Consider the following 57671-nt stretch of genomic DNA (forward strand, 5'->3'; position numbering starts at 1 on the left):
GGTGTGTTCATCGGGGGAAACACCACCCCAACCACCCACGCCTCTTAAACCGATGACTTCCATCAAAACCATCGCTGCTGCTTCCCTCGCCGCTGGACTCTCCCTTCTCTCTGTCTCAGGCAACGCCGCCCAAGCCAATCCGTTCAACACATTCGGAGAGGCCGGTGGCTGTGATTCCTTTGTAATGGGCGGAGGCAATCCAGGTGGTGGTGGGTTTGTCACTGGGCGCAGCTGCGAAGATCACCGCGATTGGGCCTCTGATGAAGCCCGCCGCGACCGCCGTCACTCCACCCAGAGCCAACTCATCGGACTCGGTGGTGGACTCATCGGTCACATCATCAATAACAGCCAACAGAGGCAGCAGCAGCAACCAACACGGCCTTCCGCTGATCTAGCTCTCATCCAGCAGCAGCAAGAAATCGAGCTGCTCAAAATGAAGCTGCAATTGCAACAGCAACAGCAAGGATCCAACGGCTATCGCACCGTGAGCAACAGCTATCCCCACGCTGTTCAGCCCAGCCACCACTACTCAGCCGGCTACGGCCATGTGCAACAAACGTCCTACCAGCGCACTGCCTATCCACAGGCCCACCCCGCTTACCAACAGCCCGCTTACCAACAGCCTGCTTACCAACAGCCTGCTTACCAACAGCCTGCTTACCAGCAGCCACTTCCTCGCTATCACTACTGATCTGCGCAGGAGGGCATTCCCAAGAGTTGCCCCTTGTCTCCAGCAAACCCCGCCAATCGGTGGGGTTTTTTTATTGCTTTAAAGCACCTGTGAATCGAGAGATGGTGTGTTCATCCCCTATCAACTCACCGCCATTGTTGGTGGTGCTACTGCGATTGAATATGGATTGATTGCAGCTGTGCATTCACGATCAAGCAGTGAGCTCAGGTCTAAAACTACAGAAGCAAAACTAACTTCGACAAGGATGCATGACAGAATCTTTGGTTAATGATCTGCATGTCAGATATTGCCGCCAATCTCGCGCTACAATTGGGATTGTGCTAAGAAAATTGTATAGCTAAGGCCAATCTTCAGGATACTCAATGATTATCTCTGGCTCTTTAGACTTAGATGTACATTCCTCATCGACTACCCTATCTACCAGCCTGCCAGACCATCTCTCGTATTTTCTTGAGTATGTAATTTTGCACTCTTCGATATAGCTCTTCGTAGAGTCTGAATGCATTGCTTCTGATTTAATAATGCAGGTATATTGATTCTCTCCTTCCATCGCATCATAGACTTCTGGGCCGCATTGCTTTATGGAGCTCTTTAATCCTTGAGCAATAACTGCAACAGGAATAACAAGAGAAGCTAGTAGTAAATTTGTAGTTTCTTTAATCATTGCAGCATTAGATAATCAATGATTTGTGGTCACAAATCAGATCCTAATACCCTGTGGAGGGGAGCAACTCTTTTCTTGTTCATAGGTCATTGATTAAAGGCTGCATAGCTTAATCTTGCTCAACATTATCTTGCGACTCGGTTTTGATTGATCGCGATTATTTTTTAGTCCATGATTCATCAATCCCGCCATGAGCAGGGTTTTGGCTAAACCATTGCTATGACTACTACATACACTTTGAGTTGATGTCAGAAGAGCCACTCAATGAGTTCTTGAAGAAGGCCAAAGGCGATACCAATCTTTAGGGGAAGCTCAATCAGCTGCTGATGCTGATTCTGCCGTTTCTAAAAATGTCAATTTGTGATTTCTTCTGATGGCATCTCATTGTCTAACCTGTTCCGTTAACTGACTTCTCTAAACTTAAAAATCATCTGAATGGGGGAAAGCGCCGTGTTTTATACCCCCCGTTAGAGGGATTTGGATTCAGGTTGTTACATCTACTCTTTGCTTAGGAGTTTCATCAATCGATGTCAGAACAGCAACACTACGTGCGGTCATCATTTTCTAAAAGTGCTACAAAGTTAGCAGTTTCCATTTTGCAAACAGCAAAGCAGCCTGAAAAAAATTTTCAACACGGCAGATATTTTGCAATCCCAGGACAAACTAAACTGGAGAAAGATTGTATTGAAAGAGTTCTAGCCATCCCAAAAGTTCAGGAGCTATTCGCCAACCGGCCTTCACCACTATGGCCAGATCTTGAGCAAATGGCTGCTATGCCTAAAGGGAGTCTTGGTTGGTGCGTGCATCGCCGCCTGGAGAAACTTGGGCTTTCTTTTTTAGTTGATCAATCGCTGATATCAGAATTCCAAACTGATGAAGAATTCGCGATAACCAGATTTATACGTTTGCATGAGATTCACCACACGATCCTCGGTCTTCCGATCACAGTCGCAGGTGAAGCTGCTGCGACGGCGTTTTATGCAAGCACTGGATCAAGCCCATATCACATCGGAGTTCTTTCATCATGGATGCTGCGCGGTGCCTACGAACCAAATGAGCGCAGGCTGATCTGGGATGCAATCGGTTTCGGCATTGCAGTTGGCCAGGAGGTTCCTGAACTTTTCTCCCCTCGTTGGGAAGATGGCTGGGAACGACCGATTATCGATTGGCAGAATGAACTGGGTATTAACAAGCTGCTGATGACATCTCCGTTCCAGGAGGACTTGGAAGACATCTATGCCTAAATGTTTCGATTACGCCATTTCACTAGGGCTCAAGATGAGATTTCAGAGCAAGAGCTGGAAGGCGTGGCTGGTGGTGGATACAACTGGCTCATTCGAGATACGCTAGTGACGATGACCTAGTTCAATAAAGGATCTGAGCATTTCCGATAACATGCGTCACGGGCATATTCACTAATAAGATGGATTGGAAGTCCAGGAAAGGCAAGACGGTTATTTTCTTGCTGTCTCTAAGCGTGATTGTTCCAATTATTGGCAAAGTCGTTCATCACTATTCTTCCGCAACACCTACGGTCTATTCCTCACTTGAGAAAGCAGAGGCTGCATGTACTTGGTGGAGGCATGATGGTTGTTCATCCTGAGTTCCGAGTCGGCGGTACTTCAGGTCTTGGTGGTACGACCTTCTGAGTCAAAGACAAGCAACGAACTACATCACGCCCCGCCACGAGCGGGATTTTTTATTGCAGCAGAGAGCTTTAAGCAGTTGCTTTCCTGCTTTGCCTCAATCCAAAATGATCTGGTGCTGGAGAGATGGGTTCTGCTTCGGCAACGATCGGCAACGAACGATGCAAGCTCCTTTAGTTCCCCGGGCGTTGAAGCAAGTCATTTAGCAGGACGTTTAAAACAGCACTGGGGGTTGAGATGGCTGCGTGTTTGGGTCTCGATCGTTTGTCTCCTCGTCAATCGTGACCTGGGATCGCACTTTGTTTCCCGGTGCCGTGAACGTAAGTGACCCCTCATTCCCCACGGATCCGCTCAATGTTTCTGCTTCGGTGATTTGATTGTTGCTTTCACGCTCTACGCGAACCCCACCCGTTGCCAACACTTCGTCGGTTTTCCAATTCCAGCGGCATTGGCGCGCTTGCAACTGTTCTCCTGGTTGTTGGATGCGACAGCCTTCGGGAATGACCACGGTGGATTGATTGAGTTCTGCAAGGAAACTCTCGCCATTGATCTGGGTTTGATTAATCAAACCCTCAAATGGATCGGTGCTACTCAGGGTTTGTTTACGGAAATTCCAGCTGGTGTCTTTGGCGCGTAAGAGACCTTTGTTTTTCGGCATGGTCACCATCACAGGAGATTTCACTGTGATCAGGCCTTTTTGTGTATTGCCTATTAATTCCCGCCCCTCCAGTTGCTCTAGAACAACGCCTTCCTGATCTCGGCGTTGGCCCAGAACTGGTCCATTGGCCTGGAGTGAACCGTTCTCGAGGTTCCAGGTGGCCTGGCCTGTGCGAACCGCTGTATCTGGTTTGATAGTGAGCGCAAGCTTGTCTTGCCAGCGATCGAGTTGGACGGGGCCGCTGAGTGTGAGGCTATTGGTATCTTGCTGAAGGATGGCCAGGGTTGCGGAGATTCTTGAACGATCATCAAATGCCCTTGGCTGTTGTTCCATGATGAGGCGAGAAAGTTCTGGTTCCCAACGCAACCTTTCACCTTTGATTAAAATCTTTTGCCCATTTATTTGTTGAAGTTGAACATCTCCTTCAAGCATGATTTGTTCGCCGTCGTTGACGACTACGGCGAAATCAGCCTTGATTTCGAAGGATGGTTTGTTTTTGCTGTATAGAACACCAACCGGTCGCTTAGCCCTCACCAATCTTCGAGTGAGTTCATAGCGCGCCTCAGGACTTGAGAGTTTCCAGTCGATATCTCCGCTTGATTTTTTCTGTTCGAGCTCTAGTTTGCGAAAGACAAATGGCAGCGGCGCAGCCGTTTTTGAACGGTTCTCTGTTGAGGAGGCGCAGCCCAGCACGAGAACGCTGAGAATTACTGGTGTGATCCAGGTGCTGCTTTTCAGCAATCTGAAGTGGTTGAATCGCTCGGCAAAGGTCACAGTGCTTCTTCAAGTTCCAATCGTTGCATCACCGGTTGTGGCTGGGGGAGCGGGTGGCCCGATTCCAAGCCTCCCCACTGCAGCTGTCCCGTCCAGTCGGTGGCTGATGCGCTTTGATTGAGCTGGGTCAGAATCCGCTCACTCAAATCGGGAACCAGCGGTTGCAACAGCCATCCCACGAGTCGAGCGCTTTCTAAAACCCCGTATATGTCGATGGCGACTTGCGCGTCTTGACCACCCTTTTTCATCTTGCTCCAAGGTGCTTGCTCATTGAGATATCCGTTCGCTTGAATGGCGAGCTGAAGAATGGCCTCAGCCGCGTTTTGAAATGCCATGGAGGGCATGGCTGCCCGGACAGAAGCAATCGCTGCTTCGGCAGCCTGGCGTAATGCATGGTGATCGCTGTCTTCTTCGTCAACGATGGGAGTGCACTCGTTAAACCATTTTCGAGACATCGAAGATGTTCGGTTCAGCAAATTTCCAATGGTGTTGGCAAGGTCATTATTAACGAGGTCAACAAACCGCTGTTGCTGGAAATCCCCATCGTCTCCAAACTGAATATCACGTAAGAGATACCAGCGAACGGCATCAGTGCCACAGCGACTCAGGAGCACTTCTGGGTCAAGAACATTTCCAATCGATTTGCCCATTTTTTGCCCTTCTCTGGTTAAAAAACCATGGCCAAAAACCTTTTTGGGCAAAGGTAAGCCTGCGGACATCAACATGGCCGGCCAGTACACAGCATGGAAGCGCAAAATGTCTTTGCCAATCACATGCTGATCCGCTGGCCAGCCAGCAGCGTTTAGGCGCTCTAGGTCAATGCTTCCACCGTCATCTAAGAGAGCCGTGAGGTAGCCGAGTAAGGCATCAAACCACACATAAAAGGTATGGCCTTGATGCCCCGGTACGGGTAATCCCCAGTCCACATTCACCCTTGAAATGGAAAAGTCGCGTAAACCTCCAGCTACAAAATTTTGAATCTCTTTGCGTCGACTCGCTGGCGCAATGAAATCAGGCTGACTGAGCAGGGCTTCAATCTTTTTTTGGAAATGGGACAAACAAAAGAAGAGGTTCTCTTCATCTCTCCACTCCAATGGCTTCTGGTGGATGGAACAAGCCGGGTTGGTCGCTTCGGCAGGATCATCTTTGAACTCCTCGCAGCCAACGCAATACCAACCTGTTTGCCGCCCACTGCGAATATCTCCAGCTGCTTCACAGCGTTGAAAAAATTGTTGGACCAGCGGCAAGTGGCGAGCGGATGTGGTTCGAACAAATCGATCGTGGCTGATATCCCATTCTTTCCAGGCCTTTTCGTAGCTGGCTGTGACCCGATTGCAGTGATCGATGGGACTGATTCCCTGAGCAGCGGCTGTGCGTTGGATTTTTTGACCGTGTTCATCAACGCCAGTCACAAACACCACGTCGTGGCCTTCCAGTCTCTGAAAGCGAGCCAGTGCATCACAGGCAATGGTGGTGTAAGTGCTTCCTAAATGTGGTTTGTCGTTGACGTAGTAAAGAGGGGTTGTAAGGGTATAAATCATGGTCCTCTCGGGGTGTTCCCCTTCCGGCCTTGGATCCTAACGACCCCCCTTCGCCACCCCCTTGCTCCTTCATGCCGACTCTCAACGTTGCCTTTGAAGATGAAGCCAGGTCCCCATGGCTTGCAGCGTTGCATCATTTGGCTGACCAGCTCAAGCACGCCCCTGCTCTTGATGGCATCAGCTGTCGCGATTCAGCGCAGGCATGATCACCCACACCTGCCATAGCCCTGTCGTGGTCTGGGGGGGTGGCACCGGTGGGGTTGCCGCTGCCGTTCAGGCGGCTCGATCTGGTGCCAACACCCTTCTGCTCACGCCTGGTCACTGGCTAGGAGGCATGGTCAGCACGGCAGGTGTGTGTTGTCCGGATGGCAATGAACTGGCGCCCTGGCAGACCGGTCTGTGGGGTGCCTTCCTCAGGGCTTTGTATCAAGCAGAGGCTGAGGGCCTCGATCAAAACTGGGTGAGCTGCTTTGGCTACCGGCCAACGACAGCGGAGGCCATCCTTCAAAACTGGGTGCACGCCCTTCCGAATCTTCAGTGGTGGGCGGATTGTCGGCTGTTGGATGTGGAGCGATCTGGATCATCCGTGCAGGCCGTGTTGATTCAACGCTCTGCTGACGTCCATCGCATTGGCTGCGATGTGCTGATCGATGGCAGTGATCGCGGAGATTTGCTGCCCTTGGCAGAGGCCCCCTTTCGTTTGGGCTGGGAGCCTCAGGAGCTGTGGGGGGAGCCAAGTGCTCCCAGCGAGCAGCGCCTCAAGAGCGAAGACTTTTTCCTGCAGCAGCCCGTGCAGTCACCTACCTGGGTGGTGATGGGGCAGTTGCAGAGCGATCGACTCGTGGCTGATCCTGCTTCAGGAGTGGATCCACAGGGCGCACCGTTATTGCCCGAGCCCTTTGAACAGGCCTGCGCAGCCTTTGGCCTGGAGCGCACCATCAGTTATGGGCGCCTGCCTGGGGGATTGGTGATGCTGAATTGGCCCCTGCACGGCAATGATTGGCATCGGGGTCTCGAGCGTGCCTTCGCCGTCGATTCCAAAGCCGAGCAGGAGCTGTTGGCTGAGATGCAAGCCCATAGCCTGCGTTTTGCCGATCAGCTTGAGCGGTGTACGGCTGGTTGGTTAAAGCGCGGCGAGGCCTTTCCTCGCGAGGCTGGAAGCCCGGCTGGCTGCTTGGCGGCGATGCCCTACTGGCGTGAGGGGCGGCGAATCATCGGTCTTCACACCGTGATTGAACAGGAGCTCTTGCCTCAAGCAACGGGTCAATCGATCGCTGCCCTTCCCCTCAATGACGCTGGAGAGCTGGAATCGATTGCGATTGGCAATTACGCCAATGACCATCACTATCCAGGATCTGATTGGCCGCTCGCCCCCAAAAGCTGTCGCTGGGGTGGCCGCTGGACAGGAACTCCCTTTTGCATTCCTTATCGAGCGCTCGTGAGTGCTGAGGTGGAAAACCTGCTGGCTGCTGATAAGGGTTTCAGTACAAGCCATATGGCCAATGGGGCGACAAGGCTCCAACCGCTCATTTTCAATGTGGGACAGGCTGCTGGAGCAGCGGCGGCCCTGTCGATTCGGCTCCGCTGCTCACTCGCTGCTCTGCCCGTTCGAATGCTTCAAGACCTCTTAATCGAGGAGCCCACGGCCCCCTCTGGCATCGTTCCGCTCTGGGATACGCCCTGGCACCATCCGCATTGGCAACAAAGACAGCGTGCCTGTCTTGAAAACCCTGAGCTACTGGGATCGAATGGTTGCTGGCTCGGTCCAGAGGAGCAGGCTTCAATGGCTCCGCCTCCCCAGCCTCAACAGGACGTTTGGTCCGGAACACTCGTGCCTGATGGCAACGCTGGATATGCGCTGGAACGGTCGGACGGTTGCCGTTGGCCCCTGATCACCCTTGAGCCCGAGCTGAGCGATTGGCTGGCGGATCAGGACCGTCCAAAAGCTGTTGAGTTGCTCGCCGTCGCGAACCCCTGGGGGCCCTGGTTGCGGGCGATCAGCCTGCTTGGCTCAAAGGATGTTTCCTGACCTGAAGACCTTTAGTGAGCGGAGGCCAAAAGTCTGAGCTGATCACGCGCTGAGTCCACATGCTGCACCGTGATGAGCAGACCCTCGCCTGGTTCTGAATCGCGTGGGCATTCAGCCGCAACGTCCATGGCGAGGTCGTCAATACGCACCAATCCAAGCTGATCCTGAGGACGCAACCAGCGCAAAAACTGAGCAGCCCACTGCTCCTTGCCATGGTGTTCAAACCAAACCTGCTGCCAATGGCGCTGATCTTCTCGAGAAATGCCAATGCCTTCTCGCACCGCGGCATCGAAATCATTCAAGAGGGCTTGAAGATCATCACGGTCAAGCGGTTCTTCGCGACTGCCTTCGCCACTCTCCTTGCTGCTGAATAGGGCTTGCAATTGCCTCTGCACAACGAGATCGCCATAGCGGCGAATGGGGGATGTGGCTTGGGCATAGGAGGCAAGTCCCAAGCTGAAGTGGGCTGCGGGTTGGGTCCCCATGATTCCGCGACTGAGACAGCGCTTGATGGCGGCGAATCGAACGGCCCCATCTGGGAGGGCATCCAATTCGGAGCTGGGGGGGAGGTCAGCAGTCAGTTGGCTGCGGAACGGCAAGGCCAGGTCGTTGATTTCCGCAAATCGGGCCACGACCGCTCCCGCCAAGATCATGGCTTCAGCCACCATCTGCCTTGATCTGCCTGGTTCACTCACTTCGAGAGATGGCTGACCATCTCGACAACGAATGCGGCCCTCTGGAAGATCCATGAGCAAGGCTCCATGGCGTACTCGGCAGTCACGCCTCCGGCTGAGGAGCGCATCCAATTCCGCCAAATCGGTGTCCTCTGGAGGTGCCAATTCGATCAACTCATCGGCATCTTCGTAGCTGAGTCGATAGGTGGGTTGGACCCAGCTGCGTTGGATTCCGTGATCTCCGAGTTCACCGTCGCTGCTGAGTTCAGCCCAGATGCTCCAGGCAGCGGTGCGCTTCCTTGCGCGCAAACTGAAAGGCCCCGTCGACAGGCATTCGGGGAACATCGGCAGATTGCCTTTCGCCAAATACAGGCTGCTACCGCGGCGTCTGGCCTCCAGATCGAGGGCTGAGCCTGCCTCGATCAGTCGCCCCGGGTCGGCGATATGAATCCAGACTCTTTGACTGCCATCGTCACGGCGCTCGAGCGCGATCCCGTCATCGATATCACGGGTGTCTTCATCGTCGATGGTGACGCAGCGCTGATGGCAAAGATCGATGCGCTCGGAGTCGCCGGGGAGCTCGCTCTCGTTGAGTTCCACCAAGCGTTCCGCTTCCTCAAGCAGTGCCGGGCTAAATCCGGATGACCAGGTTGTGCCCGCCATCGATGCCAGTTGATGAGGGTCCCAAAGGCCGAGATCCACCAAGAGCAGTCGAAGTTCAGCCCGGTCTTGATCGAGACGCAGACCCACCAGGCTTTGTTGGACGACCCGCTCGAGTTGCGCAAATTCGAGGGAACCTGAAATCAAGTCTTTTAGCTGCTCGAATCTGTCTCGGAGCGTTTGGGGGAGACTTGGAAGATCAACCTGTTGTCGGTTGCTCAACAGCTGCTTCCAACGCTGTTCTCTCTGCTGCTCAAGAGTTTTGAGCCGTTGCTGACGCCGCAGCTGTTTGAGTTCGGTGGCCGAGCGAGCCGTGATCTGATCTTGCTTGTAACGGAACCAGAGTTGGGGCCCCATCAAGGCAAGCCAACAGAGCGCTAGTTGGCTTGGACTGCTTCCTCCGCAAACCAGATCACTAAAAAAATCAATCTCAACGGTCTCATCCGCCTCTTGCAGTAAGAGCCATGCTGAGCCCCAGCTGCGACGATCGAGACAAGAGGGGTGGACGTTCTCGGCTTTGAGATGCCAAGGAGATGCCCCCAGCCCATCCGGGAGATCGGCTCCGGAAGGCAGGGGGCAGAGAAGATTGAGTTGCCGCTGGGGTAAGACAACCGATTTGCGATCAAAGCCGAGCTTCAGGCGCGCTTTGCTGCCTTGAAGAGATTCGACAACAGCCAACTGGTTCCCCTTCGACTCTTGAACGCCGACAAGATCTCCTGGTTGGAGAGAGGACGAAGCCAGTGGATCAGCCTTCAGGGTTGACGAAGGGCAGCAATGCAACGATGCGTGCACGCTTCACGGCGTTCGTGAGATCGCGCTGTTGTTTGGCCGTGAGCCCGGTCAGGCGACGAGGAAGAATCTTTCCTCGCTCGGTGATGAATTTCTTGAGAAGATCCACATCTTTGTAATCAATGGGATCTCCGGGTTTGATCGGAGAAAGACGCTTCTTAAAGAAGGAACTAGACATGACTTAGGAACGCTGTTGAAGGATGAAGACCTGCAAGGTCACTTGATCTCCTTGTGGGGAGTCGACTTATTGCAGTGGGGACAGAACTTCTTGATCTCCAGCCGTTCGGTGGTGTTCCGGCGATTCTTCTCGGTGGTGTAGCGAGACACTCCGGGAGAACGCTTGGCGGGATTGGACCGGCATTCAGTGCACTCGAGAGTGATCACGATCCGGACGCCCTTGTTCTTAGCCATAAAGGACGTTGCGCCGCAGTAGCGAAGCGTAGTAACAAAGATCGACTTTACATCTTCGACTGACACCATTCAAATTTTTGCCGATTCACGGTGCTTCGTAGGATCCACCTCTGATTGAAACGTTGACGTGCGGGTCTCCCTTTCCTGGTTGCAGGATCTCGTCCAGGTAAATGAAGCCGCTGATCAACTAGGCGAGCGCCTATCCATGGCTGGATTTGAGGTGGAGGAGATCGACGATTTGAGTCGATTGGCTCAAGGCGTTGTGGTGGGCCACGTTTTGGAGCGGGACAAACATCCCAATGCCGACAAGCTCAGCGTCTGTGTTGTGGACATCGGGGCTGAGGAGACCGTTCAGATCGTTTGTGGAGCCAGCAACGTACGGGCGGGCATCCATGTGCCTGTCGCCACCATTGGCGCTGTCCTTCCTGCGGTCAATCTCACGATTAAGGCTGGTGAGCTGCGTGGGGTCGCCAGTCAGGGAATGATTTGTTCGCTCGCCGAGCTCGGGCAACCCACGGATGTTGACGGCATTGCGGTCTTAGATGATCTGCTGGACAGCCTTCCAGCACCGGGTACAGCCGTGGCGTCATGCCTTGGCTTGGATGACACCGTTCTGGAATTGGCGATCACCGCGAATCGACCAGACGGTCTGTCGATGACAGGAATCGCCAGGGAAGTGGCGGCACTGACCGGAGCAGCGCTGCAATTGCCCAAGCCTGTGGCTCCAGAGTTGACAGCCGACTTGAACCCTTCCGAGGAACACGCTGCCGCCATGAAGGAGGGGGGCGTGTACGCCTTAACCGAAGTGAGTGGTCTTGATGGTGGCAAAGACGCTCCTGCTTGGGTCCAACAGAGACTTCTCCGGGCGGGCGTGAACCCTGTGAACGCGATTGTGGACATCACCAATTTGGTGATGTTGGAACAAGGCCAACCCCTGCATGCCTTCGATCTTGATGCCTTGGAGCGGCTCTGTGGCAGCGACCTAAAGCCTTCTGATTTCGGCCTTCGGCAAGGCCGGGCCAAGGAACCCTTCACGGGCTTAGACGGTCGCACCATCGAAGTGGACGATCGCGTTCAGCTGGTGACCTGTCGTGATCGACCGGTCGCGATTGCAGGGGTGATCGGCAGTGCGGAGAGCGGTGTGACGGCCACTACCAACAAAATCTGGTTGGAATCAGCCCTGTTCACTCCCGCTTCGATCCGTAGCAGCAGCCGGGCAACAGGTCTGCGTACGGACGCTAGTTCCCGTTACGAGAAGGGCTTGCCGCGTCAGATCACCTTGCCAGCAGCCGGACGGGCGCTGGAACTGATGGAACAACTTCTGGGAGGTGTGGCAGGCCGCAGTTGGCAGTGCTGTGCTGAGGAAGGGCCAGAACCCGTGGTGAACCTGAGACGTCATGCTCTTCATCAACTGCTGGGTCCCTTGGCTTCTGACGACGATCAAGGAACCGATGTGAGTGATGAACAGGTGGAGGCGTGTCTGTCTGCGCTTGGTTGTGAGCTCAAGGCTTCAGAGGATGGTTGGTCGGTGGTGGTGCCTCCTTCCCGTCGGATGGACCTGCTTCGGGAGGTGGATCTGATTGAAGAGGTGGCTCGTCTTGTCGGTTTCGACTGTTTTGGTGCTCACTTGCCTGATCCTTTGGTGCCCGGTGGTCTCACAGATATGCAGCAGGCGGAGCGCCGTTTGCGCCGTCGGCTTTGTAGTGCTGGCCTCCAAGAGATCACCTGCTTATCGCTTACTGGAGCAGATGCGGATGATCCCAATCGGATTCCGATTAGCAACCCATTGTTGGCCGAAACCAGCCATCTCAGAACCGCGCTCTGGCAGGAGCATCTCCAGGTCTGTCAACGCAACCTGCAGGCCTCCCAGCCCGGTTGTTGGCTGTTTGAAATCGGCCATGTGTTCCAGCCGAAGGGCCAGGAGATTGTGCAGACAGCCCGTCTTGGTGGGGTGATTTGCGGAGAACGGCGTCTTTCACGCTGGGCGACAAGCGGTAAGGCCCTCGTCCCCGATTACTACACGGCTCGTGGAGCACTCGCCTCCGTTTTGCATTCCTTGGGCTTGGAAACCAACGACCGCCCCTTATCGGACGATCCGCGGCTCCATCCCGGTCGGGCTGCAGCGGTGATGGTGGAAGGCCGAGCCCTTGGTTGCTTTGGTCAGCTTCACCCCATGTTGTGTGCTCAGTACGAGCTCCCTGATGCCACCTATTTGTTTGATCTGGATCTGCACCGTCTCCTGGAAGCGGTAACGCGTCGCAATCGCTGGGTGCCTTCCTTCAAGGCCTTCTCAACGCTCCCAGCGATGGAACGAGATCTCGCCATGCTTGTGCCAAAGACATTGCCTTCTGCTGACCTGATGCAGGCCATTCGGAAAGCGGGGAAGCCCCTTCTCGAAAGTGTCGAGTTGATTGATCGGTTTGAAGGTGGTCAACTCCCTGATGATCAGTGCAGCCAAGCATTCCGGCTTCGGTATCGCGGCAAGGACAGCACGCTCACCGATGAGCAGCTTCAGCCCGTGCAAGAGAAGGTTCGACAGGCTTTGGTCAAACAATTCAAGGTTGAACTTCGCAGTTGATGCGCTTCAAAAGAACCAGGCATTCCAGATGGGTTGTCTGGGGAAAAAAGTCCACGGGTTGAATGCGATCAATGGCATAGGGACCATCGTCTGAGACCAGGCGCTTGAGGTCCCTCGCCAGGGTTGCTGAGTCACAACTCAAGTAGGCCAGGCTCTTGGGTGGACAGTTCAGAATGGCTTCGAGCACATCTGCTGCCAATCCTTTTCGCGGTGGGTCCACCACAAGAGCATCGTGATCTGGCAGGGAATCACTCAGCAGAGAGGCCACGTCACCGGCTTCAAAGCGAGCATCCGTAAGTCCATTTAAGGCCGCGTTTTGGCGCGCCTGTTGGACTGAGGCCGGATTGATCTCAAGCCCCACCACGCCGATGCCAGCTGCAGCGATGGGCAAGCTGATCGTCCCGATGCCGCAATAGGCATCAATGATGCGCTTGCATCCTTCACGCTGAAGCAGCCACTCCCGCAAAACAATCACGATCTGCTCGGCACGAGCGGTGTTGATTTGGAAAAAGGTGGTGGTTCCAAGCAGGAGTTGAAGATCGCAGAAGCGTTCGCTGATGCAATCGCGACCAGCGACCGTGTGGGTGATCGCTCCGAGCACCGTATTGCTCCGGCGCGGTTGGAGGTTCAGGGTCACACCTGCTACGGCAGGCCAACGGTTCATCCACTCCAAGGCCAGTTCTTTGATCCCTTTGAGTTCGGGCGTGGCACTGACCAAGGTGATCAGGATTTCGCCTGTTCGCATACCTACGCGCAAACCAAGGTGGCGAAGACCGGGTTCTCCACGCAAGTCAGCATCGGCTGGCCAACCACTGGCTTCGAGGTCTTGCTTCAGGGGTTTGATTAAGGCATCGATGCGTGGGTCTAAGACAGGACAACGATTGAGGTTCACGATTCGATGGCTGCCACGGCGGTAGTACCCCAACCGCAGCTGATCCTCTTGTCGAAGCAGGGGAATCAGAGCTCGATTGCGATAGCCCAAGTGCTCAAGATCGCTGTTGATCGGTTCCGGGGACTGGATGTCAATCCCACCGATCCGTTTCAGGGTTTGTTCAAGACGGTTGCGCTTCCATTCCCCCTGAATGCTTTCTTCGAGGTGTTGGAGCGAACACCCTCCACAGTCTTTGGCAAGGATGCAAGGTGCTTTCCTCGAGCCTGGGGCTGCCACCAACGTTTTGAGATGGCGCGCAAACCATTGCGACTTCTTGCGTTGCAGCAATTGCACCTGGGCCTCTTCCCCTGGAAGCAACTGGGGAACGACCACCACCCAGCCTTCCCAGCGAGCCAATCCCAGGCCCTGGTGATTGAGATCGGTGGCCAGAACGGTAATGATTTGACCAGCTACTGGTGGGTCGCTCAAGGACTGGGCCATTGCAAAGGCGTAACACCAATCGCTGCAAATTCATGCGAAGCGATCGATAGCTCTAGACTCATTCAAGCTTGCCAGCTGACATGAGCGTTGTTCGGGATCTGATTCTCCAAGCAGATGACGATCTGCGTTACCCCAGCAGCGGTGAACTGCGATCCATGGTTGATTTCCTCAGCCAGGGTTCGATTCGTTTATCGGTTGTTCGAAGTCTCACTGAGAACGAGAAGAAAATTGTCGACGAATCAGCGAAACAGCTGTTCAGTCGAAAACCGGAATACGTTGCTCCTGGAGGCAATGCCTTCGGTCAGAAGCAGCGTGCCCAGTGCTTGCGGGACTACAGCTGGTACCTTCGCCTCGTGACCTACGGCGTTTTGGCAGGCAGTACGGAGCTCATCCAACAGATTGGTCTTGTAGGTGCCCGCGAGATGTACAACAGTCTTGGTGTTCCGATGCCTGGAATGGTGGAAGCCATGCGCTGCATGAGAGAGGCTTCCCTGGCACTTCTTTCAGAAGACCAGCAATCACTTGCGGCTCCTTACTTTGATTACCTCATCCAAGGGATGCAGACCTCGACCTAAACCGTCTTGCTTTGATCCAATGGCCGCCCAAAGAGGCGGCTTTTTTTAATGCCAACAACCACCAATCTTGCTTTTATGCGTCTTAAGTGAGACTCAAGATGTGTCTCAACTCTAGTCTCAGCTGCCACTACTACAACCCGGTGATGGGGCGCTGTTCATGGGGGTGTTCATGGAAGCGTTGCTAGGCGTGAAAGCGATCCCTTGGTTGGCAAGATTTGATGTTGCGGGCGCCAGGTGTTGCTGGGCGGAACTTCTCATGGCCAAGCGTACGGAACGCGTCCTTTGATCGCATCGTGAGTCTTAATTTGGACTTCAAATGAGACTCATTTTGCGTCTCAGCTGCGATTAATAAGACAGGTTTTTGACTGGGGCCAGGGCTTGGTCTCTGCTGTTGATTGTTCGCCCGTTTGCTTGGCTCAGTGAGCTGGCGCGGTAGGCCAATCGTCTTGCGTCACTGTGTCTACAGCAGGTACGCAAACTTAAAAACCGTTGCCCTAGCTAGTTTTGGCTTTGGCCAGGGTTGGCTTGGACACGGGATTGGAAGGCTTGGACAGCTTGCGCATGCTGATCCGATCGAGATACGAAGCACGATGGAGTTTTAGGTCTGGATGATGATGTGGTTTTTATTGGTTCAGGGGACAAGGGATTAGTGGCTCCCGCATTTAAAACGATGGAAAAGTGATGCGATAACAACAATTCAATCGCACGTCTTGCTTGAGACTCAATATGGGTCTTGACTTGGGACTAGGACGAGACATATAAGTCTTTTGTGTCTCAGCTAGGTCTTGCAATGAGTCCAATAGATTGACTCGGCTAAGACGGCTGCGACTCTTTGTCTCTGTAGAGCTCCCGCAGCATCTGGTAAGCCTCATTCAGTCGTCTCATTCCATCCGTAGAGCCACCTGCATCTGGATGGGCTTCAATCGCCTTTTTCTTGTACGCATCTCGGATGGAGCGCAGTGTGAGGGATGCTCCAGCTTGCGTGGGCAGATCGAGCAAACGCAAGGCTCCATGCAGGGTCATGGTGGATTCCAAGGTTTCAAAAGAAGTCACACGCCGACTCCGTTTGAAGCGGTTCACAAACCGACGAATCAAGGTTGGGATCCGATCTGCCACGCTGCCGGCGGCAAACGGATCTTCGAGAACGGCAGCAGCGACAATCACATGTTCAAATTTTGGAGACTGAACGGACCATTCAGCGCAGACATCCTGCATCGATTGATTTACCTGGCTCCAGGTGAAGGTGCGTCCCTCGCTTCCATCCAATTGGGGCCAAATATCTCGAGCCATCCAGAGCATCACCGCCTCCAGCACCGTTGCTCCGGGTTTCGATCCATAGAGATTGGTCCAATGTTCAATGGCCTTATCGCTGCAAGCGGTGAGGTGATCAAAGCTGACCACGGGGACAAAGGGACTGTCACGTCGTTCTTCTGGCGCTTTTGGATGCTGCAGACTGGTTCGGATAGCCTGCGTGCGGCTGCGCACAAATCCGGGTAAGTCGATGCCTCGACTTTTCGTGCTGTTGTCCTTGGGTTGACTCGTGTCGGCTGATAGCACCGCAGCGATGTCTTGCGTCTCAGGCTCTTGACGACGGCGAACCAAGACGATGGCCCGGTCTTCGTCGTACGAGGGTTCCGTTGCTCGCGAGCTTTGCTCGGATCCCACTGCATCCGTGGAGGTCGTGACCGATGACAGCTCTGAATCTTCGATGCTGCCAGTGTCGAGAAAACCATCAACAGGTGTCGCGAGATCGGCTTCAAGATCGGTTTCGTCCGTCCATATCTCTTCCAGCAATCGCGTTAAGCAATCGCCTCTGGACCTGATGCACCACTCCTTTTTCAGCTCGTCGAGGCGATCAACGAGATGATCAGGTAGTTCAAGTGTGATCCGACGCCCCATTCAGCTTGCCGCGATGATCTGAGTAAAAGAGATGGGCGAAGCCTATCGACCTTGTAGTCGGCGCAACCAATCTTGTTGCGCCTTAATGGCATCGCGATACCGTTGCTCCAGCGAGTCATTGACGCGCTGAGGCATGATCATCGCTGGTGGATATTGGTTGGTACCACTGGATGGTGCGGCAACAGCCGGAGGCGCAATCCTTGGGGCTGGTTTCGGATAGGTCCGTGGTGTGGCTCGTGGCTGAGGTGTTGCCTGCGGTGTTGCTTGCGGCCTTGGTTTGTTCTCGTTCGCTTGAAGGGGTTTCGGCTTTGCATTGATCGCTGGTGGCGGCGTTGGTGGAACCACTTTGCGTTTTTTGGCTGCTTCCTCAGCTTTTCTTGCCGCTTCCAGCATCTCTTCCCGGCGCCGAAGCAAGGCGAGCTGGGTCACGGGCACCACGCTGAGCAAATGACCCGGTGTGGCATCCGCTGGATAAACAACACTCACCGTGACAGGATTCATAGCGTTGGCTTGAGTGTTGATTTGGCCGAGGGGCAGGCTTTGCCCTGATTTCATCCCAACATGAACTTCTCGATAGCCTTCGGCACTTTTAATTCCGATCGATCCCCGAAATGCTGTGAAAGGTTTTCGACCGGATGCCACTGGATGGCTTAAGACCAACTCATGAGTACCACCACCAGAGAGATTCATCTCAACATCAAAGCGCACGCCATAGGTGCCAACATTGTTCAAGGCGGAGTCAATCATTCGTGTTGATAATTGATTCACCTGTATATCTCTCGTGCCAAAATGATGTTTGCGGGTGCTTGTAAGTGGAATATGCAACGCACCTTGTGAGAGATCATGATTAATCGAAGCCTTGTACTCATCGCCAAGGGCAACGCCAGCAACTCTGGAGAAGACTTTGCCGGTGCGGATTTCATTGAGACGATTTAAATAAATTCGCCCTGGAGCAAGTCTTTTGCTGTCTAGAACGGCGATCAACTCCTGATCTTGGTTGGTCTCCTCCGCTGCAACGACAGCCAGTTGGAAAGGTCCGTCGCTGCGACCTCTCAACAGCCCGTTCATAATTCCTCTCGCGGGAAGAACTGAGCTCACAATCACTTTGCGACTTCGCGCTGGGATTGTTATTTCTCGGGGCAATTTGCGATCGAGTTCTCCTCTCAGCATTTGTACAGCTGTTGCGTCCCCTGGACCTGTGTTCCAGGGGCGTCGGCCGAGGGGCTTCACTCCCATTAGGCGATTGGGGTGATAAGGGGCCTCGAAGCTATTTTTAACGGAGCCTCTTTTGAACTTAAGAGTGACAGGATTGGTGCCTGGGTTGATGGCTATCGCTGCCACTGTTAGCAAGCCTCTGGCCCGGCGTCCTCCTAATTTGCTGCTGTCTTGGGGGTAATATTTATGATGCATATGGATACCGAATTCACCATTAAATGTGAATTCGGCATTCCTCAAGGGCTGGTTGTTTTCGGCGGCGGTTGCAGAACCAGGCGTTGTGTTGACGAGGATTCCAGGCCCTTTAACAATTTCGGGTTGGTTGGAATGCAGGACGGGAACGTTATTAAAGGTGCCATTGAGAGCACGCGCCTTTTGCCCAGCCATCAATGGCACATAGGCGTAGGCCTGCTCCATGACAGCGAAATCACATGTCGCAATTGCGACACTGATTAGGACCAGTTTTGATAATCGGTGCGACACGCGAGACTGGTTTTTGAGCAGTGCGGCTTGAGCTTTCCGCAAGTTCCAAACCTAATCGTCCCGTTCAGAAGCGCCAAGTGTGTGATGGCAGTCCCGATTTCTGGAACAATTCGCCAGGATTATGGGAAAGCTTGTGTTTACTCATGCTGCCTCCCTTTTTCTGTCAGCCATCGTGTGAGTCCAGCCACTGGCGGAGTCATCACCAGCAACGCAAGTTGGAGATGCTCCGTTTCTGGCGGGATGGACTCGAGCGTCAACTGGCTGCCGTCAACGCGGCGATGAGCACCCTTGAAGGTCAAATCCAGCGGGATCACAGCGAAGAGTCCTGATCGGCAAGCTCCTGTCGCAACTGGGCTAAGGCCCGTTTGAGCCTCCGTTGCATGGTCATGGCGCTGACCCCCTGCTTTTTCCCGGCCCCACGGAGGCTGGCACCTTCGATCACCACCTCAACCAGCGCCCTTCTCTCTGCAGGCGACAACCCGTTGATGGCATCCCAAACACGCCGGGCCCTTTCCTGCATCAGCAGCGGCTGCCATTCAGGTTGGTTTGCTGCCACCCTGCTTTCGTCTAAGGGTTCCCACGACTGACGGCGTCGATAAACCTGAACGTTGAGTTCGATCTCTGCTGTCATCCCCTGACTTCTGGTCGATTCTGAGGAACTGTTTTTGATGCTGCTCTGCGCTTGTTCCTGAAGGCGTCTTGGGAGTCTGATCAGCCCCACACTGTCTCTGAGGTAGTGAAGGATCGCTCCTTTGATGTGAGGCCTGGCATAGACCTCAAACGGCTTGTCTTGGCCTTGCTCATACCCTTCGGCGGCACGCAGTAAGCCAAGCCTTCCCACTTGCTTGAGATCATCACGATCCAGACCCGAGCGTTTGGCGTAATGGCCAGCAATGGGATCGACCAAGTTCAGATGTCGCTCGATGCGTTCGTTTCGGATCGTTTGGCGTTTGTTCATGGCTGTTGTTGAAGAAGAGGGTCGGCAGCGGCCGGTGGTCCTTCTTCAGGCAGACATTTAGGAGGGGGATCCCACAACCGTGTTTCCACGGATTTCGAGTACCACCTCACGCAACAAGGCCTCGGGACCTTGCGCCCTTAGCCAGTGCAGATCTGCGCCTGTTGTGGCCAAGAGATATCCAGCAAATCCAAGGGCATTCACGCTGAAACCTGCGGCTCCTTCTTGCCGACGCCTCACCATCGCCATCCATTGCGGGGTTAATAACAGGTTGTAAAAGGACTTTGGGCGTTGATCTTGAGAGGGATGACCAAGGCCTAAGTGTTCAGAGAGTGATAAGTAGCTGGCGTAGAGGCTTTGGGCTTGTGCGCAGATGTCATTGCTTTGGCTGATTCGCGAGACAACGGAGCAGCCGTTCCATAAGGGATCGCTAGCTGTTTCGGATTTTTCTTTTGATTCCAGGCGTTTTTGAAACCAGAGGTCTCTGGGACAACTCCTCTCGCCTGTGCTGCGGGGCAGAAGTTGAAGATGCCGATGGGGCTGACTCGCTCCTGCAATCGGTCCGCTATTGAAAAACCACAGTCCGGAGGTGTCTTGGTCTACGCGAACCAACGCTGTCCAATCCGACAAATCAAGCCAACCATCCTGGGCGGCCCAGTCGGCCGTGATCAGCAGCATGTGTCCGCGTTGCACCGGATATTTGTTCAGGATCACGGCGTGACCTGGATCCAAACGCGCCACCTCCAGGTCCCTATCCCAGGGTTTAAAGGGATTGGGTTTCGGCCCCTCTCTCTTTAAGTGTTTGGGTAAGCGGCTCTCGAGAGTTCTCAATTCAAAATTGGATTCTGCACTCTCTTTAAGACGTTCTAATGAAGTACTGAGAGGAACTAGCGCACCCGACGTAAGAGCCCTTTCGCTTTGCTCGAGCGCTCGATTCCAATAGGTCTCAGTTCTCATTTGTTTTCAACCTCGCTAAGGATGCCCCCACGTAATAACGACCGAGGATTTCATTGAACTTGAGCCCTTTCATGGCCAGTTCTTGAGCGCCATGTTGACTCATACTTGCGCCTAAATGGCTGTGTGCTTCAGCAGCGATTTCACTGGTCGATGCATACAGCGATTCCACAAGTCCTCCCTGGAAACTGAGCACGAGACCCTGGGTGGCTTTGGTGGCGGCGGCAGTGGATGCGCTTTGACTTTTCAGGCCTCCATAGGCTTGCCAACGCGTGGTGTCGCCAAGATTGAAATCGGAATCGGCAGGACGTACAAGATGCACGAGGGCGTAGGACCGAGCCGCCACAGCTTGTGCTTTTAGCGCTTCAGGATTCCAATGACTCGGCATCTCTGCCCCAACCACAGAAGCAACGTAACGCTCCAAAGACAGCTGGTTAATCACAAGCCAACCGCGACCTCTGTTGAGGAAATAGACGGTCTCTGGATAGGAGCTTTCATTGACAACAATGGCCCCATTTTGGCCTGATTGACAGGTCACCAAATTCGAACGACGCTCGCTGAGAACGCTTTCAAGGGACTTTTTTTGCACGATCTCACCGTTGCTGAATCTGCACTCGGCCTGGCCTGATAGGTCCACGCGACGGGGTGGCGATTGACTCAACAAAGCAACGCGCACAATCGGATTGCCTGGGGCTCCGAGGGGCTTTGCACCAGGCGTTGGCTGCACGACAGATTGGGTTCTCGGAGTCTTGTTCTCCGGCTCATCACTGGATGGCTGACTAGAGGAATGACGCGCTGGCTGATCCGTTCCGGAGCTTTCCAGCAGAGTTTCGAGGGTGTGTTTTTGGCTTCGCTGTTGTTCCAGCTGACCAATGGCCTGGACACTCCAGGTGACCGCGCCGATCAGCCCCGCGGTGGCGGTCATCCCCAGCAACAGTGGTGTGAGCTGTCTCACTGTCCCTCGGACAACGCTTTTGATCATGCCTGAAATCAACAGAGTTGCTTGGATTGGCCGTGCATTGATCGTGGGCCGTGGTGGTCTTGGTAAGGCATTGGCGCAGGAACTGCAACGTCGTCAGCCCGCTTTGGAGGTCCTGCTGTGCGGTCGCAGCGTGGTTTCAGAGCTCGACGATGGCGGAGATTGGCTGGTGGATCTGGAGTCCCCTCAGAGCCTTGAGGCGTTGTCTCAGAGGCTCCTAGACGATCCACAGCCGCTGCGTTTGGTGATGAACGCCACTGGGCGACTGCATGGAGCCTCGCTGACCCCTGAGAAGCGCCTGCAGCAGGTGAGTGCCAGTCAATTGCTGGAATCCTTTGCGATCAATGCCGCGGGGCCCCTGCTCTTGGCGAAAGCGATTGAGCCCGCCCTGAAGCGTGACCAGCCGTTTCACTTTGCAAGCCTCAGCGCCAGGGTCGGGAGCATCGGTGACAACAAAAGCGGTGGTTGGTATGCCTACCGCGGAGCCAAAGCCGCCCAGAACATGTTTTTGCGCTCGTTGAGTGTGGAGTGGGCGCGGCGCTTTCCTCTCGCCACGGTGACGATGCTGCATCCAGGCACCACCGATACGGCCCTGTCCAAGCCATTCCAAAATTTTGTCCCGCCGGAGCGTCTGTTCAGCCCCCAGAAAGCGGCTTCCCTGTTGCTCGATGTTTTGCTCCAGCAGACAGCGGAAGACAGCGGCCGCTTTCTGGCTTGGGATGGTCAGGACATTCCTTGGTGAGCATGTGTTTTGAGGACGTCCAACGGGATCACCTTGAGCGCTGTGTATTCCGTCGCTTCGAGGCGTACGGGTGGCGCCATCCCGTCGTCGTAGGCCTGTTTCCAGCGTGGGGCGCAGACACACCAGTGATCGCCCGGTTTGAGGCCAGGGAAGCCGAAGTCGGGCATGGGAGTGCTCAGGTCATTGCCCTGGGCCTTGCTGTAATTCAGAAATCGTTCTGACATCACACAGCAAACGCTGTGTTGCCCCAAGTCGCTTGGATCGGTGCGGCAGTGTCCATCTCGAAACCAACCCGTCATCGGCTCACAACTACAGCCTTCAAGCGCACCGCCTAAAACGTTCAGATCACCCTGTCCAACTGGCTTTTGCTCTTGTTGTTGTGACGGCATTTGCTTGCATTGGCTGCCAGGAGTCTGCCGAACGACTGGCACATTCCGAGACGAGATGGTTGACGGATCACGGGGGTTAGGCGTTAAAGGTCGTTCAGTTATGCCTCCTCGATGGATTGGGAGTTCACTGAAGACGCGGCGTTTATCGCCCTCTGCGATGCGTTCCGCGAAAGTGGCGAGTCATCGGCTATTGAGTTCCTTGCCAATGGTGAGGGAGCCTTCCACTTTCAGGATCTTGCGCAGAACGCTGCGGGAGAAGGATTCGATTTGAGCGAATCCAGTGCCCTGGATGATTTTCAGCAGGAAGTGATCGACACGATGGAAAAGCTCTGCCAGGAGTGATCCTGCAGAGCTCATGACGATTGGGCTATCAGCTGAAGTAAAAGCTGATTTCCTTGTCCTTCAACCCTTCCCAGCCAGCCTCGATTAATCGGGCGTTTAGGACGTCTTGGCTGAAATGCTTGGCCCCGGTGCGCACGATGCGGTTGCGCATTGATTTACGCACTCCACTGCGCTTGCGTTGTGCCTCTTGATCCATCACCTCGCGATAAAGGGTGAGCATCGCTTCCGGAAGAGGGCTTCCATCGATGTCCAATCCAGCCTTAATCGCATTGTCGATGGCGTCTGGGCCGCTGAAGTCCATGGGAGTGCATGCGTGACCTCAGAAGTCTGAGGCAACGCACTGCTGTATGGGCCTTAGGCGCTGAAGTAGCGAGCGTTGCTATGCAAAGCAACCAGGGCTGTTGTGCTCTGTTCAGGATGAAGTTGGTCGCTTTCATCCATGGTCAGACCGATGCGATCGGCCTGCAGCCATTCGAGTTGCTGACGCGAATCTGCCACGTTGGGACAGGCTGGATATCCAAAGGAATAGCGGCTACCCCTGTAGCGCTGGGCAAGAATGTCCCTGAGAGGCATCCCCTTGGGATCAGAGAAGCCGCATTCACGGCGAATGCGGGCATGGGTCCACTCCGCCAGCGCCTCTGCCATCTGAACAGCTAAGCCGTGAAAAAAGAGATAGTCGCTGTAGGCATCCTTGCGAAACAGCCCTTGGCTGAAGCGACTGGCTTCTTCGCCCATGGTAACGGCTTGCATCGGCAGCACATCGCAGGGTTGGCCCTCTTTGAGATCTCGGAAGAAATCGGCGATGCAATAGCGATTGCCACTGCGTTGACGGGGGACATCAAAACGTCCCAGCTCTGCACCACCCTCCGGCTTGAACACCACCACGGAGTTGCCGTCCCGTCCGCAGGGGAAATAGCCGTAGGCGACCGCTGGATGCAGCAAGTGGTCTTCTTTGGCGCGCGCCAGCCATTTCTGAAGGATTGGCTCTGCCTTATCAGCGAGGTCTTGTTCGTACTCTTCCCGGCTTTGGTTTTTGGCTTTTCGCATCTGCCATTGACCAGCGAAGAGGGCTTGTCGGTCGAGGAAGGCAATCACCTCGTCGAGCGGAATCTCTGCCTCTCCCTGCAAGACCGACGCACCCAGGAAGGGGGTGATGACGGCTGTCTCTTCAGGAACGGCATCCGAACGCTCGAAGCTGACGGGAAGCTTGAGGTCCGCCGTCTCAGCTTGTTTTGACGGGCTCTCAGGCGATGCGTCGCTGGGATCAGGGGATTCCGCGTCACCTCCAATTGAAAGACCTTCAGGGGTGCCATCGAGAAAGCCAGCGCGATCATCCCAGCGATCTTTTGACTTCGCCGCCACAAGGGCATCCATGAATCGCAGGTCCGTAAAGGCATCCCGTCCATAAATGACCTTGCCGTCATACACATCGCTGCAGTCTTTGTTCACAAATCTGGGCGTTAATGCTGCCCCTCCAAGAACAACAGGAACGTTGATTCCAGCTTCGTTGAAAGCTTGCAAATTGTCTTTCATGAAGGCTGTGGACTTCACCAGCAGACCACTCATGGCGATGCAATCAGCCTGATGTTCTTGCTGGGCCGTAATGATTGCATTGACGTCTTGCTTGATGCCAAGGTTAATCACTTCGTAGCCATTATTTGTTAAAATAATGTCTACCAAATTTTTGCCAATATCGTGAACATCTCCTTTAACTGTTGCGATTAAAAACTTAGCTTTAGCGGATCGTTCCCCTTCTTCTTTCTCCATGAATGGTTCCAAAAAGGCCACGGCAGACTTCATGGTTTCCGCGGATTGAAGAACGAATGGGAGCTGCATTTGCCCAGAGCCAAACAGCTCTCCCACAACCTTCATTCCATCCAGCAGGAAAGTGTTAACGATATCCAGTGGTGGATAGTTTTCTAAACCCTCTTTAAGTGCATCTTCTAATCCAATTCTCTCGCCGTCAATAATGTGCTGTTTGAGCCGTTCTTCCACGGCTAGGTCGCTTAAGGATGGTCCTGATTCGCGAGCGGCTTTGGCGCTAACACCTTCGAATAAGGTTGTAAGCACTGTGAGCGGGTCATACGTGCAAACATCGCCTTCGAATCCACGACGATCATTGATTAAGTCGCGACAAACTTTCTGATGCTCTTCGCTGATTTTGATGAGTGGAAGAATTTTTGCTGGGGACACAATGGCTGCATCCATTCCAGCTTCGCAGCAATCATGCAAAAAGACTGAATTCAGTGTAATTCTGGCAGCAGGAGACAAGCCAAAGCTCACATTGGACACACCCAGAACCACGTGAACCTGGGGGAGATCCTCGCGAATTCTGCGAATGGCTTCAATGGTTTCCGCACCGTTGCGTCGATCTTCTTCAATTCCAGTGGAAATTGGCAGCGCCAGCGCGTCGTAAAAAATTTCTCGCGCTGGAATTCCATACTCGACAGCGTCTCGATAGGCTCTTTTTGCAATAGCAACTTTCTGGTCTGCAGTGCGGGCCATGCCGTCTTCATCGATCGTGCCAATCACAACCCCGGCGCCATAACGCTTGGCGATTTCTAAGACTTTGAAGAAGCGTTCATCCCCATCTTCGTAGTTGGTTGAATTGAGAATGCATTTGCCGCCGGCAACCTTCAGGCCTGCCTCCATTTTCTGCCACTCCGTTGAGTCGAGCATTAAGGGAAGGTTCACATTGGTGACCACTCGATTCACGAGCTCTCGCATATCTCTTTCGCCATCTCGGCCGACATAGTCGACATTCACGTCCAAGATGTGAGCATTCTCTTTCACCTGTCCTCGCGCAACAGCGACGAGCCCATCCCAGTCTTCTTCATTCAGCAACTCACGCACTTTCTTGGAGCCACTGGCATTGAGCCGCTCGCCAATGATTAAGAAGGAATTGTCTTGTAAATATGGTGTTGCTCCATAAATGGATGATGCGGCGGCTTCATAGCTGAGAGCTTTTCTCTCATGGTGGTATGAGCGCACCTTTCTGGGCGCGGCGCTCAGTTCTGATGAAATTTCAGAGAGCGCCGCAATATGGGCCGGCGTTGTTCCGCAACATCCACCAATGACTTGAACGCCAAGATCCTCCACGAAGTGCATTAATTGCATCTTCAGTTCCACCGGTGTTAGGCGGTAGTGCGCCACACCTCCAACATTTTCTGGCAAGCCTGCGTTGGGGATGCAGCTCACCACGAAGGGAGCATTATCTGTTAAGTAGCGCATGTGCTCTTTCATTTGTTCAGGGCCTGTTGCGCAGTTCAGGCCGAGCACATCAATGGGGAAGGGTTCAAGAATGGCAACAACAGCGGCAATGTCGGAACCCACCAGCATGGTGCCTGTGGTTTCCATCGTGACGGACACCATCAAGGGGCGGCGTTCACCGCTGGTTTCAAAGGCCTGTTCAATGCCTTGGAGCGCTGCCTTGATCTGCAGAACGTCCTGACAGGTTTCGATGATCAGTAGATCCACATCCCCGGCAATCAGTCCTTCCGCTTGCTCTTGATAGGAATCGCGAAGCAGATCAAAACTGATATGTCCGAGCGTGGGTAATTTCGTGGTGGGCCCCATCGATCCCGCCACGAATCGTGGTTTTTCATCGGTGCTGTATTCCGTGGCCACTTCTTTGGCCAGCTCTGCAGCCCGCTTGTTGAGCTCGAAGGTTTTGTCCTCTAGGCCGTACTCGGCCAGCACCACAGAAGCGGCGCCAAACGTATCGGTTTCGATGACATCACAACCGGCGTCAAGAAACTGTCGATGCACTCTTTGAACGGCATCGGGCCTTGTAACCACCAGGTTTTCGTTGCAACCTTCCAGGGCTTCTCCACCGAAATCATCGGCGGATAGGTCCATTTGCTGCAGGGAGGTGCCCGTAGCTCCGTCAAACACCAACACCGGCCTGGACGGGTCATGCAGACGTTTTAAAAAGCGAGAGGCGTTGAGGGTGGGGGTCTCAGTCACGGCCTGCATCGCTCAATCGCTTCTCTCACCCCATCCTATGAACTGCTCTTGATCCCAGAGCCATCCTTAGCCTTCGAGCTCGATCCTGGTGACCCAGTGGCTGAACTCCGGATCCTTTCCTTCCGTAATCGCAACCAGACGTTTTCTTAAGGCATCCATCACCGGCCGGTTGGTCGGCAAGACGGTGGATTCGAGTTGACGAATCGGCGTGATTTTCGCGGCCGTTCCCGTGAGGAACACTTCATCAGCGATGCAAAGTTCAGTTTTATCCACGGGGCGTTCGATCACCTGCAATCCCATGTGCTTTGCCAGCTCAATCACGCTGGAGCGGGTGATTCCCTCAAGAATGTCTTGATCAACGCCAGGGGTGATCAGGACGCCATCGCGCACTAAAAACAGATTCATCCCACTGGCTTCGCTTACCTTTCCCCGCGTGTTCATCAGCAGGGCTTCGTCAAAGCCGCTGGTGACGGCTTCTGTTTTGGCAAGTGAACTCGTGATGTAAGCACCACTGATTTTTCCGCGTAGGGGAAGGGAGCGATCCTCCTGTCGGGTCCAACTACTAATCCGGCAACTCACGCCATCGGGGGAGAGGTAATCGCCGAGCTCTAAGCCGTAAATCAGAAAATCAGTCTCGATGTTGTGCAGCCGTGGTGCGATGCCTAAATCACTGGTGTAAACAAACGGTCTGAGGTAGATCGGCGTCGTGGGTTTGTTCGCCCTGAGTACCGCGATCAGAGCCTCCATCACCGTTTCTTCCGTCAGATCAGCGAGCAAGAGCTTGGCGCTTTGTGAGAGGCGGCGCGCATGGCGATCCGGTCGAAACAACAGCATGCCGCCCGGTTTTTCCGGATCCGGTATGGCGCGCATGCCTCCGAACGCACCGGTGCCGTAGTGCAGGGCATGCGTTGCGATCGACACTTTGGCCTGGTCAAACGGGATGCAGCGGCCTTCAAACCAGGCGTAGGGAAGGAACTGATGCATCGCACATTGATCGATGCTCAAATTTTCTCACTCACCTCGCGCGGTTGGTGGGATGTGATCAGACCAGAATGGAGACATGCATCGACTGAGCAGTCTTCCGGGCGCCGAAAGCAACGAGGTTTTCACCGTTGTTGAGCAACCGCCTGCCCCGATTCTTTTCCTGACGAGCGCAGCGACCGATATCAGCACCCTTTCAGCCTGCCTTCGGCAGCCAGAGCTGCAGCACTGGAAGGAGCAATTGCGAGCTTTGCCCCTCGATTGTCTTCGGCACCCCGCTCAAATTGATCACTATCTGGCCGCAACGGCGAGCTCGGCTCGGGTGCTGGTGGTGCGCCTGCTGGGTGGGCGAGGTCACTGGAGTTATGGGCTTGAACAGTGCCGCCGTTGGCAGGCGTCTGCGCAACATCGAACCTTGCTTGTTTTGGCTGGGACCGCCGATCAAGACGACGAACTCCATCCGATTGGATCGGTGTCTTCGACGCTGTCTCAACAATTAGCTCTGTTGTTGCGCGAAGGGGGGATGCCCAACATGACCAAGGTTTTGAAGGCGATTCATCCCTTCATCACCAGCAGCAACGAACCAGATCCCCTTCACGATGCCAAGGATCTTGAGCCGGAACGGATGGCGGACCCAGCCCCGTTTGATTGGCGTGAGGAACCAGGGGCAAGGGTTGGTGTTCTGCTGTATCGGGCCCATGCCCGCGCGGCTGACACGGCCTGGTGTCATCAACTGTTGAAGGCGCTGAGAAGCCGTGGTCTCGCACCGCGTGCGCTCTGGGTGAGCAGCTTGAGAGATCCCGTGGTTCAGCAGGGGGTGCAACGAGCGTTTCAAGCCCAGGATGTTCAGCTCGTGGTCAGCACCACAGCCTTTGCATCGGTCCAGTTCCAGGAGGCAGGGCTGGGCACTCCCCTTTGGGATGGTCTTGATCTGCCGGTCTTGCAGCTGCTTTCTTCGGGACGAGCCAAGCAAGCCTGGGAAGCCACCACCCAGGGGCTCGATCCCATCGATCTCTCCCTTCAAGTGGTGCTTCCTGAGTTGGATGGACGCATCACCACAAGAATCGGAGCCTTCCGTGAAGTCCTGGATGCGGAATCCAGTTTGTCGACGGCGGTCAAAGGTTTGGTTCCCGACGCTTCAGGGCTGAATTGGCTGGCCGACCATGCCCGTTGTTGGGTGGATCTTCGTCAGACGGAGGCAGCAGAGAAGCGGGTGGCCCTGGTGCTCGCGAATTACCCCGTTCGCAATGGCCGTTTGGCCAATGGGGTTGGTCTGGATACACCCGCCAGCACCATGAACCTCTTGAACTGGCTCGCTGAAGCCGGTGTTGCGCTTGGGAGTGAGCCGCGGCCTGATGAATCGCAAGCGCTGATGGCCCAATTGTTGTCGGGACGCAGCAACGATCCGGAGAGTTTTCACCTTCAGCCTCTTGCCTATCTCCCCCTCAACCACTATTTGCGCTGGTGGCGACGGCTCACACCCCAAGCCCGATCCCTGATTGAGGGTCGCTGGGGTTCGCCGGAACAGGCCGTGGATCTTGAGGAGAAGGGGTTTGCGGTGCATGGCGTGCTGTTTGGGCATGTGGCCGTGTTGATTCAGCCCAGCCGTGGCTATGACCCCGATCAAATCAGCGATCTCCACTCTCCTGATCTCCCTCCACCGCATCGATATTTGGCCCAATATCTTTGGCTTCAGGAGGTGCATGGCACCCAGCTGATGGTCCATGTGGGCAAACATGGCAGCGCGGAATGGCTACCGGGTAAGTCGGTTGGACTGAGTGAAGCCTGTGGGCCAGGCCTGGCGCTCGCTCCGATTCCGCATGTGTATCCGTTCATCGTGAATGATCCAGGCGAGGGTTCCCAAGCCAAGCGTCGGGGCCATGCCGTGATTCTTGATCACCTCACCCCACCCTTGGGACGGGCTGGGCTGCACGGATCTTTGCTGTCTCTCGAAGCCTTGTTGGATGAGTACGTGGAGGCGCGTCAGGTTGCTGCTGAGCGTTGTGACGTGCTCGAGCAGCAAATCAAGCAGCTGCTTCAAAGCCTGGATTGGCCTTCCTTCTCCAACCCAGCGAACGATCTACCCAGCGCAGCTGATCCAGACAACGACTCCTGGGCCCGCTGTCTTGATCAGGTGGAGACCTATCTCTGTGAGTTGAAGGAGGCGCAAATCAGAACGGGCCTGCATCGTTTTGGCAGTCAGCCTGAAGCCTCGATTCAACGGGAGCTCCTGCTGGCGATTGCGCGATCGCCGTCTGGTGGTTGCCAAGGCATCACCCAGGCGATGGCCAAGGTGGTTGGACTGGAATGCGACCCCTGGTCGGATGAAGACGGTGCGCCTCTGAGCGACCACGACTGCAGAACTCTTGAGACGTTGGGCTGTGATCAGCCCAGACGGGTTTCGGCCGCTGTGAGTTGGCTCGATGCTCAAGCGCTCCGCTTGTTGGAGCAGATCACAGATGTGCCCTCAGAGCCATTGAGCCCTTTGCTGCAGCAGTGGCTTTACGACAACAAGGAGCCTGCTTTGCTGCGCTTGCGCGACGAGCTGTTACCGCGTTTATTGGCCTGTGCTTCCACTGAAAAGAAGGCCTTCCTTGCTGCTTTAGACGGGCGAAGGATCGCGAGCGGCCCCTCTGGCGCCCCAACACGAGGACGTCCAGACGTGTTGCCAACGGGGCGAAATTTCTATTCCGTTGATCTGCGTGGTCTTCCTACCGAAGCGGCTTGGGATTTAGGGCGGCGAAGCGCTGAGCAATTGCTGGATCTTTACCGACTTGAGGAAGGAGAGGATCTACGGCACCTCGCGTTGTCTGTTTGGGGAACAGCCACGATGCGCAACGGCGGTGAAGACATCGCCCAAATGTTTGCCCTGCTTGGCGTTCGTCCTCTCTGGGATGGGCCAACACGGCGCATGGTGGACCTGGAAGTGATTCCTTTGAGCCTGTTGGCTCGACCCAGGGTGGATGTCACCTTGCGGATGTCTGGACTGTTTCGCGATGCCTTCCCTCAGCTTGTGGGCTGGGTGGATCGTGCTGTGCACCTGGTCTCAGCACTCGAGGAAGCAGACGCTGAAAATCCGCTTGCTGCGATTACCCGTCAGGAGGGTCCTCAAGCCAGGATTTTTGGATCGGCACCGGGTGCCTATGGCGCTGGATTGCAGGCCTTGATCGATTCAGGTCAATGGGAGAACCAGGACGACCTTGGCGAGGCTTTCTTAGCCTGGAGTTCCTGGAGTTATGACGGCGACGTTCAGGCCCAGGCCAATCGCTCTGGCTTGGAAGCTGCTCTTCAGCATGTGCAGGTGGTTCTGCATAACCAGGACAACAGGGAGCACGATTTACTCGACTCTGATGACTATTACCAGTTCCATGGGGGCATGACGGCAGCGGTGCGGCGCTCGGGAGGAACCTCTGTGCAGCCCTGGTTTGCGGACCATTCTCGCCAAGAGCGGCTTCGCATTCATTCGCTCAGCCGTGAAATCGACAAGGTGGTGAGGAGTCGGTTGTTAAACCCTCGCTGGATCCAGGGAATGCAACAACATGGCTACAAGGGGGCCTTCGAAATGGGAGCCAGCCTTGATTACTTGTTTGCCTACGACGCCTCAACCGAAGCGGTTCCTGACTGGTGCTACGGGGCCATCTGTGATCAGTGGCTGCTGGAAAAGGACACACAAGACTTTTTGAGCCGATCCAATCCCTGGGTCCTCAGAGATATGGCCGAACGATTGCTGGAAGCGGCCAACCGAGGGTTGTGGGCTCAACCATCCCCCGATCAGCTCGAGCAGATCAGGGGATTGGTTCTCCAAGCGGAGGAGGCTGTCGAGAAAGGAGGTCTTAGTTGTTGAGGTCGCGGACCATGGCCTTGAAAGGATCGATCGATCCCGGCTTGGACGATGGGCTGCGGTTGGCCGATGGGTTGTTTGGCTGAATCTCGGGTTCGGATTTCAGTTCTTCCTTGCGGCCAACAGGAGCCGCATCAGGGGCCATTGGTGTGTTGACACCAGCTGTGCGCAAGGCATTCCCCTTGAGCTTTTGATCCAGCTGCTCCTGGGTCATCGTCTCGGCGAAGGTCTTTTTCACCGGCTTGGGAATTCCGTCCGAGAGCAAGGACGGAATTGAAGGTTCTTCGTTTGGATTTTCTTCGCCCAGGCCTTGGGAGCGAGTGCCAACGGTGACGTCCATCGCATCAACCTTGGTCACCAACTCCTTGTTGCCAGGGTTGTCGGCGGTTCCGGGGAAGGTGCGACGAATTGTCTTGGCCTCGCGCATGTAGTCCACGTTTCCGTAGGACGAAGACGCGTCGGAGTCGAGATAGAAGGCTTCGGCTTTTGGCTTGGCACGATCCTTGGGAACGTCCTGTTGACCGTCATCCTTGGCGCTTGAATTCAGCAGCCGATCAAAGAGGCCCATTCCCGTGTTCCAGATCGTTGAGTGAATTTAGCGGCCTTTTAGGTCCAACCCGTGGGTATCGGTGCCGCAGGTACGCAAAAGGCCAAGGTTCTTCAACTGTTGGTCGATCGATTCGCAGATCAACGGTGTGCAGGCCCAGTGCTGTTGCATGTCGTAGTCGTACCAGGCTTCACCCCCGTCGAAACCCAGTTCAGCCGCTGCATCAATCAACACCGAGAAGCCCAATCTGTAGCGCCCCGGATGGGCCAGGATTGCCAGGCCGCCAGCGTTGTGAATCGCTTTGCGAACCTCACCAGCCCTCAGAGGAGCGCCCACAGCGGCATCGCCGCTGGAATAGGGCAAAAGTGCGGGATGTCCTGGCGTGAAGCCCAGAGCTAGGACATGGACCAAACAACCTTGCAGGATGCAACTGATTTCCATCCCACTCCAAAGCGTCGGCGTGTTTTCGCCGCGACTGCGAGCGCGATCAAGCCAGTTGACCATCTGTTCATAGGCAGCGATCGAATGGTGATCCGTGACTGCGATGTGACTCAGCTTCCGAGCCGTGGCTTGTTCAATCAGAGCCACGGGTTCCAGGCTTCCGTCGCTGCAAACGGTGTGGCAATGAAAATTCAGCGAGCCAGGGCAGCTCTCTGGTCCAATCGTTTCGAGGACAGCCCGCAACGGGTGCTGATCAGGCGTCACCAACTGACTCCTGCGCAAGCGCTGCTTCACGGAGACGACGCCAGCGGGCATAAAACTGAATCGTTGCGGCCATGAACACCACCAGACCAACGGTTAACCAGGTTGCTGCCCCTGTGGGGAATTGGGTTTTAAACACCACAAGCATCACCACCAAGACCAACAGCAGCGTGGGCAGTTCGTTGAGAGCTCGGAGTTGCCGACCACTCCATTGGCAGACCCCAGCCTGAAGTTGGCCCATCAGTCGATAACAGAACACGTGATAGGCCAATAACAGCCCCACAAAACCGAGCTTTGCGTGCATCCAGCCTTGGTGCAGCCAGGACGGCTGCACGATCAAGAGCCCCGCGGCCATGGTCACGGTGAGGATCAAACCAGGTGTGGTGATGATGTTGGCGAGGCGCCGTTCCATCACGGCGTACTGGGCCTTGAAGGCTTCGCGTACAGGCGACTTTTCCTCCTCTGCTTCAACGTGATAGATGAACAGCCTGACGAGATAGAACAGCCCGGCGAACCAGACCACCACTCCAACAATGTGAAGGGTCTTGAACCACAGGTAAGCCTCAGGTGGAAGCGTCAGTGTCATGACCCCATCAATCTCACCTGAACAATAGAAAGCCGCTAGCTGAGCGAGTCAAGAAATTGTTGTGCCTTGGTGTAATGCGTTTCCATGACCTCAGGCGCCATGCGATCAAGATTTCGAGCCATCATCGCCAGGCGGGGTTGAGATCGGAAAAATTCTCCGTGGCGGTGAATGAAACTCCAAAACAAGCCGTCCCAAATGCCGCACCAATCTCCAGGTTTGTAGTCAGACATTTTGCGCACATAATTGGATCCAGATAAATAAGGCTTACTCGTAAAGATTCCTCCGTCAGCAAATTGACTCATTCCATAGACATTGGGGACCATCACCCAATCGTAGGCATCCACGAATAGTTCCATGAACCAGGTGTAGATACGGGTGGGGTGAAAGCCGCAAAGAAGCATCATGTTTCCGAGCAACATTAAGCGCTCAATATGATGACAATAGCCCGTGTCTATCGCGCGTTTGATAGCATCATCAATCGGAGGTATTCCTGTTGTTCCTTGATAGAAAGCATCGGGAATAGGGCGATCTTCAAAATTCCAAAAATTGCTATTGCGCATCGTGACTCCATGGCGCAAGTACATGGCAGCCATGAATTCACGCCAACCAATGATCTGTCTCAGAAAACCTTCAAGAGAATTCAGGGGGATCTCAACGCTGTCTGCGGCCTCCAGGGTTCTGTTCAAAACCTGTTGGGGCGTGAGCAGTCCGAGGTTGAGCATCGGCGTCAGCACGCTATGCCACATCACGCGGTGATGGGAGCTGATGGCATCTTCATAGGTGCCAAAACCAGCCAATCTTTGTTCCAGAAAGGTGTCTAACCAATGTTCTGCTGATAAGTGATCAACGGGCAAATCAATCGATGGTGCCTCAGGAACCGTGATTCCCTTGGGAAGTTTTTTACGGTTGTCCGCGTCATAACTCCAACGCCCACCCACAGGAGCTCCTTGATCATCGATCAAGACCCCTAAGCGCTTGCGCTGCATTTGATAGAAGTTGGCCATCATTGGCTTGCGTCGACCATTGAAATGGTCATCCATCACTTCGGTTGGCGTAAGCAACATCGGAGTGGGAAGAATTTCTAAGACACAACCGCGTTGTTGCAGCGTGTTTCTGACTCTTTTGGTTAAAAGATCATCGATTGGATCAGCGAGGTAAAACGTTTGGTAGCCAGAGTCGATCAGTTCGCTCAGTAGATCTGACGTCTGTTGCTGGGCATTGGGCGTCAGCGTGATGAGGCGATGGCCTTGGGATTCCAGACGCTTCTGGTAGGCCAGCATCGATTGTTGATGCAACTGGCGCTTGCGGGGATGGATCGTGAGTGGCCATTGAGGATCACCACCGAGAATTAAGCCGTCAGCAATCAGGGCAATGCTTCTGTTGGCACGAATCCCCGGATGGTGCTCGAACAGCTGATGGGGAAAGACAAGCGTGATTTCCATAGCGTCTTAACCGGCCTCGCCAGCGAGGCGACAGGCACGCCGTCCAAGAGCTGTGGCGGGGATGCGATCCACCAGTCCGCCTCGTGGGCTGAGCTGTTGGTTGCGGCAGTCCATCACCACGCGCTCGCGATGCCCTTGTTGATCTTCCAGTCGCATGCGCAGTTGCCAATGATTTTTGGCGCTGCGGGTGATCTCATCGGCGCACACCACTCCAGTGCACAGGCCGGGTGCGGCGAAGGCCCGAGCGGGAGTTAGCAGCGTGAGAGCGGCCCCGATCACAACGATGAAGATCAGGTTTGTGGCTTGAAAGCAGCGCTTCATGCCGTGTCCTCGCCTGCCATCACCACGTTGTCCTCTTCAGCTTCCTGAGGATGAAAATAGGCGCGAATCTGTTTGGCCAGCGAGAGCCCGACCCCGGGGGCTTGATGGAGCTGATCCACGCTGGCGAGCTGAATGGCGTCAATCGATTGAAAGTGGGCAAGAAGATCTCGCACGCGTTTGGGGCCCAGCCCGGGGATGTCAGACAGGCGTGAGCGTTTCATTCGCTGCCCTCTCTGCTGCCGATGGAAGGTCACGGCAAAGCGATGCGCCTCGTCGCGTAAGCGGCGCAGCAAGGCCACTCCAAGTTGGTCGGGCTCGCTTTCAAGGGGCTGCTTGGCTTCCGGGAGGAAAATCTCCTCCCGTTGTTTGGCCAGGGAACACACCACAAGATCCTCATGCAAATCCAACTCGCGCAAGGCTTCCATCACAGCGGATAGCTGACCCTTGCCCCCGTCAATCATCACGACATCGGGCCAGTCATGGAGTCCATCCATGTTCAGGCTGCTGCTGGATTGGCGCCTGATTTCAGCCAGGTCAGCCCCTTCAGCTTTCACGCGGGCCCATTTGCGAAAGCGTCTGCGCATGATTTCTGCCATGGCCATGAAGTCATCGCTGTGACCGGCCTGAATGCTGCTGCTTTGGATTTTGTAGCGGCGGTAATGCTGCTTGGCAGGAAGCCCGTCGATGAAGACCACCTGTGAGGCAACAGCATCACTGCCCTGAATATGACTGATGTCATAGCCCTCGATTCGTCGTGGAGGTGTGGTTAATTCAAGAAGTTGAGCCAGATCTTCCGTTGCCAAGGCTTGCTGTTCCTGGCTTTGGCGAGCCCGGCCTAATTCAAATTCAGCGTTACGCATCACCAAATCAATCAGATCTGCTTTTTGGCGTCTTTGAGGATGCAACACCTGAACTTTGCGCTCTCTTTGTTCGCTTAACCAGTCGGCAATCAAGGACTGTTGCGGAAGCTGATGCTGCACTAAAACTTCCGGAGGTATTTCAACGGCGTCGACCTGGCTGTAGTGCTCTTCAATGACCCTCTGAAGGATTAATCCCGACCCTAGGTCTGTTGCATCTGCTGCAAAACCAAGACGGCCAACCAGTTTTCCGGCACGCATTTGAAACAATTGAATCGCTGCAAAATGATCATCTTGGGCAACAGCAAGCACATCTCTGCTCACGGATGCATCCGGTAAGCTCATTTTTTGATCCGCAGTTAACTGATCAATTCCTTGAAGTTGATCGCGTATTCTGGCAGCAGATTCAAAATCAAGCCTCTCGGCATAGCGCTCCATCTGCTGATTAAGGAGTTGCCGAAGTTCGTCGCTTCGACCTTGGAAGACCATCGCAACTTTGCGTAAAATTTGGTGATAATCTTCAGAACTTACCTTCTCTTGACACACTCCTGGGCAACGGCCAATCGAATAATTAAGGCAGGTGCGATTTGGATAAAGAGGACGTGGTCGTTGGCGTAGTGGAAACACTCGTTTGACGAGAAAAAGGGTTCTTCTGAGTAAGCCCACATCCACATAGGGTCCATAAAAACGATCAAGAGGGCTGCGAAATCTCCGACGTCGGGTAATAAAAATGCGAGGGTATGGTTCGCTCCACGTAATGCACAGATAGGGATATTTTTTGTCGTCCTTCAGCAGCACATTGAAATGCGGTTGCTGGTTTTTGATGAGATTGGATTCCAGCGCGAGCGCTTCCGCCTCGCTGTCCGTGACGATGAACTCGATTTCGCAGATCTGCCGCACCATCAAGCGGATGCGCGGGCTTAGGTCATGGCTGCTGCGAAAGTAACTACGCACCCTGCTACGCAAGGTTTTTGATTTTCCGACGTACAGCAAGCGATCGTCGGCATCGCGCATGAGATAGCAGCCCGGCTCAGGGGGAATCTCTTTCAGGCGCTGTTCCAGGCGCTCCGGTTGCTCAAGCAAAGGACGCTGCATGCATCGAATCTAGAGACCCTGCGCTGCATAGGATCCGATCAGTCCTGCATGGCTGATGCGCGCTCTCTACCCGGGCAGTTTTGATCCTCTCACCCTTGGACATCTCGATTTAATCGAGCGTGGCTGTTCTCTGTTCGGGGAAGTGGTGGTTGCTGTTCTCCAGAACCCAGGGAAATCCCCTGCTTTCAGCCTTGATCAACGGCTGGAGCAAATCACCCAGGCCACCTCCCATCTGCAAGGGGTCACGGTGACCAGCTTTAACGGCCTGACGGTGACCTGCGCTCGCGAACATGGTGCACAGTTGATTTTGCGCGGCTTACGCGCGATGAGCGACTTCGAATATGAGCTTCAGATCGCTCATACGAACCGATCTTTGGATTCTGAATTTGAGACCATTTTCCTCAGTACGGCAGCCCACTACAGCTTTTTGAGTAGTTCGGTTGTGAAGGAAGTGGCCCGTTTTGGAGGTCGTGTTGAACACATGGTTCCAGCGGTGGTGGCGGAGGACCTCAAGAGGTTCTTTAATTCGGCTTTATAAGTCAGTTTCGATGAGCGAGATCCAGTTCTCCGTGCTCGATCAGCTCGACCAGCTCGAGGAAATTGTTCTTGAAGGTAGCCGCATTCCTTTTAGTGGTGGAAGGCTGGTGAATGAGCAAGATGCCGTCGAGCTGATGGATGGCGTTAGGGCATCGCTACCCGGGCAGATTGCTCAGGCTGATCAGTTGCTGCAAAAGAAGGACGAATTCATTACCTCGGCACGCAATCAGGCCGACGAAATTGTTCAAAAAGCCCAGCTTCAACGCGAACAGCTCGTCAGTGCGGCTGCGGTTAGGCAGGAAGCGGAACGCCAGGTGAATGAGATGCGGGATCAGGTTCGCCAGCAGTGCGAACAGTTACTCCAGAGCTCTCGCCAGCAGGCCGCTCAAATGGAGCACGAGATGCAATCCAAGCAGGTCCAGTTGGAGCAGCAATTTGCCACCCGTCGACAACAGTTGGAGCAGGAGGCTCTGCAACGCCGTCAACAACTCGATCAGGAAGCGCTCGAGCTCAAGCGCCAATTGGCCGAGCACCACGAACGCAGCCGCCAGCAGTCCGCTCAGGAGCTAGAGCAGATTCGCAATGAAGGGGTCAAGCTCCAGAAGGAGGCCCAAACGGAAGCTGAGCGCATTCACAACGATGCTCTTCAGTTCCGCCAGCAGACCCAACAACAGTGTGAATCGTTGATTCAGCGCACACGTCATGACGCTGCATCTGTCCAGGACGGAGCGAACCGCTACGCGGAGCAAACGCTGGGAGAACTCGAGCAACGACTCAAGGAGATGGCCCAGGTGGTTTTGGCTGGTCGCCAAGAGCTCGTGAAAATTCAGATGATCCGTCCCGATAGCTCTGCGCCTGAGACCGAAAGTTCCGACACGCCAACCCGTCAGGGGAAAGCGGTCTCAATGAACAAGGCGCGTCGTGCCGCCTCCCGGCTCAGATCGATGAAGGGCACGGGCTGAGGCTGTAGACGGTTCTTAAAATTTGGCCGATCGTTGCGTTCGGTCGGCTTGCACCATTCGAAATCATGCTCACGTATCGCGGACCGTCCGCGGTTTGGAGAATGCCAGAAATTGAGCGCACACCGCTGATGGTGCCAGTTTTTCCCCAAAACTTGCCTTGAATGGGCGAGCCGATGAAGTAATTGCGCAGCGTCCCTCGCTGTCCAGCAATCGCCATGGACGCTTGGTAGTAGGAAGCGTAGGGATGTTGATCCATCCGCATTAATAACGCAGCGATGGTCTGACTGGATACGCGGTTGTTGCGCGACAGTCCACTGCCATCGGCAACCCTGAGTCCCTGCACAGGGATTCCTTGTTGTTGCATCCAGCGGTGCGCGGCCGCTGAGGCCGCTCTCACGTCCCATTGGTCGGCTGCTTGTCGGAGCAGCACTTCAGCTGTGAAGTTATGACTTTCCGTGTTGGCAAGGCTGAGCAGAGCGTGCATCGGAGCAGAGGTTTCCTCATGCAGCACGATCTGATCGTCGCTTTGTTGTGGTTGATCGGTGTTGCGGATCGGTCGCGCTTGTTGGACCTGAACGCTTCCACCGCGACGCTTCACCTCTTTCTTGAACAGGGTTTCTAGGCGTCGATAGGGATCGCTCACGGCCCCTCCCAGGGCGTTGCTGGTGAGGGCCAACCGCGTAATCGGCGCTCCATAGGCATAGGCGCGATCTGCAGGGTGCCAATCGTTCGGCCACCAGTTCTGACGGGGTTCTTCTCGCACCATCAAGTTCACGGGCCCGGTGGTGGTTCCCCGCGCTCCTCCCTGGCCCATGGCTGCCATGGCAAACCGCTGTAGACCTGCAATTCCAAGATCAGGATCCCCTTGACCTTTGAGTTCAAGGGTGCCGTCGGCACGTTGGACGAGTTGCGTACGCAGGCGGAAATCAGGACCCAACTGGTCGAGAGCGAAGGCTGTACTGATCAGCTTTTGATTGGAGGCTGGAATGCGCGCCATCGCGCCATTCACGTCACCAAGCAGATCTCCATTGCTGTTGACCACTGACACGCTCCATGACCTGGCAACGGGGGCTAGCAAGCGATTCAAGGCTTGCTGCAGAGGAACACAGGAGCGCCCCTGTTGTTGAAGATCGGGAAGAGGCTGGTCAGAGGGGGGTGCGGGAAGGGTCAGCAGCGCAGGCTCGGCCCGACCAGGCATCGACGCTGTTGTGGTCGCCGCCAGCGTGAGGAAAAGGAGAGCTGCTTTCATTGCACCTTGACACCGCTAACGGTCCCATTCAGGCGGTAAAGCGCACCTTCCAGTTCTACGGGTGTGCCGACTTTCAACTTGGTACCAGCAAGAACCACGCCAGATTTCGAGACGGTTGCATCGCCTTCCAACACAAAGCGAGCATTCAGATCGTTAATGCTTGCCCGGTTGGGATCGGGGGCTGTCACGACGGATCCATCGGGTTGTACCGCCACCAGGACGCGGTTGATGTCCTCAACGCGAATGAGCTTGACGCTTCCGGCGGGTTGATTGCGAATGATGATGCTGGTCCGTCCAGCCGCAAGAGCTTCCTGCACCAACGCTTCGGGGTCAGCTGCGCTCACACGACGCACGTCGACCATCACTTGCACGGGTTTGACCGACCCGTTGGCTTTGGCAAACGTGTTGGAGAGTTTTGGACTCCAAAGCACGCCGCCAACCGCCAAGAGTGCGATCAGTCCAGCAGTGGCATCCAGAGCTGGCACTCCGCGCAATCGGTCTTTTAAAGCCATTCCCATTCCGATCACCTGGCCACAGTAAAAGCGATTTTTGGGAACATTAACTACGCAGATCTTCGATGAAGCGGTCGACCGCTCCTAATTGACGTCCAAGGCTGTCATCCTCGCCGTTGAGCGCCATGGCAATTGCCTCGGCGTCTGGTTTTGAGGGCATGGTGGCGAGGAACCGATAGCCATCAGGATCCGCTTTAAACAGATGCCACATCTCCTGTTCTGTTTGCAGGAGTGCCCCTTCCGCGAGCGGCTCTAAGTGGAAGGCAGACCGCCAAATGGAGAGAAACCCTTTGCGTCTACCCCTGGCAACACTGCCAATGCCCACACCGGCGTCCTCAAGTTTTCCGTTGAGAAGAACGACCGGTCCCTCCCAGCCGTTGCAGATCTGTTCAACCAAGTCGTAATCACTTGGCTGCGGTCCAATGGCCAAGAGCAATCGGCCCTTGAGCTCGGGGTCGCTGGAGAGCATCAGATCCTTGAGGGCAAGGCAGTGCGACGCGAGCTCTGGGCTTTCCCGTTGCGCTAGGGCTGCTGATCCCGCATCTGGCCAGCCCAACACCACGTCATGTCCTTCAGCCTGCAATGCCTGCGCTAGCCGCAACGCTGGATTGAGGAGCCTGAGTCCTTCGAAACGCCAGGTCACGGTCCAGCGACGTTGCTGACGATCGCTCAGAGCTTGCTTGAGGGAGGCGAGGGTCATCGCCTCGGCCTCGACAAGATCGGCAGGAAGGGTGACGGACAAACTCAACTCGATGGATGGTGTGGGCGGAGAGTACCTAGACGTCAGACGCGTTGGTGGTTCATACGCGCGATGGCGTTTTGAATGCGATCGTTGATTTCAGGCAATGTTGCCGGGTCAATCCAATAGCCAAGACTGAGCCGAAGCCCCGACCGTCGCCATCGGGGATCCACGCCCATCGCCTCCAGGACGGGACTGTCACTCTCGCGACCGGAGGAACAGGCACTCCCACTACTCGCTGCGATTCCTTCGCGATCTAGGGCTCGTACCAAGGCACGACCCGACATGGGCTGGCCGTGGCGATCGGAGACCAGCAGGGAGAGATGGTGCGGCAGCCGATCCGTGGGATGACCACTGACACGGATGGCATCGTTCTGGCGAAGCAAGGCAAGCAAGGCACCGCGCAATCGAGCGATCCCGGATCCCGAGGTTTTGACTTGATTGGCCTGACAAGGAGCGATCTCACGGAACGCTGCTGCCATGCCCTGAGCGAGGACGGGGCATTCGGTTCCAGCGCGAAGCCCATTCTCTTGTTGACCTCCAGCCAACAGGGGCTGGATCCGTTCTGCGATCTCCGGTCTTAAGAGCAACAAACCGATCCCCCTGGGACCTCCGCATTTGTGTGCTGAAGCTGTTAACAGATCAACTGGAAGTTCGTTCCAGTTCGGGCAACCCTGGCTCAGAACTTGGGTGGCATCGGTATGAAAGGGAATGTGTTTCGAACGACAAGCTTCACCCACGGTCTGGATCGGTTGAAGCGTTCCCACTTCACTCTGACCCCAGATCAAGGACACGATTTTGGTAGGAGGTTCGAGCAATCGCTCGAGATGTTGCATCTCGATCTGTCCAACGGCATCCACCGGCCATCGCTCCACCGTCCATCCGCTCTCGGCCAATTGCTGCGCTGCAGCTGCAACGGCCGGGTGTTCCACAGCAGAGATCACTAATCGTCCTGGTGATTCGGTTTTGGCCAGTCCAAGCAGGGCGAGATGGGCGGACTCGGTGGCCCCGGAGCTGAACAGGATGTCTGACCGGTCCGCCCCCAGGCTCTCTCCAATGGAAAGGCGCGCCCGTTCCAGCGACTCAGCCGCATCACAGCCGATGCGATGCAGGCTCGAGGGATTGCCCCAGCTTTCTTGTTGCACCTTGCTCATGCAAGCGATCACGCTCTCTCTCAGGGGAGCTGTGGCACAACCATCAAGGTAAAAGTAGGGGCCTTCAGGGCCTGTCATCGCGATTCAATCGGGACAGGGTTCGTTCCTCGAGGGAATCTCCAGCGAGGTTGATCATCGCGTCGAGAGAGGTGGACGACAAAAATTGTTGAACGCGCGCCTGCGCCTCCTCCCGGAGGCAGTGGTCCGGTTGCTGGCAGGAGTCTTTGCAATCATTCGCGCAGTCCAAGCTGGTCGAGACGGGCGCTGATGCTGGGGAGGCATCCCTGGACGGTGGTGTTGGTTGTCCAACGGCTTTCCCTGGGATTGGCTGCTGTTGAGAACCCTGGCCTTGCTGTGGGAGCAATTCAGGATTCAGAACACCATCAAAGACGGCGACGGCGGGGCCAGTCATAAACACGGAGCCTTGGGGATCCGGCCAGCTGATCTCAAGTGGCCCCCCTGGAAGTTTCACCGTGGCCTTTGAATTCGATAGGCCGAGCAGCGTGGCGGCAACGAGCGTGGCGCAGGCTCCGGTGCCACAAGCCAGGGTGGGACCTGCTCCGCGCTCCCACACACGGATCTCAAGGGTCTGCTGATCGATCACTTCCAGGAAGTGAACATTGGTTTTGGCTGGAAACAAAGGATGGACCTCCAGCGCCGATCCCCATGCGTCGAAGGGGATGGTTTGCAGGTCTTGCACGGGCACGACCACGTGGGGATTGCCCATTCCCACAGCAGCGAGTTGAAGGCTGCTGCCCTGGAGATCGATCTCTCCTTGCGGAAGTCCAGACGGTCCTGTTGTGAGGGTTGTTGGAATGGCGCCGGGATCTAGAAATGGTTGCCCCATATCAACCCGGATCTGTCCGTCCTCACAGAGTTCGGGGACGATGACGCCTGCCATCGTTTCGGTTCTCCACGTCCGTCCTGGTTGATCCCCATCGCTATCAGCAAGAAAACGGGCTAGACAGCGAATGCCGTTGCCGCACATCTCGGCCTCGCTTCCATCCGCATTGAAAATGCGCATCCGCAGTTCTTCGCCATGCTGTGGGGGCAGGGCCAAAATCAAGCCATCGCCTCCGATTCCAAATCGGCGATCACACAGTTGGCGCACCCAATGGGGATCTGGCTCCGTGATGTTGAGAGGAAGTTGCCCAGCACGGCCTTCCAACAGCACGAAGTCATTGCCTAAACCTTGATACTTGCTGAACTGCAGCATGAAATGTCCGATCCCTCTCTGATCCTATGGAGCCAAGTTCCTTCGATCCGAGCTTGCCCAGCATTCGCTTGCTGCAGACATGGATTCGTGAACAAAAAATTCTCAGCCTTGAACTCAGCGATGGACGTCGGCTGATTGGAGTGCTGATCTGGCAAGACCAACATTGTTTGGCCCTGCAGCCGTCGGATTCTGATGATCCCGTTTTGATCAGTCGTGCCGCGATGCTCCTGGTCCGTCCGCTGCCCCGGGGCCTTTAAGGAACAGCATTTGTGTCACGATCTGTCCAAATGTTCCCCTGCCGTGACGGCTTCCTCGTCCCCATCCGCCAACGCAGCCTCTACGGCTACTGATCGGTATCAACCCCTTGCGCTCGAAGAGCGATGGCAAGCCCTTTGGAAGGAGAAGCGTCTCTATGAAACGCAGGACCCGAAGCCTGGCCAGCGAGCTTTTTATGCGTTGTCGATGTTTCCCTATCCCTCGGGAACGCTTCACATGGGACATGTCCGTAATTACGTGATTACGGATGTGATTGCCCGGGTGCAACGCATGCGAGGGGATGCGGTGCTTCATCCGATGGGGTGGGATGCCTTTGGCTTACCAGCTGAAAATGCAGCGATCGAACGCCAGATCGAACCAGGCGTTTGGACGGACAGCAACATCGCCCAGATGCGAGGGCAGTTAGGACGCTTGGGCTTGTCGATTGACTGGAATCGAGAGCTGGCAACCTGCCACAGCGATTACTACCGCTGGACGCAATGGCTGTTCCTGGAAATGCATGCGGGCGGACTTGCCTATCAAAAGGATGCCACTGTCAACTGGGATCCGGTGGATCAAACGGTGCTCGCGAATGAGCAAGTTGATGCGGATGGTCGCTCCTGGCGGTCCGGTGCGCTGGTGGAAAAGCGTGACTTGCGCCAATGGTTTTTACGCATCACCGAGTACGCCGATGCCCTTCTTGATGATCTAGATCAACTGCAGGGTTGGCCTGAGCGCGTCCGCACCATGCAAGCCAATTGGATTGGCCGTTCGATTGGGGCCGAGATCGATTTTCAAGTGGAGGGCCATCCAGGGACGTCCATCACCGTTTTCACAACGCGACCAGACACGTTGTTTGGGGTGAGCTATCTCGTTTTGGCTCCTGAGCATGCTCTCGTTGATCAACTCACCACAAGCGATGAACGCATCTCGGTGACGGCATTTCGGGATCTCATGGCCGAATTAAGTCAGGAGGAGCGGACCTCTGATGATCAACCAAAACGCGGTGTTCCCACCGGTGCGGTTGCCATTAATCCAGCCAATGGTGAATCAATTCCTATTTGGATTGCCGATTACGTGCTGGCTGATTACGGAACGGGCGCTGTGATGGGTGTACCGGCCCATGACGTTCGTGATTTTTCATTCGCTCGCCAACATGAATTGCCCGTTCAACGGGTGATTGAAGTCTCAGGAACCAATGAGCATGTCAATGACGGGGAAGCTTGGACAGGTCCAGGCACCCTGATTCATAGCGCTGGGTTTAGTGGTTTAACGAATGATGAGGCTAAAACTGCGATCACCAATCATGGATCTGAGAACGGTTGGGCGCGAGCGAAACGTCAATACAGGCTTCGCGATTGGTTGATTTCCCGCCAAAGGTATTGGGGATGCCCCATTCCGATTATTCATTGTGATGATTGTGGTGCTGTTCCGGTCCCTCGTGATCAGCTTCCTGTGGAATTACCAACTGGAATTGATCTCAATGGCGCGGGAGGATCTCCCCTCGCTCGCGTAGACGATTGGGTCAACGTGAGCTGTCCTAAATGTGGAAAACCAGCTCGGCGTGAAACCGACACTATGGACACATTTATGTGTTCGTCCTGGTATTACTTGCGCTTTGCAGATCCGCATAATCAAGACCTCCCATTTGATGCAAGCGCGGTTAATCGCTGGTTGCCTGTTCAACAATATGTGGGGGGAATCGAGCATGCCATTCTTCATTTATTGTATGCGCGCTTTTTTACGAAGGCACTCAATGATCGCGAGTTATTAAAAACAAAGGAACCCTTCGAACGTTTGCTAACACAAGGGATGGTGCAGGGCACCACCTACCGCAATCCAAGAACAGGGCGCTATGTCTCCCCGGCGGCTGTGAAGGATGAATCCAATCCCCTTGATCCGGATGACGGTGGACCGTTAGAGGTTTTGTTTGAAAAAATGTCCAAGTCGAAACACAACGGGGTGGACCCTGCTGCTGTGATCGATCGCTATGGCGCCGATACTGCTCGGATGTTCATTCTCTTCAAAGCGCCCCCTGAAAAGGATTTGGAATGGGATGACGCTGATGTCGAGGGTCAATTTCGCTTCTTACAGCGTCTTTGGCGGCTTGTGGATGCGGAGGTCAACCACGACGCAGCCTCCTCGGCAACAGGTGAATCAGACAGTGACATGCGTCGGGCTGTGCACCAGGCCATCAAGGCTGTTGGAGAGGATCTCAGCGGGGACTTTCAGTTCAATACAGCGATTTCGGAGCTGATGAAGTTGAGCAATGCCCTCTCTTCTGGTTTGGCTCAAGCCTCTACTGGAGTGCGGCAAGAAGCGATGTCAGCGCTCGTTCGTTTGCTAGCGCCATTTGCACCTCATCTGGCCGAGGAGTTTTGGCAACGACTCGGCGGTGAAGACAGCGTTCACCTTCAGCCTTGGCCCGATCATGACCCGGAGGCCTTGATCATGGATTCCATTGAAGTGGTGATCCAGGTCAAAGGAAAGGTAAGGGGCTCGATGTCCGTAGCCGTTGATTGCAGCAAGGATGAACTCGAGCGCCTTGCTCTTGCCAGCGATGTGGCCCAACGCTGGCTGGAAGGCAAGCCGCCAAGGCGCGTGATTGTGGTGCCAGGAAAGCTGGTTAATTTGGTGCCAAGCGCTTAACCGATCAGCGATCAGCCTTTGCTGAAGCGCAGGGAAGCAGGACTGTCCCAGCTTCCCTGTGCCACATATCCACGTTCGTTTCCTGTGAGATGACGCAGGATCCAGAAAATGGCCTCTTCGCTGCCGGATCCAATCGCCTTTTGGATATCGACGGCAGATCTCGACACTCCATCAGAGAGAACCTCTTCCACTTGCTTTTGCAAATTGAGAATGGCGGCTGCGGCTTTTTTGCCCGCTTCGACACCTGGCTGGTGATAAGCGTTCACATTCACCAATTCTCCGTAGAAACCAACGGCCCGCTCAAACAAGGCGATCAGCGCTCCGAGTCGGCGCGTGTCAAAGCGCCGCATGCTGATGCTCAAGCTTTGCCGCCCTCCTTCCGTGAGTGCTGAACGCGTTCCTTGCAAGAACCCATCGAGGAAATCTCCAGGACGCTCCCCCTCGATCGAAGGGATGTCATCCACATCACGCAGGACTTCGATGAAGGTCACGAAAAAATTATCGATGCCATCCCGTAGTTGCTGCACATAAGCGTGCTGGTCGGTGGATCCCTTATTTCCATACACGGCAATGCCCTGATGCACTTCCTTGCCATCGCGATCAAGACGTTTGCCGAGCGATTCCATGACCAGCTGTTGCAGGTAACGGCTGAAAACCTCTAAGCGATCTCGGTAGGGGAGCACGACCATGTCCCGTTTGCCTTTGCCTTCGCCCGCGGCATACCAGGCGGCTGCCATCAAAGCTGCTGGATTGCGCCGGACGTCTGGACAGCGAGTGGCTTCATCCATCTGGGCGGCACCCGCCAAGAAACCACGGATGTCGCAGCCGATCAAAGCGCCTGGAAGTAACCCAACAGCACTCGTGATGCTTGTGCGACCACCAATCCAGTCGAACATGTCAAAACGCTTGAGCCAGTTCTCTTTTTCCGCCTGCTGATCGAGCTTGCTGCCCGCCATGGTGACCACAACCGCTTGTCCTGGCCAACTGCCACCATGAGCTTCCAGACGGTGTCTGGCCTGCTCCATACCGAGGTGGGGTTCGGGTGTTCCCCCCGACTTGCTGACAGTGATCACCAGCGTTGTACAGAGACGTTTACCGAGCGCTGCAAGAACCCGGCTCATGCCATTGGGATCCACGTTGTCGAAAAAGTGGAACGGCAGGCCTACGCCATGGTCTTGAAGAGCACGAACCATGAGCAAAGGACCGAGGGCACTGCCGCCAATCCCGATCCAAAGGACATCCGTAAATGGCTGGCCGTTGGGGGCCTGAATGGATCCCGCAATGATCGACTTGCCAAATTGATCGATGGCATCGATTTCAGCGGAGATGGCCTCGCCAACCTGCTGTTCCGGCGCTAGTTGCGGCTGACGTAACCAATAGTGGCCAACCTGACGTTGTTCATCGGCGTTGGCAATCGCCCCTGCCTCCAACTCCTCCATCGCCTTGAAGGCTTGTTCCAGACGGGGGGTGAGCGTCTCGAGAGCAGAACTGTTGAGATGCATCCGACTGACATCGAGCCAGAGGCCGAGATCGTCGTGATACCAAAGCAAATCGCAAAAGCGTTGCCACTGGGTCTGGCTATCGATGGCGCTGAAATCCGGGAAGCTCATCTCTGGCGGAGAACCTTCATCCCTGAACCTATCCGTGATTGTCCGAGATGCCCACGAATTGGAATATCGCGGTTATTCTCTCGTCAGAATTGTTGACGGTGTTTGGTGAGTCTTTTGGGACGACAGTTTGTTGCCATAGCGGGAGTTCTGGGCTTCATCTGTTTGTCCATTGCTCACCTTCGCAGCACGGCGCGCCTGCCATTGGTCGATGCTGAGATCCAGGCGCCGTTCATGCAGGAAGATCCCAGTGTCTTCAGCCCAGAAGAGTTGTTGCTGTTGCAGCGTCGTTTTGGTGTGCATGGCCCCCAGACGCGGCTTGCTCAGTTGTTCACGCGGGGCATGGACCAATTCCAGCCTCTGCGCACCCAAACGGTGAACCGGCTTCAAGCACTGAAGCCGGTCATTAAAAGGGAATCCCTGCACCATCGCGTGAATCCGATGCTGGTCACGGCGATCTTGTTTGATGAAATTCAGCATTCCAAGCCAGGAGAGGATTTGCCTTTCGTTGTGCATTCCGGTTTTGTGTCAACGCACGGCCCTGCTCAACTAGGAATCAGTGAGTTGATTCATCAAGGTCGGCTTCCCTTGCAACCATCCAAAGCAGAAATTGCTGAAGCTAGAAATTTATTAATGAATTCCGAGGCCAATGTGGAATTGCTTGCAGCCAAAATAGCTCGTCTGAAAAGAGAATTAGGCCTTTCTCCTGATCAAGTCTTAATCGCGAGTCGTTCGTATGTTGATGCCAAGGCGATTGCCACTTTGGCCTACCTCCATAACGGAAAACTTGATTATCCCCGGCGTGTGTTGCGCTACATGCAAGATCCTGAGTTGCACGGCCTGATCTTTTCGGAACAGCGGCCGGCGACTCAGCCTTTGATTTAGGCATCGTTTTTACAGTTATTTTTTATCGCGCCTGCATTTGGCGATGAAGCTCCATTCCTGCTGCATTTTTGCTGCGGTGCTAGGGGCAAAGAGCTTTCAATGCGGCTAGGCGAGTTTGAAGTTCCTGCCAATCAAAACTCCTTGGATCGCCGCGTTCACCACCAAGATCAACATGGCGATGGGTCGTAATGGCTGCTGGAGTAAAGCCAAAACGATCGATCCAGTCCTTCAGGACAATGGCTAAGGAGTCATATTGAGCTGAGGAGTATCCGCTATGGCTAGACCGGCTATTTCTGCCATCTTGGGGCGTTTCTAGGCTTAGGTGAAGCGCAAAGTTATTCACTGATCCTCTGATTTTTGCATTGGTGACGGCCCATTCGCCCAGAAATGCGGAATATCCCGCTCCATAGGCGCGTTTGAGTGGATCAACGAGATCAACAATTTTTCCATCAAGACCAATCACTGTGTGATAACTCACTTGATCTGCATCTCTGGGATGGGGGGTCATAAAGGTATTCACAGCCGATTGCAGCGAGTACACCGTTTCATGGAGGACAACGACGCGGGGATCTGGATTTAGAGCGACTCCCCAGGGATTCACCCTGAAGCGTTCTCCGAAATTCGTGGGATCTGTTGCTACGGACACCCGCCGTTGTTTGAGTGTGCGCTGTTGTGCTTGCAGACGGTTTGTGACCTTGGAGTCAAAACCTGAACATTGTTTGGCTAAGGGTGAAGACCAGGAGATCGCCCTGGGGGGTTGAGGTTGTCTAGTTTGCTCAGATTTTTTTCGCTCTCGTTTCGCCTCGCTGCCGACTTCGTCAAGAAGATCGAGAAGGGACGGACTGCTGGCTTTTAAGGCACCACTTTGATCATTGCTCAACCAAGCCAGAGCACCCATCCCAAGAACCAGCGTGCCGCTACAAAGAATCAGAGGCGCACCACGATGCTGGAGGTGAGTCTGCAGTCGCTTCCAGATTCCCGTCACACGATTGAAAACCATCGATCACGCAATTCTTTTTGTGATGACGAAGCACCAGAGTCCCAGCTGATCTCCCAGCGCTCCACGATTGGATCCTTTTTCTTCAGAATTGTGGAGCTAAGACGTCCGCGACGTGCATACAGAACGGGGATCTGTTTTGGACCTTGAAGCAATGCTTGCCAATGCTCAAGCCCCCTTAAACGCCAATCATGCGCTCCGATCAGTTCGTCGCCTGGCACCAGCCCTGCTTGTTCGGCAGGACCATCAGGATTCACTTTGTTGATCAACAGTCGACCTTTTTGTTTGGAAAGTTGCATGCCGACGTCGGCATGTTTCGAGTGAATCGCAACGGCCTGCAGTCCCAGGGCGTTCAGGCAGTCGTGAATTGGAACGGCCATCGTCTTTTCAAGCCAGGTTGGTAAAACTTTGGCTAGTGATTTGTTATGGGCTTCTACAGCCTTCAGTAGGTCTGTTGGCTCATAGCCCTTGCCATGACGTCCGAAGCGCTGCCACAGATCTCGAAGAACGTAGGCAAGAGCCGATCCCGATTGCCTTAGCTGAACATCAAGGCAAAATGAGAGAACAGTTCCGAGGCGGTAATAACTAATTTGGGACAGAGAGTTTGCAGGTGTTTGCTTATAAAGCCTCAGCCATGCTTCTCTTGAACTATCAGCCAAAGATTGAATCTTGCATCCCGGATTCAGGAGCACATGAGAAATATCTTTTCCTAAATCATCGAGAAACGTCTGTCGATCTGATTTGGCCGCTAAAAGTGACAGGGTGAGATCAAAATAACTGGTAATCCCTTCAGCAAACCAAAGCCCATCGCTGATTTCAGCTTTGTCGTATCGATAGGGAACATAGGCCCCTGGGCGAAGTCTGCGAACATTCCATTGGTGAAAGTATTCATGGCCAATGAGTTGCAGGAGTTGTCGGTAACCATCCTTTTTGGTTAACGCTTCCCAGGAAAATTGCAGCACTGAGGAATGATCATGCTCTAGTCCTCCGTAGCCTTGATCGAGTAGCTGAATGACTAATTGGTAACGATCCCCAGCCGGTGGTGGGGTTCCCATCAACGTGCACGCGGCTTCACAGACAGCCTCAATATCCGCTTGAAAGGTCGAAGGCCAACCCATCGGTGGCTCTCCAATCGTTAGCAATTCATGCGGATGCCCACAGACTTCGAATGGGCGTGAATGAAAGGGGCCGGCGTGCACGGGTGCATCGACGAGCTGGTCGAAATCGTTTGCGACGTAGCCATCGTCAACCTTTGCCAGGGGGACATGGCCGAACCAACCGCTGGGCAACGACAGCTGGAGATGATGAGGATTCCAGCGCTCTCCATCAATCAGCATCACCACTGCAGGAAGGCACAGGGATGCAAAATCTGGATCGAGGTGATTGGTGCGAACCGTGAGCTGACGCGCTTCCAGCGTGTAGGTCAAGCAAACGGGGTCAAGGGTCTGGAGCTCTGCCGTCCAGTGCGAAGGGGCCACCCGCTTGGTGCTAACCGCACGGCCTGATTGTTGAAACTGAAGACTGTGGAGATGCTGTGCGTGGTCGCGAACGGTGTAGGACCCTGGAGTCCATATCGGCATCAGCCAGGTTTGATGTCGTCCCCGAGGTGTCCACTCGAGTTTCACCTTGAGTTGCTGACGGGCAGGCTCGCAGAGATCGATTGAAATCCTGACACCACCCATCAGCACATGGCTCGCTCTGCTCCGATTGGGTCTGTCGTTTCTATGGAAGGAACGAAGCCGACTCCCTCTGCGGAGCGCAGGGCCGATCTCAGGGCGTAGGCCCGCAAGATGGTGTTGAGATGGGTTTTATGTCCTATGGAATCTTTGGTTTGACCAAGATCCAACATCAAAGCCAACGATCCATCGGCTTCCCACCTCCAGCCCATTTGCAGGCCGCTGCTGTCTGTGGCGACCAATTCAGCCGGAAAGATGTCTTGTCCAAACGCTTTGATCAAGCCGGGACGCTGAACAAGGTAGTGCTCCGCTAACAGAGTTTCCTCAAGAAGCTCGAGGTCTTTGATGACGGTTGGCAGGATGGTCAGATGGGACATGAGCACATGATGCCCTCGCCTTTGAACCTTAGCCACTGTGTGGCTGATTCACTCGATTCAGGTCTTGCGTTGAACTCCCCTTCGATTCAGGAATGGCCAACGTTTCAGCCAGCTCTCCGACTCGGAGTGATGGCATCGGGTAACGGCAGCAATTTTGAGGCGATTCAAGCGTCGATCGCAGCCAACGCTCTCCATGCCGACATCCGCCTCTTAGTGGTCAACAATCAAGGCTGTGGCGCTGAACAGAGAGCCCAACGGCTCAACATTCCATGCCAGTTATGGGATCACCGACAGTTTGAGACAAGAGAACGGCTTGATCACGCTCTTGTGAAGGCATTTCTTCAAGCAGACGTGGAATTGATTGTGATGGCTGGATGGATGAGGATTGTGACGCCAGTGCTGATAGAAGCCTTCCCCAACAGATTGCTCAATATCCATCCATCCCTTCTCCCCAGCTTTAAAGGCCTCGATGCGGTTGGGCAGGCGCTTGAAGCGTCGGTGCGGATCAGTGGTTGCACGGCCCATCTGGTTCAGGCTGATGTCGATACGGGCCCCGTGATCGCTCAGGCGGCCGTTCCAGTTCTTCCAAACGACAGTCCGGAGTCCTTGGCCAAGCGAATTCAAGCCCAGGAGCATCGCATTTTGCCCTGGGCGATCGCTCTTGCAGGAGTGAAGTGGCGCCAGAGCTCAGGGATAAAAGGGAGTTAGTGGTAATCCTGTCGCTTCAGGCAGTCCTGCCATGAGGTTGAGACATTGAATCGCTTGCGCAGCTTGTCCTTTCATCAAGTTGTCAACAGCGCTCATCAGGACAAGTCGTCCCGTTCGGTTGTCTACTTGCACGGATAAAAAGGCACAGTTGGTGTGTTTTGCCCACTTCGTTGCTGGGTACGTTCCCACTGGCAACACCGTGACACAGGCGTGATGGCGATAAAAACTGTCCAGAACTGTGGTGCAGTCTTCGGCCGTCAGTCCGGGATCGCGTAACCGGGCATAGACGGTTGAGAGCAGTCCTCGCACCATCGGCACGAGATGAGGTGTGAACTGCAGCTGGATCGCACATCCGGCAATCTCACTGGCCATCTGTTCAATTTCTGAGGTGTGGCGATGGCCGACGACGCCGTAAGGACAGATCGATTCAGAGGCTTCTGCCAGGAGCAGATGTTCCTTAGCCGCGCGTCCTCCACCCGATGTGCCCGTTTTCGCATCAATGATCACCCCGTCCTGTTCGATCAATCCTTGTTTAAGGAAGGGCAGGAGTGGAAGCAGGCTTGTGGTGGGAAAGCAGCCCGGTGCTGCGACCAATCGAGCTGAAGCAATGGCAGCGGCATTCCACTCAGGCAACCCGTACACCGCCTCAGAACAGAGTTCGCTATCCGTCCGCTTACAAGAGCGAGCTTCCTGGGCGTAGACCTCCGACCACTGGTCGAGCGAGCGGTAGCGGTAATCGGCGGAGAGATCCACGACCCGAACGCCTCGTTCCAGAAGCTCAGGGACCAGGCCACTTGCCAGTCCATTGGGAAGGCTGAGCAAGGCCACATCAGCACGTTCGGCAATTCTTGCGGGCTCAGGCGTCTCCACCAGGGGATCATCCGGCAAGGGCAAAAACGGGCAAAGCTCGCTCCAACGCTTGCCAGCACTGCGTTCTCCGCCGAGAAAGCCGACGACAAAATCAGGATGGCCCTGCAACAGCCTCAGGCTTTGCAAGCCCCCATAACCGGATGCTCCGATGACCGCAACTCGTTTGATCGCCATGAACGGAGCAGATTGATCGGCTGATCGTACTGGCGTCGATCATGATGAGTACTTGTTGGATACCTAGAACGCTGAGCCATTCAGCCGAAGCTGCCGAGGGCATGGATCCGATCTTTGACTCCATCCCTGACGCCCTCAACGCCATCCGTAATGGCGAGTGCGTTGTTGTGGTCGATGACGAACGCCGCGAAAACGAAGGAGATTTGATTTGTGCGTCGCAGTTTGCGACGCCAGAGCAGATCAATTTCATGGCCAAAGAGGCCCGGGGCTTGATCTGTCTCGCGATCGAAGGAGATCGTCTCGATGCCCTCGACCTCCCCTTAATGGTCGATCGCAATACCGATGAAAATCAGACGGCGTTCACGGTGAGTATCGATGCCGGGCCAGAGCATGGCGTCTCGACCGGAATTTCTGCGGAAGACCGCTCTCGCACGATTCAAGTTGTGCTTCGGGCTGATGCGAAACCATCAGATCTCAGGCGTCCAGGTCATGTGTTTCCGCTGAGGGCCCGTTCTGGAGGCGTGCTTAAGCGGGCAGGACATACAGAAGCTGCTGTTGATCTTGCCCAGCTCGCTGGACTGATTCCATCGGGGGTGATTTGTGAAATTCAGAATTCCGATGGGTCGATGGCCCGTCTGCCAGAACTTCAGGACTACGCCAAACAATTTGGATTGCGGCTGATCAGCATTGCTGACCTCATCAGCTACAGGCTGCAGAACGAACGTTTCGTGCGTCGACATGCTCAGGCTGTGATGCCCAGTCAGTTCGGACAGTTCCAGGCGATCGGATTTCGCAATGAACTGGACAACAGTGAGCATGTTGCTCTGGTGAAAGGAGTGCCTGGGCAATTGCAAGAACCTGTTTTGGTTCGCATGCACTCGGAGTGCCTCACGGGTGATGCCTTTGGTTCTCTGCGTTGTGACTGCAGACCACAACTTGAGGCCGCGTTATCGCAAATCGAGCAGGAAGGTGAAGGCGTTGTTGTGTATTTAAGGCAAGAAGGCCGTGGGATTGGTCTGATCAATAAGTTGAAGGCCTATAGCCTCCAAGACGGAGGTCTCGACACCGTCGAAGCGAACGAGAAGCTTGGATTTGGAGCAGATCTGCGCAATTACGGAGTGGGTGCTCAAATTCTGGGTGATCTGGGGATTCATCGCCTAAGGCTCCTGACCAACAATCCACGAAAAATTGCAGGACTTGGTGGCTATGGGCTGGAAGTGGTCAGTCGAATTCCTCTTATCATTAATCCGGGCGATCATAATGCGAATTATTTAGCCACAAAGCGCGATAAATTGGGGCACCTATTTAATGAAAAAAACGCAGCAAATGTTGTAACTCTAGCCTGGGATTGTGGTGAAGACCTGATCGCTGAGTTGCCGGATCTTCTGCATAGGGCAGAGATATTAGCTTCAAAATTAAGCCTTAGCCTCCTCCCAGAACAAACACCAAGGTTGCTTGCGCTCTGGGAACGCCCTCAATTCGTTTGGGCTGTTTCAGGCGAAACATCGGCGATTGAGCAGTTTCTGAATACCTTGGCGTCTTGGCCGGAAACAAAGAGACTCGGTCTCTTAAAAACGGCCAAAGCCGAACAGCGCCTCCATCCGTCTTTGCAACTCAATCGCGAAGAAATGGATTTGGCTTCGTTGCGGAACAACAAAAAAATCGGCTGGTCAGAGACGTCTGACCAGCCGATTCTGATTCATTGGTCCTAACGGATCAGTCGGTCACCGTCACACTTTCAATGCGACTGCCGTTTTTCAAGGCAAGAACCACATCCATGTCTCCGGTTTGTCCAAACACGGTGTGAACGCCGTCGAGGTGGGGCTGTGCCTCATGGACGATGAAGAACTGACTTCCGCCCGTGTTCTTACCGGCGTGGGCCATGGAAAGAATGCCTGGAGCATGCTTCCGGCTGTTGATTTCGCAATTGATGGTGTAACCAGGACCACCCGTTCCAGGCATCCCTTTGGCTCCCTCACGGCTATTGGGGCATCCACCCTGGGCCATAAAACCATCAATGACGCGGTGGAAGGCAAGACCGTCGTAGAAACCTTCGCGCGCGAGCTTCACAAAATTGGCGACGGTGTTCGGCGCATCTTGATCGAACATTTCCAGCTTGATCTGGCCGGCATCCGTTTTCATCAGGACTGTCGTCAAGGCACCAAAGGCAAAAACGAATCTTAGGCAAGCGAGCAAGATGAGTGACAATGTGCGCCTCCCCTAAAGCATGTCCACACTCCATTCCTCCCTCCAAGACGCTCGAGTGGGTGTCATCGGTGGCAGTGGTTTGTATGCGATTGATGGGCTCAAATCGGTTGAAGAGGTCACGTTGGACACCCCATTCGGTGTTCCTTCTGATTGTTTGCGCGTCGGTCAACTGAATGGCGTTGAGGTGGTCTTTCTTGCCCGCCATGGGCGCTCGCATCACCTGCTTCCCAGCGAAGTTCCCTACCGAGCCAATATCTGGGCGATGCGCTCCTTAGGGGTGCGTTGGTTGATCTCGGTCTCTGCCGTGGGATCTCTTCAGGAGCATCTGCGCCCTCGCGACATGGTTGTTCCCAATCAGTTCATCGACAGAACGAGGCAGAGGCCGCATTCGTTCTTTGGCGATGGCTGTGTGGCCCACGTCAGCCTGGCGCAACCCTTTTGTGAGCGCCTGAGTGATCTGCTTGCAGCAGCAGCAACGAACGAGATGCCGTCCGGACACAAGCTGCATCGCGGTGGAACCTACCTGTGCATGGAGGGTCCGGCTTTCTCGACCAAAGCAGAAAGTGAGCTCTATCGCAATTGGGGTTGTGATGTGATTGGCATGACGAACCACACCGAAGCCCGTTTGGCACGCGAAGCCGAAATTGCCTATGCCTCTCTCAGCATGGTGACCGATTTCGATTGTTGGCATACGGAGCACGACGCAGTGACCGTTGAAATGATCATTGACAACCTCAAGGCCAATGCCACTGCGACGGGGCCGATCCTCTTCGCTCTCATGGAGAAATTAGGCCGTGAACGTCCTTCTTCCCCTGCCCATCACGCCCTTAAAGATGCCTTGATGACGCCTCCTGATGCCGTTCCAGCCGCGACCAGGACCCGTCTGGATTTGTTTACGAGTGCCTATTGGGGGCCCGCAAGCGCTCAAGCTCAATGAGCCGTGGACTGCAGGGTGATTCCGATTGAACCAAGGGCCTTGCGCAGGTTTCCGTCGTAATCACCAAGCAGGGCTTCAGCCTCTTGAAGATCCATGGATCCAGCCGCCATGACCAGTGCTCGTTTCACCGATCCCTTGGCTTCCGTCAGCAGGGGAAGCCCTTTCTCACGCGACAGACCACCGAGATCGCTCAAAATTCTGAGCGAGCGGTCGACCAGCTTGCTGTTGCTTGCTGCGACATCGACCATGCGATTTCCATACACCTTTCCCAACTTCACCATCACCCCGGTGGAAAGGATGTTGAGTGCCATTTTTGTGGCGGTTCCCGCCTTCAAACGCGTTGATCCAGTCAGCAGCTCTGGTCCCGTGATTAAGCGGATATCCAGGTGGCAAGGCATGGGTGCTTGTTCTGCAGGAACGCAGGCCATGGCAATGGCCAGGGCATCTAACTCCAAGGCGTATTGGAGTGCACCACGGACATAGGGCGTGGTGCCACCAGCGGCAATGCCGACCAGGCAGTCATCCGATCCGAATTGATGGCTTTTGAGGTCGTCAACCCCCGCTGTCTCTAGATCCTCAAGGCCCTCTGAACTACGAAGAA

General features: G+C 54.8%; 51 protein-coding genes (1 of these 51 running past the window's edge). 17 read left to right on the plus strand and 34 right to left on the minus strand.

What is annotated here, in order from left to right:
• The first annotated feature begins 52 nt into the window (after positions 1–52).
• Positions 53–691: a hypothetical protein gene (locus tag DXY38_RS12380; RefSeq protein WP_115071880.1), complete on the plus strand. Its 639-nt coding sequence runs from the start codon at positions 53–55 to the stop codon at positions 689–691.
• Between the two features lie 337 nt (positions 692–1028).
• Here the strand turns inward: DXY38_RS12380 and DXY38_RS12385 are convergent, their stop codons facing one another.
• Positions 1029–1355 carry a hypothetical protein gene (locus DXY38_RS12385; protein WP_115071881.1) on the minus strand — a complete coding sequence of 109 codons (327 nt, stop codon included), beginning with the start codon at positions 1353–1355 and terminating at the stop codon, positions 1029–1031.
• A 527-nt stretch (positions 1356–1882) separates the two neighbouring features.
• Between DXY38_RS12385 and DXY38_RS12390 the strand changes: the two genes are divergently transcribed.
• A complete protein-coding gene (locus DXY38_RS12390) occupies positions 1883–2599 on the plus strand; it encodes a Coq4 family protein (protein WP_115071882.1) in 717 nt (238 codons plus the stop codon).
• A 616-nt stretch (positions 2600–3215) separates the two neighbouring features.
• On the opposite strand, the gene lptC is transcribed toward DXY38_RS12390, so the two are convergent.
• A complete protein-coding gene (gene lptC, locus DXY38_RS12395; RefSeq protein WP_115071883.1) occupies positions 3216–4433 on the minus strand; it encodes an LPS export ABC transporter periplasmic protein LptC in 1218 nt (405 codons plus the stop codon).
• Positions 4430–5974, minus strand: coding sequence for a methionine--tRNA ligase (metG, locus tag DXY38_RS12400; RefSeq protein ID WP_115071884.1), 1545 nt, complete (start codon positions 5972–5974; stop codon positions 4430–4432). The genes lptC and metG overlap by 4 nt, the downstream gene beginning before the upstream one ends.
• A gap of 71 nt (positions 5975–6045) precedes the next feature.
• Here metG and DXY38_RS14115 point away from each other — a divergent pair, with 71 nt between their 5' ends.
• Together DXY38_RS14115 and DXY38_RS12405 are read left to right on the plus strand one after the other, a co-directional pair.
• Positions 6046–6180 carry a hypothetical protein gene (locus tag DXY38_RS14115; protein WP_006852552.1) on the plus strand — a complete coding sequence of 45 codons (135 nt, stop codon included), beginning with the start codon at positions 6046–6048 and terminating at the stop codon, positions 6178–6180.
• Positions 6177–8003, plus strand: coding sequence for an FAD-dependent oxidoreductase (locus DXY38_RS12405; RefSeq protein ID WP_115071885.1), 1827 nt, complete (start codon positions 6177–6179; stop codon positions 8001–8003). The genes DXY38_RS14115 and DXY38_RS12405 overlap by 4 nt, the downstream gene beginning before the upstream one ends.
• A gap of 11 nt (positions 8004–8014) precedes the next feature.
• On the opposite strand, the gene DXY38_RS12410 is transcribed toward DXY38_RS12405, so the two are convergent.
• Genes DXY38_RS12410 through rpmG form a run of 3 tightly spaced genes read right to left on the minus strand, consistent with a single transcriptional unit; the run spans position 8015 to position 10537 of the window.
• Positions 8015–10129 (minus strand): ribonuclease catalytic domain-containing protein, encoded by a 2115-nt coding sequence (locus DXY38_RS12410; RefSeq protein ID WP_115071886.1) that lies wholly within the window; start codon positions 10127–10129, stop codon positions 8015–8017.
• A complete protein-coding gene (gene rpsR / locus DXY38_RS12415; RefSeq protein WP_006041316.1) occupies positions 10083–10304 on the minus strand; it encodes a 30S ribosomal protein S18 in 222 nt (73 codons plus the stop codon). The genes DXY38_RS12410 and rpsR overlap by 47 nt, the downstream gene beginning before the upstream one ends.
• 38 nt (positions 10305–10342) lie before the next feature.
• On the minus strand, positions 10343–10537 hold the full coding sequence (rpmG, locus tag DXY38_RS12420) for a 50S ribosomal protein L33 (protein WP_007102505.1): 195 nt from the start codon (positions 10535–10537) through the stop codon (positions 10343–10345).
• A gap of 127 nt (positions 10538–10664) precedes the next feature.
• Between rpmG and pheT the strand changes: the two genes are divergently transcribed.
• A complete protein-coding gene (pheT, locus tag DXY38_RS12425; protein WP_115071887.1) occupies positions 10665–13115 on the plus strand; it encodes a phenylalanine--tRNA ligase subunit beta in 2451 nt (816 codons plus the stop codon).
• Here pheT and rlmD read toward each other — a convergent pair.
• A complete protein-coding gene (gene rlmD, locus DXY38_RS12430) occupies positions 13093–14487 on the minus strand; it encodes a 23S rRNA (uracil(1939)-C(5))-methyltransferase RlmD (RefSeq protein ID WP_115071888.1) in 1395 nt (464 codons plus the stop codon). The genes pheT and rlmD overlap by 23 nt on opposite strands.
• Before the next feature lie 80 nt (positions 14488–14567).
• Here rlmD and DXY38_RS12435 point away from each other — a divergent pair, with 80 nt between their 5' ends.
• Entirely contained in the window at positions 14568–15062 is a 495-nt protein-coding gene (locus tag DXY38_RS12435) for an allophycocyanin subunit alpha-B (protein WP_006852558.1), read from the plus strand.
• Positions 15063–15875: 813 nt separating this feature from the next.
• On the opposite strand, the gene DXY38_RS12440 is transcribed toward DXY38_RS12435, so the two are convergent.
• From DXY38_RS12440 to DXY38_RS12465, 5 genes are all read right to left on the minus strand, one after another.
• Positions 15876–16961 carry a molecular chaperone DnaJ gene (locus DXY38_RS12440; RefSeq protein WP_115071889.1) on the minus strand — a complete coding sequence of 362 codons (1086 nt, stop codon included), beginning with the start codon at positions 16959–16961 and terminating at the stop codon, positions 15876–15878.
• 42 nt (positions 16962–17003) lie between these two features.
• The gene (locus DXY38_RS12445) at positions 17004–18593 is read right to left on the minus strand and encodes a DUF3370 family protein (protein ID WP_115071890.1); all 1590 of its coding nucleotides are present in this window, start codon (positions 18591–18593) and stop codon (positions 17004–17006) included.
• 376 nt (positions 18594–18969) lie between these two features.
• Complete coding sequence (locus DXY38_RS12455; RefSeq protein WP_115071892.1) at positions 18970–19617, minus strand: sigma-70 family RNA polymerase sigma factor; 648 nt, start codon at positions 19615–19617, stop codon at positions 18970–18972.
• Between the two features lie 57 nt (positions 19618–19674).
• The gene (locus DXY38_RS12460) at positions 19675–20571 is read right to left on the minus strand and encodes an ATP adenylyltransferase (RefSeq protein WP_115071893.1); all 897 of its coding nucleotides are present in this window, start codon (positions 20569–20571) and stop codon (positions 19675–19677) included.
• Positions 20561–21550: a SpoIID/LytB domain-containing protein gene (locus tag DXY38_RS12465; RefSeq protein ID WP_244279128.1), complete on the minus strand. Its 990-nt coding sequence runs from the start codon at positions 21548–21550 to the stop codon at positions 20561–20563. Before DXY38_RS12465 ends, DXY38_RS12460 begins: the two co-directional genes overlap by 11 nt.
• On the opposite strand from DXY38_RS12465, the gene DXY38_RS12470 reads away from it, so the two are divergent.
• Entirely contained in the window at positions 21549–22289 is a 741-nt protein-coding gene (locus DXY38_RS12470) for an SDR family NAD(P)-dependent oxidoreductase (protein WP_115071894.1), read from the plus strand. The genes DXY38_RS12465 and DXY38_RS12470 overlap by 2 nt on opposite strands.
• Here DXY38_RS12470 and DXY38_RS12475 read toward each other — a convergent pair.
• The gene (locus DXY38_RS12475) at positions 22271–22678 is read right to left on the minus strand and encodes a DUF2237 family protein (protein ID WP_115071895.1); all 408 of its coding nucleotides are present in this window, start codon (positions 22676–22678) and stop codon (positions 22271–22273) included. The genes DXY38_RS12470 and DXY38_RS12475 overlap by 19 nt on opposite strands.
• Positions 22679–22789: 111 nt before the next feature.
• On the opposite strand from DXY38_RS12475, the gene DXY38_RS12480 reads away from it, so the two are divergent.
• On the plus strand, positions 22790–23020 hold the full coding sequence (locus tag DXY38_RS12480) for a hypothetical protein (protein ID WP_006852568.1): 231 nt from the start codon (positions 22790–22792) through the stop codon (positions 23018–23020).
• A gap of 28 nt (positions 23021–23048) precedes the next feature.
• Here DXY38_RS12480 and DXY38_RS12485 read toward each other — a convergent pair whose 3' ends face one another.
• The 3 genes from DXY38_RS12485 to DXY38_RS12495 are packed head-to-tail and all read right to left on the minus strand — an operon-like array spanning position 23049 to position 27970.
• On the minus strand, positions 23049–23321 hold the full coding sequence (locus DXY38_RS12485) for a DUF4090 family protein (protein WP_006852570.1): 273 nt from the start codon (positions 23319–23321) through the stop codon (positions 23049–23051).
• Between the two features lie 53 nt (positions 23322–23374).
• Entirely contained in the window at positions 23375–26995 is a 3621-nt protein-coding gene (gene metH, locus DXY38_RS12490) for a methionine synthase (RefSeq protein WP_115071896.1), read from the minus strand.
• 57 nt (positions 26996–27052) lie between these two features.
• Positions 27053–27970, minus strand: a complete 918-nt coding sequence (locus tag DXY38_RS12495; RefSeq protein WP_006852572.1) for a branched-chain amino acid transaminase — start codon at positions 27968–27970, stop codon at positions 27053–27055.
• A 76-nt stretch (positions 27971–28046) separates the two neighbouring features.
• Between DXY38_RS12495 and cobN the strand changes: the two genes are divergently transcribed.
• Positions 28047–31811: a cobaltochelatase subunit CobN gene (gene cobN, locus DXY38_RS12500; RefSeq protein ID WP_115071897.1), complete on the plus strand. Its 3765-nt coding sequence runs from the start codon at positions 28047–28049 to the stop codon at positions 31809–31811.
• Here cobN and DXY38_RS12505 read toward each other — a convergent pair.
• From DXY38_RS12505 to uvrC, 6 genes are read right to left on the minus strand one after another with little or no spacing between them, the layout of a single operon-like run.
• Positions 31801–32376 (minus strand): hypothetical protein, encoded by a 576-nt coding sequence (locus DXY38_RS12505; protein WP_115071898.1) that lies wholly within the window; start codon positions 32374–32376, stop codon positions 31801–31803. The genes cobN and DXY38_RS12505 overlap by 11 nt on opposite strands.
• Positions 32377–32403: 27 nt before the next feature.
• Positions 32404–33111, minus strand: coding sequence for a PHP domain-containing protein (locus tag DXY38_RS12510; protein ID WP_244279129.1), 708 nt, complete (start codon positions 33109–33111; stop codon positions 32404–32406).
• The gene (gene hemJ, locus DXY38_RS12515) at positions 33050–33643 is read right to left on the minus strand and encodes a protoporphyrinogen oxidase HemJ (protein WP_115071899.1); all 594 of its coding nucleotides are present in this window, start codon (positions 33641–33643) and stop codon (positions 33050–33052) included. The genes DXY38_RS12510 and hemJ overlap by 62 nt, the downstream gene beginning before the upstream one ends.
• A 35-nt stretch (positions 33644–33678) precedes the next feature.
• Positions 33679–35085, minus strand: a complete 1407-nt coding sequence (locus DXY38_RS12520; protein ID WP_115071900.1) for a cryptochrome/photolyase family protein — start codon at positions 35083–35085, stop codon at positions 33679–33681.
• A 6-nt stretch (positions 35086–35091) separates the two neighbouring features.
• Entirely contained in the window at positions 35092–35406 is a 315-nt protein-coding gene (locus tag DXY38_RS12525; protein WP_115071901.1) for a hypothetical protein, read from the minus strand.
• Positions 35403–37358, minus strand: coding sequence for an excinuclease ABC subunit UvrC (gene uvrC, locus DXY38_RS12530; protein WP_115071902.1), 1956 nt, complete (start codon positions 37356–37358; stop codon positions 35403–35405). The genes DXY38_RS12525 and uvrC overlap by 4 nt, the downstream gene beginning before the upstream one ends.
• 55 nt (positions 37359–37413) lie before the next feature.
• Here uvrC and coaD point away from each other — a divergent pair, with 55 nt between their 5' ends.
• Both coaD and DXY38_RS12540 read left to right on the plus strand, forming a co-directional pair.
• Entirely contained in the window at positions 37414–37896 is a 483-nt protein-coding gene (coaD, locus tag DXY38_RS12535) for a pantetheine-phosphate adenylyltransferase (RefSeq protein WP_006852580.1), read from the plus strand.
• Positions 37897–37906: 10 nt separating this feature from the next.
• Positions 37907–38857: a hypothetical protein gene (locus tag DXY38_RS12540; RefSeq protein WP_006852581.1), complete on the plus strand. Its 951-nt coding sequence runs from the start codon at positions 37907–37909 to the stop codon at positions 38855–38857.
• Here the strand turns inward: DXY38_RS12540 and dacB are convergent.
• Genes dacB through dapF form a run of 5 tightly spaced genes read right to left on the minus strand, consistent with a single transcriptional unit; the run spans position 38832 to position 43727 of the window.
• Positions 38832–40106, minus strand: coding sequence for a D-alanyl-D-alanine carboxypeptidase/D-alanyl-D-alanine-endopeptidase (gene dacB, locus DXY38_RS12545; RefSeq protein WP_115071903.1), 1275 nt, complete (start codon positions 40104–40106; stop codon positions 38832–38834). The two genes, DXY38_RS12540 and dacB, sit on opposite strands and share 26 nt — an antisense overlap.
• Entirely contained in the window at positions 40103–40618 is a 516-nt protein-coding gene (locus DXY38_RS12550; RefSeq protein ID WP_115072062.1) for a DUF4330 domain-containing protein, read from the minus strand. The genes dacB and DXY38_RS12550 overlap by 4 nt, the downstream gene beginning before the upstream one ends.
• A 46-nt stretch (positions 40619–40664) precedes the next feature.
• Positions 40665–41366: a DUF1995 family protein gene (locus tag DXY38_RS12555; protein WP_170952946.1), complete on the minus strand. Its 702-nt coding sequence runs from the start codon at positions 41364–41366 to the stop codon at positions 40665–40667.
• Positions 41367–41401: 35 nt separating this feature from the next.
• Positions 41402–42589: a cysteine desulfurase family protein gene (locus tag DXY38_RS12560; RefSeq protein ID WP_115071905.1), complete on the minus strand. Its 1188-nt coding sequence runs from the start codon at positions 42587–42589 to the stop codon at positions 41402–41404.
• A complete protein-coding gene (dapF, locus tag DXY38_RS12565) occupies positions 42576–43727 on the minus strand; it encodes a diaminopimelate epimerase (protein WP_115071906.1) in 1152 nt (383 codons plus the stop codon). The genes DXY38_RS12560 and dapF overlap by 14 nt, the downstream gene beginning before the upstream one ends.
• A gap of 26 nt (positions 43728–43753) precedes the next feature.
• On the opposite strand from dapF, the gene DXY38_RS12570 reads away from it, so the two are divergent.
• Both DXY38_RS12570 and leuS read left to right on the plus strand, forming a co-directional pair.
• Complete coding sequence (locus tag DXY38_RS12570) at positions 43754–43984, plus strand: hypothetical protein (RefSeq protein ID WP_115071907.1); 231 nt, start codon at positions 43754–43756, stop codon at positions 43982–43984.
• A gap of 43 nt (positions 43985–44027) precedes the next feature.
• Positions 44028–46631: a leucine--tRNA ligase gene (leuS, locus tag DXY38_RS12575; protein ID WP_115071908.1), complete on the plus strand. Its 2604-nt coding sequence runs from the start codon at positions 44028–44030 to the stop codon at positions 46629–46631.
• Between the two features lie 11 nt (positions 46632–46642).
• Here the strand turns inward: leuS and DXY38_RS12580 are convergent, their stop codons facing one another.
• Positions 46643–48241, minus strand: a complete 1599-nt coding sequence (locus tag DXY38_RS12580; protein ID WP_115071909.1) for a glucose-6-phosphate isomerase — start codon at positions 48239–48241, stop codon at positions 46643–46645.
• A 195-nt stretch (positions 48242–48436) separates the two neighbouring features.
• On the opposite strand from DXY38_RS12580, the gene DXY38_RS12585 reads away from it, so the two are divergent.
• A complete protein-coding gene (locus DXY38_RS12585) occupies positions 48437–49123 on the plus strand; it encodes a helicase DnaB (RefSeq protein ID WP_244279153.1) in 687 nt (228 codons plus the stop codon).
• Between the two features lie 79 nt (positions 49124–49202).
• Here DXY38_RS12585 and DXY38_RS12590 read toward each other — a convergent pair whose 3' ends face one another.
• Genes DXY38_RS12590 through DXY38_RS12600 form a run of 3 tightly spaced genes read right to left on the minus strand, consistent with a single transcriptional unit; the run spans position 49203 to position 52173 of the window.
• Positions 49203–50123 carry an N-acetylmuramoyl-L-alanine amidase gene (locus DXY38_RS12590; protein ID WP_115071910.1) on the minus strand — a complete coding sequence of 307 codons (921 nt, stop codon included), beginning with the start codon at positions 50121–50123 and terminating at the stop codon, positions 49203–49205.
• Positions 50105–51802, minus strand: coding sequence for a M61 family metallopeptidase (locus tag DXY38_RS12595; protein ID WP_115071911.1), 1698 nt, complete (start codon positions 51800–51802; stop codon positions 50105–50107). The genes DXY38_RS12590 and DXY38_RS12595 overlap by 19 nt, the downstream gene beginning before the upstream one ends.
• The gene (locus tag DXY38_RS12600; RefSeq protein ID WP_115071912.1) at positions 51802–52173 is read right to left on the minus strand and encodes a DUF1257 domain-containing protein; all 372 of its coding nucleotides are present in this window, start codon (positions 52171–52173) and stop codon (positions 51802–51804) included. Before DXY38_RS12600 ends, DXY38_RS12595 begins: the two co-directional genes overlap by 1 nt.
• A 9-nt stretch (positions 52174–52182) precedes the next feature.
• Here DXY38_RS12600 and purN point away from each other — a divergent pair, with 9 nt between their 5' ends.
• Positions 52183–52881, plus strand: a complete 699-nt coding sequence (purN, locus tag DXY38_RS12605; protein WP_115072064.1) for a phosphoribosylglycinamide formyltransferase — start codon at positions 52183–52185, stop codon at positions 52879–52881.
• On the opposite strand, the gene argC is transcribed toward purN, so the two are convergent.
• The gene (argC, locus tag DXY38_RS12610; RefSeq protein WP_115071913.1) at positions 52861–53925 is read right to left on the minus strand and encodes an N-acetyl-gamma-glutamyl-phosphate reductase; all 1065 of its coding nucleotides are present in this window, start codon (positions 53923–53925) and stop codon (positions 52861–52863) included. The two genes, purN and argC, sit on opposite strands and share 21 nt — an antisense overlap.
• A 101-nt stretch (positions 53926–54026) precedes the next feature.
• On the opposite strand from argC, the gene ribBA reads away from it, so the two are divergent.
• Entirely contained in the window at positions 54027–55637 is a 1611-nt protein-coding gene (ribBA, locus tag DXY38_RS12615) for a bifunctional 3,4-dihydroxy-2-butanone-4-phosphate synthase/GTP cyclohydrolase II (RefSeq protein ID WP_244279130.1), read from the plus strand.
• Between the two features lie 4 nt (positions 55638–55641).
• Here the strand turns inward: ribBA and DXY38_RS12620 are convergent, their stop codons facing one another.
• Positions 55642–56067: a peptidylprolyl isomerase gene (locus DXY38_RS12620; protein WP_006852597.1), complete on the minus strand. Its 426-nt coding sequence runs from the start codon at positions 56065–56067 to the stop codon at positions 55642–55644.
• Positions 56068–56152: 85 nt separating this feature from the next.
• On the opposite strand from DXY38_RS12620, the gene mtnP reads away from it, so the two are divergent.
• Complete coding sequence (gene mtnP, locus DXY38_RS12625; RefSeq protein ID WP_115071915.1) at positions 56153–57070, plus strand: S-methyl-5'-thioadenosine phosphorylase; 918 nt, start codon at positions 56153–56155, stop codon at positions 57068–57070.
• Here the strand turns inward: mtnP and murQ are convergent.
• Positions 57064–57671, minus strand: the 3' portion of a protein-coding gene (murQ, locus tag DXY38_RS12630; RefSeq protein ID WP_115071916.1) for an N-acetylmuramic acid 6-phosphate etherase. Its footprint extends 328 nt past the window's final position; only the last 608 of its 936 coding nucleotides appear in the window; its start codon lies off the right edge, out of view — the gene reads right to left on this strand; the stop codon is at positions 57064–57066. The two genes, mtnP and murQ, sit on opposite strands and share 7 nt — an antisense overlap.

It is taken from the genome of Synechococcus sp. UW179B, assembly GCF_900474245.1.
Classification (GTDB): domain Bacteria; phylum Cyanobacteriota; class Cyanobacteriia; order PCC-6307; family Cyanobiaceae; genus Synechococcus_C.

Coding starts and splice junctions, on each gene's coding strand:
- DXY38_RS12380 (WP_115071880.1), top strand. CDS start 53: ATGACTTCCATCAAAACCATCGCTGCTGCTTCCCTCGCCGCTGGACTC.
- DXY38_RS12385 (WP_115071881.1), bottom strand. CDS start 1,355: ATGATTAAAGAAACTACAAATTTACTACTAGCTTCTCTTGTTATTCCT.
- DXY38_RS12390 (WP_115071882.1), top strand. CDS start 1,883: ATGTCAGAACAGCAACACTACGTGCGGTCATCATTTTCTAAAAGTGCT.
- metG (WP_115071884.1), bottom strand. CDS start 5,974: ATGATTTATACCCTTACAACCCCTCTTTACTACGTCAACGACAAACCA.
- DXY38_RS14115 (WP_006852552.1), top strand. CDS start 6,046: ATGCCGACTCTCAACGTTGCCTTTGAAGATGAAGCCAGGTCCCCATGG.
- DXY38_RS12405 (WP_115071885.1), top strand. CDS start 6,177: ATGATCACCCACACCTGCCATAGCCCTGTCGTGGTCTGGGGGGGTGGC.
- rpsR (WP_006041316.1), bottom strand. CDS start 10,304: ATGTCTAGTTCCTTCTTTAAGAAGCGTCTTTCTCCGATCAAACCCGGA.
- rpmG (WP_007102505.1), bottom strand. CDS start 10,537: ATGGCTAAGAACAAGGGCGTCCGGATCGTGATCACTCTCGAGTGCACT.
- rlmD (WP_115071888.1), bottom strand. CDS start 14,487: ATGGCCCAGTCCTTGAGCGACCCACCAGTAGCTGGTCAAATCATTACC.
- DXY38_RS12435 (WP_006852558.1), top strand. CDS start 14,568: ATGAGCGTTGTTCGGGATCTGATTCTCCAAGCAGATGACGATCTGCGT.
- DXY38_RS12440 (WP_115071889.1), bottom strand. CDS start 16,961: ATGGGGCGTCGGATCACACTTGAACTACCTGATCATCTCGTTGATCGC.
- DXY38_RS12445 (WP_115071890.1), bottom strand. CDS start 18,593: ATGGAGCAGGCCTACGCCTATGTGCCATTGATGGCTGGGCAAAAGGCG.
- DXY38_RS12455 (WP_115071892.1), bottom strand. CDS start 19,617: ATGAACAAACGCCAAACGATCCGAAACGAACGCATCGAGCGACATCTG.
- DXY38_RS12460 (WP_115071893.1), bottom strand. CDS start 20,571: ATGAGAACTGAGACCTATTGGAATCGAGCGCTCGAGCAAAGCGAAAGG.
- DXY38_RS12470 (WP_115071894.1), top strand. CDS start 21,549: ATGCCTGAAATCAACAGAGTTGCTTGGATTGGCCGTGCATTGATCGTG.
- DXY38_RS12465 (WP_244279128.1), bottom strand. CDS start 21,550: ATGATCAAAAGCGTTGTCCGAGGGACAGTGAGACAGCTCACACCACTG.
- DXY38_RS12475 (WP_115071895.1), bottom strand. CDS start 22,678: ATGCCGTCACAACAACAAGAGCAAAAGCCAGTTGGACAGGGTGATCTG.
- DXY38_RS12480 (WP_006852568.1), top strand. CDS start 22,790: ATGGATTGGGAGTTCACTGAAGACGCGGCGTTTATCGCCCTCTGCGAT.
- DXY38_RS12485 (WP_006852570.1), bottom strand. CDS start 23,321: ATGGACTTCAGCGGCCCAGACGCCATCGACAATGCGATTAAGGCTGGA.
- metH (WP_115071896.1), bottom strand. CDS start 26,995: ATGCAGGCCGTGACTGAGACCCCCACCCTCAACGCCTCTCGCTTTTTA.
- DXY38_RS12495 (WP_006852572.1), bottom strand. CDS start 27,970: ATGCATCAGTTCCTTCCCTACGCCTGGTTTGAAGGCCGCTGCATCCCG.
- cobN (WP_115071897.1), top strand. CDS start 28,047: ATGCATCGACTGAGCAGTCTTCCGGGCGCCGAAAGCAACGAGGTTTTC.
- DXY38_RS12505 (WP_115071898.1), bottom strand. CDS start 32,376: ATGGGCCTCTTTGATCGGCTGCTGAATTCAAGCGCCAAGGATGACGGT.
- DXY38_RS12510 (WP_244279129.1), bottom strand. CDS start 33,111: ATGCCCGCTGGCGTCGTCTCCGTGAAGCAGCGCTTGCGCAGGAGTCAG.
- hemJ (WP_115071899.1), bottom strand. CDS start 33,643: ATGACACTGACGCTTCCACCTGAGGCTTACCTGTGGTTCAAGACCCTT.
- DXY38_RS12520 (WP_115071900.1), bottom strand. CDS start 35,085: ATGGAAATCACGCTTGTCTTTCCCCATCAGCTGTTCGAGCACCATCCG.
- DXY38_RS12525 (WP_115071901.1), bottom strand. CDS start 35,406: ATGAAGCGCTGCTTTCAAGCCACAAACCTGATCTTCATCGTTGTGATC.
- uvrC (WP_115071902.1), bottom strand. CDS start 37,358: ATGCAGCGTCCTTTGCTTGAGCAACCGGAGCGCCTGGAACAGCGCCTG.
- coaD (WP_006852580.1), top strand. CDS start 37,414: ATGCGCGCTCTCTACCCGGGCAGTTTTGATCCTCTCACCCTTGGACAT.
- DXY38_RS12540 (WP_006852581.1), top strand. CDS start 37,907: ATGAGCGAGATCCAGTTCTCCGTGCTCGATCAGCTCGACCAGCTCGAG.
- dacB (WP_115071903.1), bottom strand. CDS start 40,106: ATGAAAGCAGCTCTCCTTTTCCTCACGCTGGCGGCGACCACAACAGCG.
- DXY38_RS12550 (WP_115072062.1), bottom strand. CDS start 40,618: ATGGCTTTAAAAGACCGATTGCGCGGAGTGCCAGCTCTGGATGCCACT.
- DXY38_RS12560 (WP_115071905.1), bottom strand. CDS start 42,589: ATGACAGGCCCTGAAGGCCCCTACTTTTACCTTGATGGTTGTGCCACA.
- dapF (WP_115071906.1), bottom strand. CDS start 43,727: ATGCTGCAGTTCAGCAAGTATCAAGGTTTAGGCAATGACTTCGTGCTG.
- DXY38_RS12570 (WP_115071907.1), top strand. CDS start 43,754: ATGGAGCCAAGTTCCTTCGATCCGAGCTTGCCCAGCATTCGCTTGCTG.
- DXY38_RS12580 (WP_115071909.1), bottom strand. CDS start 48,241: ATGAGCTTCCCGGATTTCAGCGCCATCGATAGCCAGACCCAGTGGCAA.
- DXY38_RS12590 (WP_115071910.1), bottom strand. CDS start 50,123: ATGGTTTTCAATCGTGTGACGGGAATCTGGAAGCGACTGCAGACTCAC.
- DXY38_RS12595 (WP_115071911.1), bottom strand. CDS start 51,802: ATGGGTGGTGTCAGGATTTCAATCGATCTCTGCGAGCCTGCCCGTCAG.
- DXY38_RS12600 (WP_115071912.1), bottom strand. CDS start 52,173: ATGTCCCATCTGACCATCCTGCCAACCGTCATCAAAGACCTCGAGCTT.
- purN (WP_115072064.1), top strand. CDS start 52,183: ATGCCCTCGCCTTTGAACCTTAGCCACTGTGTGGCTGATTCACTCGAT.
- argC (WP_115071913.1), bottom strand. CDS start 53,925: ATGGCGATCAAACGAGTTGCGGTCATCGGAGCATCCGGTTATGGGGGC.
- ribBA (WP_244279130.1), top strand. CDS start 54,027: ATGGATCCGATCTTTGACTCCATCCCTGACGCCCTCAACGCCATCCGT.
- DXY38_RS12620 (WP_006852597.1), bottom strand. CDS start 56,067: ATGAAAACGGATGCCGGCCAGATCAAGCTGGAAATGTTCGATCAAGAT.
- mtnP (WP_115071915.1), top strand. CDS start 56,153: ATGTCCACACTCCATTCCTCCCTCCAAGACGCTCGAGTGGGTGTCATC.